Consider the following 57,671-nt stretch of genomic DNA (forward strand, 5'->3'; position numbering starts at 1 on the left):
TTAGAGTTTCACGAAGCGTATACTCCTGCTGAATTCGATATGGCGTGTACTCAGTATCCAGACCGTCCACTGTCTCTTTATATTCACATCCCATTTTGTCATAAGCTGTGTTACTTCTGTGGTTGTAATAAAGTCATCACTCGTCACCACCATAAAGCAGATATCTATTTAGATTCATTAGAGCTTGAGATCCGTCAGCGTGCAGCACTGTTTACTGAACGTAAAGTAACGCAATTGCATTTTGGTGGTGGTACGCCAACCTTCCTAACTAAAGTCCAATTCACTCGCTTAATGAATTTATTACGTGGTGAGTTTAACTTTGAAGAAGGCGCAGAGATCAGCATTGAAGTTGACCCGCGCGAAATTGAATTGGATATGCTTGATCACTTACGTGATGAAGGGTTCAACCGTTTAAGTATTGGTGTACAAGATTTCAATAAAGAAGTTCAGCTTTTGGTTAATCGTGATCAAGATGAAGATTTTATTATCTCTATGGTACAACGAGCAAAAGACTTAGGTTTCCGCTCAACCAACCTTGATTTGATTTACGGCTTACCAAAGCAATCAGCAAAATCTTTGGCATTAACGATCAAGCGTGTACTAGAAATGGAACCGGGTCGTTTATCTGTATTTAACTATGCACACATGCCAACGCTGTTTGCTGCACAACGTAAAATTAAAGATGCCGATTTACCAGCGCCCGCTGAAAAATTAATCATGCTGCAAGAAACCATCGAAAACCTAACAGGCGCAGGCTATCAATTCATTGGCATGGATCACTTTGCTCTACCTGATGATGAACTAGCGGTCGCACAGCGTGAAGGTATTCTTCACCGTAACTTCCAAGGTTACACCACTCAAGGTGAGTGTGACTTGTTAGGGATGGGCGTATCAGCTATCTCAATGATTGGCGACAGTTACGCACAGAACAAAAAAGACTTAAAAGAATATTACGCTCAGGTTGACGAGAAACGTCATGCTCTGTGGCGTGGTGTTGCGCTAGACCAAGATGATTTAATCCGTCGTGAAGTGATTAAACAACTGATCTGTAATTTCACGCTAGATACTAAAGCGATTGAAGCGGAGTTTAATTTAGACTTTGATACGTACTTTGCTGAAGACATTAAATTACTGCAAACATTTATTAACGATGAGTTAGTCACGATGCACGAAGGGCGTATTGACGTTGAATTGCGTGGTCGTTTATTGATCCGTAATATCTGTATGTGTTTTGATAAGTACTTGCGAAGCCGTGCGCGTCAACAGCAGTTTTCTAGAGTGATCTAGAGACGAGATGCGAGAACGGACTTCGTCCTTCGAGGGGCGAGTAAAAGCGTTGTAACTTGTTTGAAAATTTGAAACCGTAGGTGTTGATGCACCTGCGGTTTTTTTTGGAAACTAGAAACGATACGCTGCGCTAACTAGAGGCTATAAGAGCCAGTACGGTTAATGTGAAGCGTCTTTAATTACATCGTTAGTGCTTTTGATTCTATAGTTTCTAGAGCGAAGCGTTCTAGTTAGCGCAGCGTATAGTCTTTACGGCTTCACATTTCTATTAATCGGATTCTGTAACGAAATTAACGTTTCTGTCGATTGCACTTCCTCAATCGCTTGTAGTTTATCAATCAATACATGCTGTAGTTCTTGAATACTCTTACACATCAATTTGACGAAAATATTGTAAGCTCCAGTAGTGTAATAGGCTTCTACTACCTCTTCTAAAGCGTCTAGTTTAGCGAGTGCTGAATGATAGTCACGGGCTGCATATAAATTAATGCCAATAAAACAACACACATCATAGCCTAAGCTTTTTGGGTCAACGATAACCTCTGTGCCTTCAATGATTTTTGCCGCTTTCATTTTTTCAATACGAACATGGATAGTGGCAGGGCTAACATTAAAGCGTTTAGCTAATTCAGCGTAGGGCGTTCGAGCGTCATTCATCAATGCTTGTAAAATATCTCGGTCAAGATCATCGATTTTGCTGGTATTGTTCATGAAGTGTCTTATCCCTGTACCCAAAAGTGTTTCATGTGAAAAATATCAATTCTACTAATTATTTAATTAATGACATTGGTATAACGTATTTAAACTACCCTAAGATAAAGCGTTCAGCGAGCACTTTATCTAGTCGTTTTTATTAATATCTATTACCATAGGCGCTTGCTGTTCCTAATTGATTAAGCTTGTTGGAGTGCCCTGTGCAAATAGCGTTATTGTGTGAAGACCCAAATCGTCAACTTGAGTTAGAGGCTATTGCCACTCGCTGGGGGTTAGCCCATGACCAAGAAAATGTGTTTGCGTTGGTATTAACCACAGAACAGCTTGAACTGCGTAAACGAGATGAGCCTAAACTTGGTGCGATCTTCGTTGATTTAGTTTCAGGTGCCGTTGGGCACCGTCGTAAATTTGGTGGTGGCAAAGGCCAATCTATTGCTAAAGCGGTAGGGCTTAATAAAGGGGCGACACCTATTATCCTTGATGGAACTGCAGGGCTAGGTCGTGATGCGTTTGTACTGGCATCTTTAGGTTGTAAAGTTCAAATGGTAGAGCGTCACCCTGTTGTCGCCGCTTTACTTGATGATGGTTTAGCTCGAGCAAAGCAAGATGCCGATATTGGTGGTTGGGTATCGCAACGTATGTCTCTATTGCATGCGTCAAGTCACGATGCTTTAGAGCAATTAATGGCACAAGATGATTTTGTTCAGCCAGATGTTGTGTACCTTGACCCAATGTACCCACACCCTGAAAACAAAAAGAAAAGTGCATTAGTGAAAAAAGAGATGAGAGTCTTCCAATCATTGGTGGGTGCAGATAATGATGCCGATGCATTATTAGCACCGGCATTATTGATGGCCACTAAACGGGTTGTGGTTAAACGCCCGGATTATGCTGAGTGGTTAGATAATCAAAAACCGTCAATGGCGATCGAAACTAAAAAGAACCGCTTCGATGTTTATGTTAACGCCGGAATGAAGTCTTAGTCTTTAAATGGAACAACCAATACATCAATTGGGCAAGTATTGATAACTTGTCTGGTTGATGACAGTAACTTACTCCAGAAATCTTGGTGGTGACCACAAACGACAAGGTCAACATCGAGATTATCAATCGCCTCGCATAACTCATTACTTAAATCACCACTGCTGACCAATGTTTTGTGGATTGGATACTCAGCAAACTCAACTAAATGCTTCATCGCTTCTTTAGAAGCCTCCATCGCTTGATGTTGGGTTTCAGCGAGATTGATATCAATTAAGCCGGTATATAGTTCTGCATAGCTCACATCAATGTGAATAAAAGAAACTTTTGCCTCTAGCGCTTTAGCTAAACCCGCAGCTTTAGTAACCAATGATTTACTCTCTTCTGTTAAATCGACAGCGACAAGAATATGTTGGTAACTCATAATGTTTCTCCTATGAATTCAATATTGAATTTATTTATGACTATAGATTATCACCCGTTGTTTTCTTTTTTTGTCGCCTAGATCTCGTTCTGATTGATGATTATTGATTAATCAAGTCGTGGGTGAGTTATGTTATAGTTGTATAAAATTTGAATATAAATAGCTCATAAAGGAATCGATATATGCTAGCTAAAACGATGGTTGATCATTTAAATGCACAAATTAACCTAGAATTTTTCTCATCTAACCTATACTTACAAATGAGTGCTTGGTGTGAAGATAAAGGTTTTGATGGTGCTGCGTCATTTTTTAGAGCGCATGCAACTGAAGAAATGGAACACATGCAGCGTTTATTTACGTATGTAAGTGAGACCGGTTCAATGCCTATTTTAGGTGCGATTGAAGCACCAACATCAGAGTTTTCTGGGTTAGGTGATGTGTTTCGTGCCACATTTGAGCATGAGCAAATGATCACACAAGAGATCAATAAATTGGCTCACGTTGCGTTTACTTCGCAAGATTACTCAACGTTTAATTTTCTTCAGTGGTATGTGGCAGAGCAGCACGAAGAAGAGAAATTATTCAAAGGTATTTTAGATAAAATTGACTTGGTAGGTGAAGACGGTAAAGCGCTATTCTTTATCGATAAGGATTTAGCGGTATTAGCAAAATCTGGTTCAACATCTATTATGGATAGCACTGCTGGGTAAGTTTCATTCCCACATGTAGTAGCGTGTATATTTTGATTAATACATACACGTAGTAAGGGTCGTTACTTTCCTAAGCACAAAGACAAGTATGTCAGAGGTGATTATGATAAGTGGCGACCTTATATTATTAGCATTATTTGCCGTAACGGGTATCAACATCATTCGTTACTTAAGCACGCTAAAAACCCTCCTTTTTGTGATGAAAGAAGCGCACCCTTTGTTGTATCAACAAATTGATGGGCGTGGTTTCTTTACGACTCACGGCAATATTGGAAAGCAAACCAAACTTTTCCAATATTTATGGCAAGAAGAATATCTAGATCATTACGATACCCTTTTTGTATTTAAGTGTGAAAAAGCACGTTATCTTTTTATGTTATCTAGTGCTTTGCTGCTAGTCAGCGTTGCTGTTTTTTTCTTGGTAATTAGTTTGGGCATCTAGCGCTGATAATAGTACACTCCCTGCCAATTGAATTTGTGGTTGAGAGTGACATGAAAAAAGTAGACGTAGTGGTTATCGGTGCAGGTGCTGCAGGGTTAATGTGTGCAGCAGAAGCTGGTAAACGAGGCCGCAGTGTATTAGTGGTTGATCATGCAAAAAAACCAGGTCGAAAGATCCTGATCTCTGGTGGTGGCCGCTGTAACTTTACCAATTATGATGTTACTGCTCATAACTTCGTTTGTAAGAATTCACACTTTGTGAAATCAGCGTTATCTCAATATACTAATTGGGATTTCATTTCACTGATCTCTAAATACGGTATTGAGTTTGAAGAGCGCGACCACGGGCAATTATTCTGCGTAGATTCTGCGAAAGAAATAGTCGATATGTTGCTAAAAGAATGTGAATTAGCCGGGGTTAATTACCGCTACCGTTGTGATATATCAGACGTAACAAAACTCGATTCTGGTTTCTCCCTCAAATTAGATATGGATACTATCGAATGTGAATCCCTTGTTGTGGCAACAGGGGGCTTATCAATGCCTAAACTTGGGGCTACCCCATTTGGCTATCAGTTAGCTGAGCAGTTTGGCCTATCTATGATACCGACTACAGCAGGTCTGGTTCCATTCACTTTGCATAAAGAAGATAAAGAAGCCTTTTCTGAATTATCAGGAATAGCGATCCCTGTTGTCGTTGAATCAGAAAGCGGTGACAGTTTTAAAGAGAACCTATTGTTCACTCACCGCGGTTTATCTGGCCCATCTATCCTACAAATTTCTTCATATTGGAACGCAGGTCAAAAAGTAATGATAGATCTATTACCGAATGACGATTTGTCTGAAGAACTAGATAGAATGCGTAATGCACATCCAAATCAAAGTGTTAAAAATTCATTAGCGAAATTTTTACCAAAAAGGGTAGTTGAAACACTGTTAAATAATACGGTTTTTCAAGAGCGTTCTCTAAAACAAATTAACCATAAAGAACAGGAACAATTATGTTCTTTGATTCACCAATGGAAGGTATTACCAAACGGCACTGAAGGTTATCGTACCGCTGAAGTTACGCTGGGTGGGGTAGATACCGATGAATTGTCGTCAAAAACAATGGAATCTAAAAAAATCGCAGGTTTATATTTTGTTGGTGAAGTCATGGACGTTAGTGGTTGGCTTGGTGGATATAATTTCCAGTGGGCATGGTCAAGTGGTTACGTTGCTGGAATTAATGTGTAAGGCTGTTTAATAACTAAGCCATTATTGATTAATTAGAAAATAGAGGTGCAAATAAGCCTCTATTTTTTATGTAACGTATTAAAATATATTAAGAATAAGGGCTAGATTAACAATGCAAACTCTCTCGTTTAGTGTTCAAGGACTTACACAGCTTAAAGAGAAGTGTGATTCCTTGTCTATAGAGCTTGGAACTGCGTGTTTAATTCAACTGTTTTCTTCTCAACAACCAGATGTTGTTGATGACTATTATGCTTATTTACAGCATTTTTTGCCAAACTCAGAAGTGATTGGTCTTAGCGTTATTCATTCTAGTATTGATGCGTCAATTTTTACTGATTCAACCGTAATCAGTATTTCTATTCTCAATGTGACTCAACTAACTTCTGCTTCTGTATTCCATTCTCAAGATGAACATCGAGTTGGGCACCATCTATTAAAGCGCCTTTCTATTGGCTCTACAACAAAGGCTATTATTGCGTTTGGTTGCCATGGTTCAGCAAGTAATTATCGTCTTTTTGACGCTTTTTCTGAACATGAAAATCAAGTGCCTGTTTCTGGTGGTGTTGCTGCAGATACCGGAAAAGGGACATGGGTATTCTTAAATGGTCAGTTCTATAGTGATCAAATAGTTGCTGTTGCGATGCATGGTGAGCAATTACAAGCATGGTCTGAAGCATTTGTTGAGTGGAATCCTATTGGTAAGCGTTTTCGTATTACGTCATCAGAAGGTAATGTTGTAAAAACGATTGATAATATCCCCGCGTATGAATTTTATTGTAGATACCTTTCTGATACGAAAGCGATACCTCTAAGCCAGATCCAAGCTTTCCCCTTAATGTTAGAAGAAGATACGGTACGATACATCAATGCTGTTGAAGAGATAACAGTGGAGGGTTATCTTAAGTTCGCTTTAAGGATCCCAACAGGGCGTGAAGTGAGATTGTGTTATTACCACCCCTCGTTAACCCAGGAGCAAGTAAATCAAGGGGCGATGATGCTTGCAAAAAAACAGCCTGAGTCGATCTTTATTTATAATTGTGAATCAAGAATAGAAAGCAGTTCTGAATCTACTGAATTACAGACATTTTCAGACATTGGTTCTTGCCAAGGTATTTATGGGATGGGGGAATTCTTTCGGTCTCACAAACAAGTAATTCTACATCATAGTTTAACGTACTTAGCGTTAAGAGAATCCGTTCCTGAGACGGTGAACTCCCTTTATTCTCATTCACCGAGAGAACATAATTTAACCCCTTTATTTTCGTTAATTAAAAATTCGATTCAAGACGTTGATCAGATGACTCTTGCGATGGAAAAGAAGATTAGCGATCAATCTTTGCGTTTGATGCATACGTATCGCACAGACAGGCGCACGGGATTATTCAATCGAATCGTTTTAAAAGAGCGTCTTGAGAGCGTCACTCGAATGGAACATTTACTTTCTTTTAAGCTAACCAATTTAAGCCAAGTGAATGAGAAGTACGGTTATCAAGTCGGTGATAAATTACTGCAAGATGTGAGTCACTACTTAGGTACGTATTTGGCGGATGCAGTGCATACCCCAGTAGAGCTTTATAGTATTGGTATTGCTGAATGGGGTGTTGTTTTTGATAGTGACACCAATAGTGAAGTTCTTCGTAAATACATTACTGATTTTATAGAAAAAATCGAACACTTTAGTTTTGAGCCTTATGGACTAAGTGATGTCGACTATCTCAGCGTTTCTATTTCTGGAGGGCTAATTAGTCGTCGAGACTTCGTCAATATTGCGGTAGAAGAATTGATTTTGAAGGCGGTAGAAGCCCGTCGTATTGCGATGCGAAGAAATCGCCATTTATGTAATGCTCGTGATTTATTAAAAGAAGAACGATTACGTCAAAGCCAATTAGATTGGTTAACAAGTGTTAACCGAGCAATTACCCAAGAAGGCGTTTTGGTGTACGGACAGCCTATCTTGAAAGCCGGTACTCGTGAATTAGTATCAACCGAATGTTTAATGCGAATTTGTGATAATGGACAAGTCTTTGCACCAGGGCAGTTTTTACCCGCAGTAGAAGGTACTCATCTTTACACTCGTTTAAGCCGAGAGATGATTACAAGAACCTTTGATATTATGCAGTCTAATGATATGGATTTTTCAATTAACCTTTCGCCTCAAGATTTAATGAGTGACCGAACGTTAGATTTATTGGAGTCGTCGATTATGCGTTTAGATAATCCATTCCGAGTTGGTTTTGAAGTGTTAGAAACGGAACAAATTCAAGATTACGATCGCATGATTGAAGTGTGTAACCATTTTAAACGTTTAGGTGCTCGCATCATTATTGATGATTTTGGGTCTGGCTATTCAAATATTGATGAGATCATGAAATTGGAACCTCAAGTGATTAAACTTGATGGTTCGATTATTAAAAATGTACATCAAGATAAACGCCAACGGTTGATCTCTCAACAAATGGTACAACTTTGTCATGCACTCGAAGCCAAAGTTGTGGCTGAATTTGTGCACAACAAAGAGGTGTGTAGTATTGTTGAAGATATGGGCGTTGATTATCTTCAAGGTTATTATTTAGGGGAACCTAAAGCACTCGGTTGATATTCATGGCCGCTGCGTTCTGCTTGAAATACAGTTAGAAATTGCTCGTAATAATGAAAAAGAGCTTGAGCATTCTCAGGCTCTTTTACCATGTCCAAAACTTCAATTCCTGCTTCACAAGTACATAAATTTCCTTGGCTTTGATTGCGACGTAAATGGTAGCAAGAATCTCCCGTTGCCTGAATTTCAAGGCAAGGTAAGTCTTTAAGCCAAGAGCTTTTATTAACCATCTTCTTAGCCTCTTGCCATGTTGCATCTAACAGGATAAAGAGCTGCTTTTTGTTTGGGTTTTTATATTCGCAATATTTTGAACTAAGCGTTGGCGAATGACTTGGAAACAGTAACCATGTTTCGGTGTTTTCTTGATTGATTTTATCAATCAGTGCCTTTGGTGGCACTTTTCTTTGCCATAAATAGCTTTGGGCTTTAGGTAGGCTATTTAATATTAACCTACCCGTATTAGTCAGTTTGCTAAGTTCATTTTCATGATACAGAAGTGCAAATTCAACGTGTGACTGAAGATGTGGTTGATGTTCGCAAATGCAATTATGAATAAAACCACAGGTCGTACATGGAACGGTTGTTGCCATTATTTTACTTATCCAAACTTGTTGATGTTGAGTACAGCGTTAACCCTGATTGAATAGGGTATGTCACGCCATTTACGGTTTCATTATCCGCCGATATTGTCTGTTTATTTTTTGAAAATGTGCGTTCTGATATCATATATTGACGTTGATGACGGCTCATTAAAACATGAATTTTATCATCGTTAGTTTCTTGCCAAACACCGGTCTCAATCAATTGAGGCTCATCGGTATTGTAATCATAAGTGGTTATTGCTGAGTGATCAGGATTGAGTGTTAATCCAATCGTTAAACTTGAGTTACCAATAGTACTTGTTCCTTTGTAGCTGCCTGCTGAACCTAACGTCGTATCTTTAGCTGAAAGTGTTGCACAACCTTCATAGGCTTTACCGTCGATTTCTACGTTTGATTTCCAGCCATAAATAGACTCAATCATGCTGTCTTTACAGATCCCTTTTGTCATCGTTAGAGAGAAATCATCGCTTTGGTAATGGCGTTTCTTCACGGTGAATTTTTGGTCTGTGATTGTTTGTGCCTGTTTTGATTTGCCAATTTCAGAGACGACTAATGATCCGTTAATCACTTGAATATTCCAAAATGGTTCATTACCAAAGGCGTTTGTTGGTTGACGTGTTTTTTTACAAGAAACGCCTTCGCCGGCAACTAAGGTATTAATCTGAGATACAACAAATCGAGCCGGATAATCGTTAGCAAATCCGCCTTTTGGTGGCGCTTCGAAATGACCAATTAATTCCCCATACATAGGCTGATAAGGGGATGATTGAATGCTATTCCCCGCAGCCCATTGTTCAGGTGTTAAATTTATCCAATATTGTTGGTCACTATTACAAGGCTGAATACTTTGAGATTCATGTCCAATCACAACCGTCCCACGCAGCGTAAAGGTATGAGGCATTGTTGCTTCATGCACATCATTATTTTTGGATTTACTGTCAGAGGTATCTTCTGAAAATTGCTGACTACACCCAGATAGGAATAATAAAGTGCCCAAAGTAAGTAATGATTTTTTCATCCTATTTTCCTGCATGGTTAACGTAAAGGTTAGTATGCCATAGGACACTAAAAATAGATGGGAATTCACCTTTATCAGAGCTATTGATAGTAAATTAGCGTAAAATGCTCGCGTTATTTAAATAAGCAAAGAGAGCTAAGAGCAATATGAGTTGGAACCTTTCGCCTTCAGACGTATTTAGCGCATCACCAGTTGTTCCAGTTATGGTTATTGAACAACTAGAAGATGCCGTGCCAATGGCTCAAGCATTAGCCGCTGGTGGCATTAATGTATTTGAGATTACCCTACGAACAACCGTTGCTTTAGAAGCGATTACAGCCATTCGCAAAGCAATGCCAAAAGCTCTGGTTGGTGCAGGAACAGTGATCAGTACTCAGCAATATGATCAGGCGGTTGAAGCTGGCGCTCAATTTATTATTTCACCAGGATTTACTCCAAGCTTATTAGCGCATGCAAAAACGGCTGATATCCCATTGATCCCAGGTGTAGCAACGCCATCTGAGGTGATCCGTGCAATCGAACTTGGTTATGCACATTTAAAATTCTTCCCTGCAAGTGCATTTGGTGGACCATCGGTATTGAAAGCGATGGCAGCACCGTTACCACAAGTTCAGTTCTGTCCTACGGGCGGCATTAATCCACAGAATGTAAATGACTACACTGCATTGGATTGTGTGGCGACAGTGGGTGGTTCTTGGATGCTACCAAAAGAGGCAATTGCAGCAAAAGATTGGGCTAAAGTGACAAGACTTGCGAAAGAAGCGGTTGAGTTGATTAAGTAAGAATTGAGAGACTAGAAGTTATACGCTTCGCTAACTAAATACTATAAGAGCAAAAGAACATTGCTTTTGCTCTTATAGAAGCGGAGCGTTCTAGTTTCTAGTTTCTAGTTTCTAGTTTCTAGTTTCTAGTTTCTAGTTTCTAGTTTCTAGCGCTTAGCTGCCATATCACGCAATGCTTGTTTCTCTGCATCACTTAGGAAAGCTAAATCCAATCCATTAATTTGAATTTGACGAAGCTGCTCTTGAGTTAGGCCAACTTTTGGTGCCGCAACTTCATATTCATGAGGAAGCTCAATACCTTCAACCGCAGGATCATCCGTATTCAAACAAACCTTAACACCATGAGAAAGGAACGTTTTGATAGGGTGGGATTCAAATGAAGAAACAGTGCTTGTTTGAATGTTAGACGTTAAACATGATTCAATACCAATATTGTTCTTCGCTAAGAACTCCATCAATTTTAGGTCTTCAACTGCCTTAACACCGTGACCAATACGTACAGCACCAAGTTCATTAATTGCTTGCCACATACTTTCAGCACCGGCAGCTTCACCAGCGTGCACTGTCACTCGAAGGCCTGCATCACGAACTTGTTTAAAGTGACTAACAAAACGATCGCCTGGTTGACCCAGTTCATCACCAGCAAGATCGATAGCGACTAATTTATCTTTTTGAGTAAGAAGGCCATTAAGTTCTTGCTGACAAGCATCTTGACCAAAGGTACGACTCATAATACCGATTAGATTTGCTTTGATACCAAAATCACGGCAACCAGCTTCAACACCGTCAACGACAGCTTCGACAACACCTGCTATTGATAAATTGTGCTTCATTGCCATGTAATAAGGGGAAAAACGCAATTCAGCGTAATCAATCTGTGCATTCATCGCATCTTGCACATTTTCATAAGCAACACGACGACAAGCGTCTAGATCGCCCAATACCGCTACGCCCCAATCAAGCTTAGATAGAAAAGCAACTAAACTTGGTTCTGCTTCAACGATTTGAACGTGAGGACGTAATGCTTCTAAATCATAAGCAGGCAGCGCAAGACCAAATTTTTGGCCAAGATCTAAAATGGTTTCAATGCGGATGTTGCCATCAAGATGACGGTGAAGATCCGTAAGAGGGAGAGTTTTAGTTATCATTATTGAACTATTCCTACTAAAGAAGAAATGAATGCGTATAAATATTAATAATGAGTATAGAGAGTCATGATGATTATGTCAGTAGCCAAACGGATGAAAAGAGCGCAATTTTAACGATTGCGCTCTGATGTTAACTTATTCTGTTGGTCCTCTATCTAAAGGCAGTAGGGGACTTTAAATAAAGTATTGAGCGTGATTATTACTGATTTTCTTTCAAGCGAGTTATTCAATCTCTTTTAATTTTCTTGTTAATGTATTTCTTCCCCAGCCAAGTAATTTTGCGGCATCTTGTTTATGGCCATGAGTATGATGAAGGGCTTTTTCTAACAAGATACGTTCTACATTGGGAATTACTTTATTTAAAATATCAGTTTCCCCTAGAGATAATTGTTCCTCTACCCATTCGCTTAGTTGCTCTTGCCAATCGACTGAATGTTGTACTGATGTTGTGGTAGAGGTGAATAATTCTGGTGGTAAATCGGAAGAAAGAACCTCTTGGCTGCTTGCCATTACCGTAAGCCAACGACACGTGTTTTCTAATTGTCTAACGTTGCCTGGCCACGCACATTCCCCGAGCTTTTTACTTGCATCTTTGCTGAGGGTTTTGCATTCAATACCTAACTCTTTTGATGCTAAGTGTAAGAAGTGTTCCGTTAATTGGGTTATATCTTCACGACGTTCCCGTAAAGCAGGAATGTGTACGCGAATCACATTTAATCGATGATATAAATCTTCTCTAAAGCCACCATCTTTCACTAATTGTTCTAAGTTTTGGTGTGTTGCGGCAATAATCCGCACATCGACTTGGACAGGAGAGTGTCCGCCTACACGGTAAAATTGTCCGTCAGCCAAAACACGAAGTAATCGAGTTTGAATATCTAATGGCATATCGCCGATTTCATCTAGAAATAGAGTGCCCCCATTGGCCTGTTCAAATCGACCTTTACGAACCGAATTTGCGCCAGTAAATGCCCCTTTTTCATGACCAAAGAGTTCAGATTCAATCAAGTCTTTTGGGATAGCGGCCATATTAAGAGCGATAAATTCGTTATTTGAACGTGGGCTATGGCGGTGCAATGCGTGAGCCACTAATTCTTTACCCGTTCCGGATTCCCCATTAATAAGCACAGAGATCGACGAGCGAGATAAACGACCGATAGCACGAAATACTTCCTGCATTGCAGGAGCTTCACCGATGATCTCGGGAACATTGTGTTCTTTAATCGGTTTATTGCTGCTTTGTTTTTTCTGTTCTTGGCTGTGTGCTAATGCTCGTTCAACTAATGTGAGTGCTTCATCAATATCAAATGGTTTTGGTAGGTATTCGAACGCTCCCTTCTGGTAAGCACTTACCGCCGCATCAAGATCTGAGTGAGCTGTCATTATGATAACGGGTAGCTCAGGGTAGTTTTCTTGAACGTGGTTTAATAGAGATAAACCATCCATACCTGGCATTCTAATATCAGAAATGATCACATCAGGGACGTTACGCTCTAGCGCTTGAATCACACTTTCTGCGTCGCCAAAACTTTCACACATCATGTTTGTGCTTGTTAATGTTTTTTCTAATACCCAGCGAATAGAGCTGTCATCATCGACAACCCAAATAAATCCTTTGCTCATAATTATTTCTCCAACATCCACTTATAAATTTGTCTTTATTGTGGTGGTTATTTTTATTATTTAAGTGGAAGGTAAACCGTAAATACTGTTTTTCCTGGCCAACTAGAGACATCGATTTTTCCATTGTGTTGGTCAATTAGGTTTTGTGAAATAGAGAGCCCAAGACCTGTGCCACCTTCACGAGCGCTGACCATTGGGTAAAATAATGTGTCTTGGATATGACTTGGAATGCCAGGACCGTTATCTATGATCTCTATTTTTGCGGCAAGTCGATGACGCTGCCCATAGATGTTGGTTTGGTAATCGGTGCGAGTTCGTAAGGTTATGATGCCATCGGGTTGGTCTTTTAATACTTCAGCAGCATTACTGATAATATTTAAGAGAGCTTGTTCTATTTGTTCTGCATCCATATCTAAATCAGGCAGGCTAGGGTCATAATCTCTAATGATAGAAACTTGGTAACTTGAGTTTAACTCAATTAATTGACGTACTTTTTCGATAATTGCGTGTAGGTTTTCAGGCTTCTTTTGCCCTAATTTTTGCGGACCCAACAAGCGATCAACCAGATTACGTAATCGGTCGGCTTGCTCGATAATGATTTGAGTATATTCGTGTAATTCTGGGTTTGGCAACATTCTTTCTAATAGCTGCGCCGCGCCGCGTAAGCCGCCAAGAGGGTTCTTTATTTCATGCGCCAAGCTACGTACCAATACTTTGGCTGCTTGTTGCTGAGCATGCTGGTTAATTTCTTGAGATAAGCGACGTTGTTGTTCTATTTGGCGAATTTCAACTAACAGATACAGTGATTTTTTTATTTCGATAGGGCTTGATGTTACTTCAATATACAACGGCTGATTGTTCACTATCATGCATACATCGCTGTCTGTGACACTTTGGCCGGTATCAAGAGGCAGCATTAAAGTAGATAAATCGAATTTCGAGTGCTGAAAAAGGTTATCAAAAGTATGTGCTGCCATACGTTGGGCACTTTGTGAAAAAAGTTGTTCAGCTGCTGGGTTGGCGTAATGAATGTTACGTAGGTCATCAAGCAATAAAATAGCGGTTACTTGATGATCTAGCAATTGCGTTGAAAAATCCATAATCAGAACCACATCCTTGTCATCACATTTGAATGCACCATTCTAGTGCATCGTTGCCTTTGTTAAAAGACAGTGACTCTCCAAAGAACGTGAATTTATACGCTCTTACTCACTATATGTACTTATAGTTTGGATGGTCGATGCAAGTGCACAGTTAATATCTTAGTTGATGCAATTCTCTTGCCGTCTTTTTGGGCAACAACCGTAATGATGTGAGTGCCTCTCTCTATGTTGGTGAGTTTCCATTCTCTAGAGGTTTGAGGAAGACCATAAGGTGACCCATCAAGTATTAATTGAAGCTTTTCATCAATAGAAAGTTTACGAGTTAGCTCAGTAAGCACCATGATGTGCCCTCGAGAACTGCGCACTGTTTCTTCTTGGGATAGGTTAGTAATAGAAATTTTGAGTGGAGCTAACGCTTCTTTATCCGCTTTCTTTGTATTTTTAGATACGGATTTTTTTTGCTTTGCAGGTGCAGGGATATTTTCTACTTCATTTGGAGTTGAAGAGAATGACAGTTGTTTTGATTTGGTGTTGCTTGGTGGTGGAGTATCACTGAAATGCCTTACACCCTTATTATCTTCCCATGTGTAAACACTCTCGGCGGCGGTAGGAAGCGAAAAAAGGCTAATGAGTAAAATTACAATATATGTATGAGGCATAGTTCCACCATTGATGATGGTTATTATTTGATTTCAATAATTCGTTTAATGTATGAAATCTCGTTTGGGTTATGTGATTCAATACAATGAAGATGTTGGTTATTTATTGTATGAATAGAGTAAGTGTTGCGCGTAAAATAGGTTTTGCCAATATAAAAAAGGCCCGCTTGTGAAGCGAGCCTAAAAACATCAGATTGATTTCAATTTGTTACGTCAGAATTAAACTGAGTAATACATTTCAAATTCAAGAGGGTGAACCGCTGTGTTGATAGCTGCAACATCTTGAGCTTTAAGGCTGATGTAAGAATCAATGAAGTCATTAGAGAATACGCCACCCGCCGTTAAGAATTCACGATCTGAATCCAGAGCTTGCAGTGCGATATCTAGAGACTCGGCTACTTTAGGGATCTCAGCGGCTTCTTCCGCAGGAAGGTCATACAGATCTTTATCCATTGCTTCGCCTGGGTGGATCTTGTTCTTAATTCCGTCAAGACCAGCCATTAGCATTGCTGAGTAGCTTAAGTATGGGTTTGCCGCTGGGTCACCAAAACGAACTTCGATACGACGAGCTTTCGGGCTTGGTACTACTGGAATACGGATAGAAGCAGAACGGTTACGTGCAGAGTATGCAAGCATAACAGGTGCTTCAAAACCAGGGACAAGACGCTTGTATGAGTTAGTGGTTGGGTTAGCAAATGCGTTGATTGCACGAGCGTGTTTAATGATACCGCCAATGAAGAAGATAGCCATTTCTGATAGGCCGCCGTACTTATCGCCAGCAAATAAGTTTTGTCCATCTTTGTTCAATGACATATGAACGTGCATACCTGAACCGTTGTCACCAACAAGAGGTTTTGGCATGAAAGTCGCTGTTTTACCGTAAGCGTGAGCTACGTTATGAACAACATACTTATAGATTTGAGTTTCATCAGCTTTGTTTGTTAGCGTATTGAAGCGTGTTGCGATCTCATTTTGACCCGCCGTTGCTACTTCGTGGTGGTGAGCTTCAACAACAAGGCCCATTTCTTCCATGATTAAACACATAGCAGAACGAATATCTTGAGATGAATCAACAGGAGCTACAGGGAAGTAACCGCCTTTAACGCCAGGACGGTGGCCTTTGTTGCCGCCTTCGTATTCAGTACCTGAGTTCCACGCCGCTTCGATATCATCAATCTTAAAGAAAGAACCTGACATATCAGTATTAAAGCGAACGTCATCAAATAGGAAAAATTCTGGTTCTGGGCCAACTAAAACAGTGTCAGCAAGACCTGTTGAACGTAGATAGTCTTCAGAACGTTTTGCGATTGAGCGAGGGTCACGATCGTAACCTTGCATTGTTGTTGGTTCAAGAATGTCACAACGGATATTTAGTGTTGGATCTGCTGTGAACGGGTCAAGAACTGCACTTGCTGCATCTGGCATCATTACCATGTCAGATTCATTAATGCCTTTCCAGCCAGCTACTGAAGAACCGTCGAACATTTTGCCGTCTTCAAAGAAGTCGGCATCAACTTGATGAGAAGGAATTGAGATGTGTTGCTCTTTACCTTTTGTATCGGTAAAGCGTAAATCAATAAATTTCACTTCGTTTTCTTGAATTAGAGCGAATACGTTTTCTACTGACATGTAGGATAACCTCCAGTGTTATAATATAAATATTGGCCAGCTAAGCTGTTATTTACTATATAGCTAGAACTGTGCCAAAAGTAATAATCCTTTAATATTAATGACTTAGTTATATTTTATTTGAATAGCACTTGTTATTTGCACCATTTTGATCTCTCTTTGCACTGTTATGGTGCAAAAATGCATGAGTTAAATAAAAAATAATTAGTCACTAATTTACTTCTCCCTGCTATTCAGCAGTGAAATCGTATATTTGTCAATCTAATTCCCTTGCCGAATGCACAATAAAATCAACGTAATAAATTTAAATTATTGATATGTTTGAGTTTTTGTTTTTTGTTTAAAAAAATAAAGTGAAGGAAAAAATTGAATAAATAATGGCTCAATTGTTCTTTTTTTCGTCACTTTTGTGGGCTTGATTAAATAAATTGAAAAAAAATTGTGTCTTCAATCACATATTTCGTGGGTTTTGCTCTAAAATCTGTTAAATTATTGACCGTTTTTAAACCAAAGTAGCGCCAATGGTGGCTCTACATGTTCTGAGTGAATTTGAATCCATGTCTACTCCACAACTTGATAAACTAAGAAATATCGCAATTATTGCGCACGTCGACCACGGTAAAACAACGTTGGTTGATAAATTGCTCCAGCAATCAGGTACGCTTGAATCTCGTGGTGAAGCTGAAGAGCGCGTCATGGACTCGAACGATATCGAAAAAGAACGTGGTATCACGATCCTTGCTAAGAACACAGCGATTACTTGGAACGATTACAACATCAACATCGTAGATACTCCAGGACACGCCGATTTCGGTGGTGAAGTTGAGCGTATTATGTCTATGGTTGATTCAGTTCTACTTATCGTAGATGCTGTTGACGGTCCAATGCCTCAAACGCGTTTCGTAACGCAAAAAGCATTCGCACACGGTCTTAAGCCAATCGTTGTAATCAACAAGGTTGACCGTCCAGGCGCACGTCCTGAGTGGGTTATGGATCAAGTATTTGATTTATTCGATAACCTAGGCGCAACTGATGAACAACTAGACTTTAAAGTTGTTTACGCTTCTGCACTAAATGGTTGGGCTAACGCTGAATCAGAAGAAGAAACTGAAAACATGGAATCTTTATTCCAAGCGATCGTTGACGGTGTTGATGCACCTGTTGCTGACCGTGAAGGTGACTTCCAAATGCAAATTTCTCAACTTGATCACAACGCATACGTTGGTGTTATCGGTGTTGGTCGTATTACACGTGGTAGCGTTAAAGTTAACCAAGCGGTTACAGTTATCGGTGCTGACGGTAAAGAACGTAAAGGCAAAATTGGCCAAGTACTAGGTTACTTAGGTCTTGAGCGTCATGATGTTGAATTTGCTGAAGCAGGTAACATTGTTGCTATCAGTGGTTTAGGCGAGCTTAAAATTTCTGATACTGTTTGTGCGCAAAACAATGTTGAAGCATTGCCACCACTAACTGTTGATGAACCAACAGTGACAATGACTTTCCAAGTAAACAACTCACCATTCTGTGGTAAAGAAGGTAAATTCGTTACTTCACGTAACATCCTTGAGCGTTTACAAAAAGAACTAGTACACAACGTTGCACTTAAAGTTGAAGAAACTGGTGATCCGGATAAATTTAAAGTATCTGGTCGTGGTGAACTTCACCTAGGTATCTTAATCGAAAACATGCGTCGTGAAGGTTTCGAGCTAGCAGTATCTCGTCCTGAAGTTATCGAACGTATGGTAGATGGTCAACTAATGGAACCGTTTGAAACGGTAACAATCGATGTAGTTGAAGAGAACCAAGGCGCGGTAATGGAAAGTATCGGTACTCGTAAGGGTGAACTAACTGATATGGCTCCAGATGGTAAAGGCCGTGTACGTATGGACTTTATGATGCCTTCTCGTGGTCTTATCGGTTTCCAAACTGAATTCATGACAATGACTTCTGGTTCTGGTCTTATCTACCACGCATTTGATCACTACGGTCCTCACAAAGGCGGCACAATTGGTCAACGTAAAAATGGTGTACTAATTTGTAACCAAGCTGGTAAAGCGGTTACTTACTCACTATTCTTCCTACAAGATCGCGGTCGTTTATTCCTAGGTCACGCTACAGAAGTATACGAAGGTCAAATCATCGGTATTCATAACCGTGCAAACGACCTTACAGTTAACTGTATTCGTGGTAAGCAACTGACTAACGTACGTTCTTCTGGTACTGATGAAGCACAAACGCTTTCTCCTTTCATCGATTTGACTCTTGAGCAAGCTCTTGAATTCATCGACGTTGATGAGCTAGTAGAAGTAACACCAGTAAGCATTCGTATCCGTAAGAAACTACTTACAGAGAACGATCGTAAACGTGCTGGTCGTGCGCCTAAGTAATTATTAATTTTTGATTTAGCGTTATCGTTAAATTGTAAATTGAATAAATATCAAATCCCTTTGTAGGCAACTACGAAGGGATTTTTTTATCTGCTATGATAATACCAGCCCAAATAAGTAGGTGGCCATTTTTTATACGCAATTATCTGGACACAGACTTATTTGTATTGGTATATGTAAAAACTGATATTTTTTAAGAGTAAATCGATGGAAGAAAAAATTAAACATACGCTAAGGATTAGCTGGTCATACTTTGTATTTTTAAAGCAACGCATTATTCATGACCGATTGACGGTCAGTGCCGGTTATATGGCCTATATTACGTTGTTATCGCTAGTGCCTTTGGTTACCGTGTTGCTTTCTGTGCTTTCTCAGTTTCCTATTTTTTCAGGAGCAGGAGAGACTGTTCAAGCATTTGTGATTCAAAACTTTGTCCCTGCCGCCAGTGATGCAGTGGAAGGGAGCCTTAAAGAATTCATCTCCAATACTGGGAAGATGACAGCGGTCGGTTCTGGGTTCTTATTTGTGGCCTCTGTGATGCTGATATCAGCAATTGATCGTAGCCTGAACTACATTTGGCGAGTGAAGAAAAAACGTCGTCCAATGTATTCATTTTCATTGTATTGGATGATTTTAACCCTAGGTCCATTATTGGTTGGGGCAAGTATTGCTGCAACTTCGTATTTGACTTCATTAAAGATCATGGACGATGAAATCGTATCGAGTTTTTATCGGACTTTGCTAGGTTGGTTGCCTATCATATTGTCATTTTCTGCCTTTGTTGGTTTGTATTTATTAGTACCGAATAAAAAAATACGAATAAGGCACGCCCTTGTTGGTGCGATGTCAGCAGGGTGCTTGTTTGAAATCAGCAAGGTGGGTTTCGCACAATACATTACGCAATTTCCATCCTATGAAGTTATTTATGGCGCTTTAGCGGCGGTACCGATTCTATTTGTATGGGTTTATCTATGTTGGATTATCGTTTTAATTGGTGCTGAAATCACGGCAAGTTTGGGTGAATCAGATCAGTGGTTGATAGATAAAGTGAACACGCATATATTTGAAACAGAGAATACGGTATTAACAGAATCAAAAGGGTTGATAGAAAGTGATAGCACTGATCCAAAGAGTAAGTGAAGCCGCAGTAAAAGTTGATGGCGAAGTAACGGGTGAGATTAATCAAGGGTTATTGATCTTGCTCGGTGTCGAAAGAGAAGATGATGAAGCCAAAGCAAAACGGCTAATGGAACGCGTTCTGACTTATCGAATTTTTGAAGATGATGACGGTAAGATGAACTTAAATGTGCAACAAATTGGCGGTAGTGTATTAGTGGTTTCACAATTTACGTTGCCTGCAGACACTAAAAAAGGCACACGCCCAGGTTTTTCTAAAGGTGCGCATCCTGTTGATGCTGAGCGTTTGTATGATTACTTTTCAGACTTATGCGAAGAGAAGATAAATACGCAAAGAGGGCGATTTGCCGCGGATATGAAGGTGTCGCTAGTGAATGATGGGCCTGTGACGTTTTGGTTGCAGGTATAGAGTATAGAGCAGGGACGAGAGTCGAGGACGCTTCGCTCGAGGGGCGAGGAAAAGCAGAAGACTATACGCTTCGCTGACTAGAGACTATAAGAGCGAGTGTGTTGATGTGGTGAGTTTCTTAGGTTTCAGGAAAAGAACTAGAAACTATACGTTTTACTAACTAGACCGCTTCGCTTCTACAAGAGCAAAAACGAAAGAGTAGAACTTAGGTCGCTTTGACTTGCAGAGTTCCGCGGAGATTGCTTTTGCTCTTGCTCTTCCTGAAGCCTGAAATCTCGCTTTTTTCTCTTATAGTCTCTAGCTAGCGCAGCGTATAGTATCTAGTCTCACAACGATCACCCCCTGAACCCTCGTCCCTAATCATAATAAAAGGATTTATATGTTTCGATTGATCACCCCAACCACAGAGGCAGAACTGAAAGCCTACTACCATTTCCGCTGGCAAGTATTACGTGAGCCTTGGCGTCAGCCTGTGGGTTCTGAACGTGATGCTTATGATGATATGAGCCAGCATCGAATGATTTTGGATGGTAGAGGAAAGCCGGTTGCAATCGGACGTTTATATCTAACCCCCGATAATGATGGCCAAATTCGCTATATGGCGGTATCTCCGCACTTTCGAGGTAAAGGTATAGGTGCACTAATAATGGTAGCCCTAGAGTCTTACGCGCGCCAAGAAGGGGCTAAGCGATTAGTATGTAATGCCCGTGAAGAGGCAATTCCGTTTTATGTTCGAAATGGATTTGAAAGCCAAGGCGAGTTAACAGATGAGCGAGGGCCTATTCGTCATCAACAAATGCTCAAGCAACTCGATCCCCTTGCTGATGTATTACGTCGTCCAGATTGGTGTGCCGAACTACAAGACCGCTGGGAAAAAGAGATCCCAATCAGTGACAAAATGGGCATTAAAATAACCCAATATACGGGTTATCGATTTGAAGTCAGTGCGGTTTTAAATGCCAATCTTAATCCTCATAACACCATGTTTGCAGGCAGCATATTTACTTTGGGAACGTTAACTGCGTGGGGAATGGTGTGGTTATTACTCAAAGAGCGTGGTTTGGATTCAGCTAGCATTATGTTAGTTGATAGTCATATTCGTTATCGTCAGCCTATTACTGACAACCCGAAAGGCATTACGTCGTTGAATTGCTTACAAGGTGATTTCGACCGTTTGAAATCAGGTAAACGAGCGCGTGTAAAAGTAACGGTTGCTTTGTGTAATGGTGACACGCCTGCGGCTGAGTTTTCAGGAACGTTTATGCTGATGAGAAACTAGAAACGATACGCTGCGCTAACTAGACCGCTTCGCTTCTATAAGAGCAACAGCAAGAGCTAAAAAATCAGAGTTCAGAGGAACTTCTCTTGCTTTTATAGTTTCTAGTTAGCGCAGCGTATAGTATCTAGTCTCACAACAATCACCCCTGAACTCTGTAAGGGAGCTTGCGACCGATCTGAACCCTAAGTTTTTACTCTTATTTCGCCTGCATCGCTGCCCACCACGCTTCATCCGCAACAATCTGTCCCGTTCCATCTAATTGAGGGTAAGGCAGCTTCTTACGCTTTGCGACGCGAGCAAGTACAGGGTGACCACGTTCAAATAAGACATTATTAATATACTCTGCAGGCAACGCACTCTCTTCACGGTCATACATTCCCGCTAAATCACGCTGACGCTGTGCTTCGTATAAAATCAAGGCACTGGCTACTGATACATTTAAAGACTGCACCATGCCAACCATAGGAATGATGATGTCATGGTCAGCCATCGCTAATGCTTTTTTGCTGATGCCCGTTTTTTCACTACCAAGAATGATGGCCGTTGGTTTGGTGTAATCAATTTCACGAAAATCAACCGCAGTATCAGACAAGTTAGTCGCAAGGATCTGCATACCTTGGCCTTTTAAAACCGCAAAAGCATCATCAATGTTCTTATGTGTTTCAACGTCTACCCAATTACGAGCGCCAGCAGAAGTATGAGCTAATGTTTTCATTTGTTCTGTTGGCCAAACCGCGTGTACTTTATGAACCCCAGTGGCATCTGCTGTACGAATAATAGCGGAAACATTATTAGGTTTATGAACTTCTTCTAAACATAAAGTGAGATCAGTTTGGCGAGATTTTAATACAGAAGTAATACGTTGATAGCGTTCTAGGTTCATTATTTTAATTTCTTGAAATAGGTTAGGGGGACTAGGGACGAGTAAGGGCAGTAAAATTGGAACTAGAAACTATACGCGGTGCTAACTAGAGACTATAAGAGCATTATATTACTAGATTGGAAGACCATTCTTAAATCGGTCAATGCTTTTGATTTTATAGTTTCTAGAGCGAAGCGTTCTAGTTAGCGCAGCGTATAGCTCTTACTAAAAGGACGAAGTCCGTACTTGAACCTCGTCCCTTCATTTTCTGCTTCTAGTTCTTATGTCTACGAACTTTAAGTACGTGTGACATAACACGAATTCGACGCATTATTTCCGCTAAATGAGTACGATCTTTGGCTGTTAATTCAACCGTAACCGTATATAAACGACCGTCTTTTTCTTCGGTTGTTATACCACGAATATTGGAACCCGTACTGGCAATGACATTCGTTAAACTTGCCAATGCGCCTTGATGGTTTTGAATATCAATATCCAACGCGGTTGCGAATTCTTGGTCAAATTCATCAGCCCACTCAACGCCCATGTATTTATCAAGTTCTTTTTGATAACCACGGACATTTGCACACTCTTCCATGTGAACCACAAGGCCACGACCAGGACTTACATGAGCAATAATATGGTCTCCCGGAATAGGGCGACAACAGTTTGCAAACGTTAGTAAAATACCGTCAGCACCACGAATTGGTAATTTCTTACCTGTAGAGGTTTCGATATTTGAAGAGTCTTGCTCTGTCAGTTCATCGGCATCACCAAGAAGACGGCGAGCAACGACAATACTCATTAATTCACCCAAGCCAATAGCAGCAAGTAAATCGTCAAACTCAGCCAGTTTTAGACCAGAGAGAACATGAGTGATATTGTCTTTTGATACATCATCAATTGATACATTATGACCAAGCGCATGATTAAGTAAGCGACGACCTAAAATGATCGAATCTTCTTTACGCATCGTCTTCAGAACTTGACGAATTTTAGTGCGAGCTTTAGAGGTCACAACATAGTTTAACCAAGCGGCGTTTGGACGCGCGCCTGGAGCACTGATGATTTCAACCGTTTGACCGCTCTTAAGTGGTTTACTTAATGGGTAAGGTTGACGGTTAACACGTGAGCCAACACAGCTGTTACCAACATCAGAGTGAACGGCATAAGCGAAATCAACCGCAGTTGCTCCCACGGGCAATTCAAAAATACGACCTTTAGGGGTGAAAACGTAAATTTCGTTCGGGAATAAATCCGATTTTACATTTTCAATAAATTCAAATGAGTTACCTGCACTTTGTTGAAGCTCAAGTAAGCTTTGCATCCAACGCTGAGCGCGGATCTGTGCTGTCGTACTTGAGTTATCACCCTCTTTATACGACCAGTGTGCAGCCACACCTTTATTCGCCATTTGTTCCATGTCTTCAGTGCGGATCTGCACTTCAACGGGGACGCCGTGGGGGCCGACCATTGAGGTGTGAAGCGATTGGTAACCATTGGCTTTTGGTACAGCAATGTAATCTTTAATACGACCAGGACGAGGTTTATAAATACTATGAACCTGACCTAGTGCGCGATAACAGGTATCGACATTGTCAGTGATCACTCGGAACGCGTAGATATCCATAATAGTATGGAAGCGCTGCTCTTTATTTTTCATTTTATTGTAAATAGCGAACAGGTTTTTCTCTCGTCCAATCACACGACCCTTAATGCCGGCTTCAGCAATACGGCCTTCGATTTCAGAGTGGATTTTTTGAATCATCTCTTTACGGTTACCACGAGCCGACTTTACTACTTCTTTTAATACGCGGTAGCGATTTGGGTAAAGGGCTTCAAAACCTAACTCTTCAAGTTCAGTTTTAATATTGTGAATACCAAGGCGATGCGCCAAAGGAGAGAATATTTCTAAGGTTTCACGAGCAATACGACGGCGTTTATCTGGGCGTAGAGCACCCAGCGTACGCATATTGTGAGTACGGTCGGCAAGTTTGATCAAAATAACGCGGATGTCTTGCACCATCGCCATGACCATTTTTCGGAAGTTTTCGGCCTGTGCTTCTTTTTTATCGCGGAACTTAAGTTTGTCCAGCTTAGAAACGCCATCCACTAATTCAGCAACAGTCTCGCCAAATTGTTCTGCTAGCTCTTCCTTGCTAACTTCAGTGTCTTCAATAACATCGTGAAGCAGTGCAGCCATTAGCGTTTTATGGTCGAGTCGCATTTCTGCAAGGATACGAGCCACAGCTACTGGATGAATGATATAAGGTTCGCCACTTGAGCGAGTCTGCCCTTCATGGGCCTCTTTTGCTACCAGATAAGATCGACGAAGAGCCTCAATGTGAGGCTCTGGCAGGTAATCTTTGGCAACATCTTTCAGGCTATCGAATAAATCCAAATTTCGCCCCGTCAGGTTTGCTGTAATTTATAATCTATAAAAGATTATAGAGATTAACGATTGTGAGTGATTGAGCTTACTGCTGCTAGTTCAGCGGCATCTTGCTCTTGTTGCTCTTGACGTTCACGAGCATCAAGTAGATCTTTTGTGATCAGGCCTTCTTCGATTTCACGAAGAGCGATAACAGTTGTTTTATCGTTCTCTTCAGGCACTAGCGCATCTTTACCACCAGTTTGTAGCTGACGTGCGCGACGAGATGAAACTAAAACAAGGTCGAAACGGTTGCCGATTTTTTCAACTGCGTCTTGAACGGTTACACGTGCCATGAGGACTCCAATTTATTAACAAAAATAGTTATATGTTGAGAAAGTATACAAGTAACCTGTATAAGTTTCTAGCTAGGGTTACAAGATACTAATAGAAATACGAAGAAACTAGTCAGATAATAACGCGTCTAACATGCCTTTGTATTTCATGGTTTGTTTGTCTTGCTTTAAGCGCTCTGCACGAATAATGGCACGGAAGTCCATTTGTGCAGTATCAAAGTCATCATTAATAATCACATAATCATACTCATGATAGTGAGATATTTCAGACTTTGCTTCACTCATGCGCTTAGCAATAACAGCATCGCTGTCTTGACCACGTGCATTTAAGCGTCGTTCTAGTTCCCCATTTGATGGAGGAAGAATGAACACACTTTTTGCTAAAGGCATTTGTTTACGGATTTGACGAGCACCTTGCCAATCAATATCTAAAAACACATCAATGCCTTTATCAAGAGTTTCTTCGATCCATACGCGAGAAGTACCGTAGTAGTTTCCAAATACTTCTGCGTATTCTAAGAATTCATTTTTTTCGATCAACTCTTCAAAATGCTCTTTCTGAATAAAATGGTAATGAGTACCATCAGTTTCTCCTGGACGCATACCTCGAGTAGTATGAGACACAGAGACTTTCATAGCATAAGTTGGGTTGCTTTCTAACAGTGCCGAGATCAAACTCGACTTACCAGCACCACTTGGCGCTGACACAATATAAAGTGTACCTTTACTCATGATAGATTCTCTTGGGAGTTATGGCATTTCTCTGTAAATTACGCTTTAAACGTAGAATAAAGATGAATGCGAAGCATAGAAAATTGGGTGGCGAAGAATAGCACAATCTAGAATTAATTTGAATGAAATAAATACGCTAATTGAAATAATAATTTTGTGTTAACGTTGCTTCGCACTATCATTAGAGCTTAAACAATTAATATCCTTATTATAGTTATTACGGTGGACAATGCCTCATGCCTTCTCATTTACCTAAAGGGTTCAGTAAACCTTTCTTAAAAGTATTCCATATATTAGAAGCCATATTGCTGGTTGCGATTACGTTAGCGACCTTGTTTGCGATGGTAAATGAATTTGTACATGTTTTTGCAGAACAACAAATTCAACTTACAGACATATTATTAATGTTTATTTATCTTGAAGTGTTAGCCATGGTGCAGCAATTTGTGATGAACGGTAAGATCCCAGTACGTTACCCTATTTATATCGCAATGATGGCAATCGCTCGTTACATAACGTTGGGTATGAAAGAGTTGGATGCGGTATTAGTGGTATGGTTAGCGCTCGCCGCCTTTATTTTAGCTGCGGCAACGTTATTGATCCGAGCGGGGCATTATTATTGGCCGTACGAAGCGCATGAGAATAGTAAGAAATATGATGAGTAACCAGAGCTAACACTCTGGTATTTAATAGAAAGCCTCGTAGATTATCCACGAGGCTTTTTTAATGGTTCGCAATTAGAACTGATTATTCAATGTTCTGGATCTGCTCACGCATTTGTTCGATAAGTACTTTAAGCTCAACGCCAGACGCCGTTACATCTGTGCTGATAGATTTAGACGCTAGCGTGTTCGCTTCACGGTTAAATTCTTGCATCATGAAATCAAGTTTACGGCCACAAGCGCCGCCTTTCTTCATCACATTCGTTGTTTCTTTCACATGTGAATCTAAACGGTCAAGCTCTTCAGCTACGTCAGATTTTTGAGCAAGAAGGATAAGCTCTTGTTCAACACGAGAAGAATCTAATTCAATTTTCGCATCTTCAAATTTAGTCAAAAGACGGTTACGTTGCCATTCTAAAATCTCAGGCATACGTGCACGAACTTTCGCTGCTTCTTCAGTGATCGCATCTAAACGCTGAACGATCAGCGCTTTCATGTTTTCGCCTTCGTTTGCACGCGCTTCAACGAAATCATTTACAGTCAGTTCAAATTCCGCCAATAGTTCTTTATTGATTGAATCGAAATCTTGCTCTGGCGCTTCCATCACACCTTGCCATTGCAGAACTTGGAAAGGGTTAATACCGCCTTCGCCAGATTCAGTTTTTACCCACTGCGCCGCTTTAATTACTTGGCGAGCTAGGTCTTCATTGATTCTTAATTCGCTGCTTGCTTCGTTGTTTGATTCAAAACGTAGGTGGCATTCTACTTTACCGCGAGCAAGGCGCTTACGAAAACGCTCACGTAATACAGGCTCTAAACCACGAAATTGTTCTGGCATACGGAAGTAAGTTTCTAAGTAACGTTGGTTTACAGAGCGGATTTCCCACACTGCCGTACCCCAATCGCCTTTTACTTCGCGGCGTGCGTAAGCTGTCATACTGTAGATCATGTAAGCGTCCTCAAATCATCAATAGGAAGGATGATGCATAAAAATGTTGGCGCTACTATAGCAGATAAGCGCTTTAGGAAGTAATAGCAATCTGTGTAAGTAAATGAGAGAAGAAAACAGACGCTATGCTTTATTATGGGAGTTCGGTATAATCGCCGACAATTTGTCATAATCAAGGTATCTGCCATGCGTCCAAGCGGAAGAACAGCTCAGCAAGTCCGTCCAATTACGATTACTCGTCACTTTACTGCACACGCAGAAGGGTCTGTATTAGTTGAATTTGGTAATACAAAAGTAATTTGTACTGCAAGTGTTGAAGAAAATGTTCCTCGCTGGTTAAAAGGCAAAGGTAAAGGTTGGGTAACGGCTGAATACGGCATGCTACCTCGTGCAACACATACACGTAACCGTCGTGAAGCAGCAAGTGGTAAACAAGGCGGTCGTACGATGGAAATCCAACGTCTGATCGCTCGTAGCCTTCGTGCTGCTGTTGACCTAGAAGCGCTAGGTGAGCAAATGATCACGGTCGATTGTGATGTTATCCAAGCGGATGGTGGTACACGTACTGCGTCTATTACAGGCGCAAGTGTTGCATTAGCTGACGCTATCAACCACATGATCGCATCAGGCAAACTGAAAAAGAACCCAATGAAAGGGCACGTTGCTGCTGTTTCTGTTGGTATCTATAAAGGTGAAGCGATTTGTGACCTTGAGTATTTAGAAGATTCAGCCGCTGATACCGACATGAACGTCGTAATGATGGAAGACGGTAAGATGATTGAAGTGCAAGGCACGGCAGAAGAAGCGCCGTTCTCTCATCAGGAATTGTTAGATATGCTGGCTCTGGCGCAACAGGGCATCAATGATATCATTGAGCAGCAGAAAGCGGCGTTGGCCGAATAATTGATTTTTTAATGGCTCCTGATTCAGGGGCTATTTTTTTATGTATTTTAAGAGCAGAGTTCAGATCGCTTCGCTTGCAGAATTCAGAGGCGGGCGCTGTAATCACCACGTTCACCTCTGAACTCTGCAAGGGAGCTTGCGACCGATCTGAACTCTAATGCAGCTTTACCGATTTGAAAGTTATAAATTATTAACCAAAAAGAGAGAATGAAGATGAAAGCATACCAGCGTGAGTTTATTGAATTTGCCCTTGAGAAAGAAGTCCTAAAGTTTGGTGAGTTTACTTTAAAGTCTGGCCGTATAAGCCCATATTTTTTCAACGCTGGTCTATTTAATACCGGTCGTGATCTAGCACGTTTAGGTCGTTTCTATGCCGCGGCATTAGTTGAATCAGGTATTGATTATGATGTGTTATTTGGCCCTGCGTACAAAGGCATTCCAATTGCAACGACAACAGCGGTTGCATTGGCTGACCACCACGATACAGATAAGCCATATTGCTTTAACCGTAAAGAAGCAAAAAATCACGGTGAAGGTGGCAACTTAGTCGGTAGTGCACTTGAAGGTCGTATCATGTTGGTTGATGATGTGATCACAGCAGGTACTGCAATCCGTGAATCAATGGAAATTATCCAAGCGAATGGGGCTGATCTTGCGGGTGTTCTTGTGGCAATCGATCGCCAAGAAAAAGGCAAAGGCGAATTATCTGCGATTCAAGAAGTAGAGCGTGATTTTGGTTGTTCAATTATCTCAATTGTAAGCTTAACTGACCTTATCTCTTTCTTAGAAGAGAAAGGTGGCAATGTTGAGCAACTTGAATCTGTAAAGGCGTACCGTGCTGAGTTTGGTATTTAATACCAGTCGTATTGATCAATGATAATAGTAGTATAGCTGGCTGAATGTCGGCTATTTTTTTGCATAATGTATAAAGTTACACATAAAACGTAACAATTTTACTTCTCATTTTTATCGATTAAAGCGTACTTTTTGTAAAAGTAACGAGTAAACTGAAATAAGACATATATTGAGGTTAAGCCCATGCAAGAAAACCATAAGATTTTAGTTGTTGATGATGATGCTCGCCTTCGTTCTTTGTTAGAGCGTTATTTATCAGAGCAAGGCTTCCAAGTTCGTAGTGTTGCAAATAGTGAACAAATGGATCGTCTGCTAGCACGAGAAACGTTTCACTTAATGGTATTGGACTTAATGTTACCAGGCGAAGATGGACTATCTATTTGTCGTCGTTTACGTAGTAATAACAACATGCTGCCAATTTTAATGCTGACGGCAAAAGGCGATGAGATTGATCGTATTGTTGGTTTAGAAGTGGGTGCAGATGATTATCTACCGAAACCATTTAATCCGCGCGAGTTATTAGCTCGTATTCGAGCGGTATTACGTCGTCAAGTTATTGAAGCGCCAGGTGCGCCAAGTGCTGAAGATAAAGTGGTTGAGTTTGGCGATTTCCGTCTAAATTTAGGCACGCGTGAGATGTTCCGTAATGAAGAACCGATGCCATTAACATCGGGTGAATTCGCGGTACTTAAATCATTAGTAACGAATATGCGTGAACCTATGTCACGTGATAAGTTGATGAACATGGCTCGTGGCCGTGAATATTCAGCAATGGAACGTTCTATCGATGTTCAAATTTCTCGTCTTCGTCGTATGATTGAAGAAGATCCAAGTCGCCCTCGCTATATTCAAACGGTATGGGGATTGGGTTATGTGTTTGTACCGGATGGTGCAGAGGGATAGAGAAGGGACGAGAGTCGAGGATTCAGGTAAAGAACTAGAAACTATACGCTGCGCTAACTGGAACGCTTCGCTCCTATAAGGTCAAAAGCGGAAGATCTAGAATTTAGAGTGTTGTAATTGCAGCGTGTAAAATACAGTTCCTCCCCTTATATTAACTATGTCGATCTCATCGTTATAGCGATAAAGGGGGGATAATCCTTCTTTGTCGCTGTGATAACAACATCCACCTCTGAACCCTGCAAGCGAAGCGTCCTGAAACCTAAAGTCACACCAGCCATACTCGCTCTTATAGTTTCTAGCTAGCGCAGCGTATAGTCTCTAGCTCTCTTAAAATTCATCATTAAACAGAGAACTCCCATGAAAAGTACCTTCGCCAGAACACTATTACTTCTCGCCTCACTCCTTACAGCCAGTCAAATATTCTCTTATCTTGCGGTATTTAACTACGCGTTATTACCAAGTTTGCAGCAATTTAACCGTATTCTCGCTTATGAAGTGCGCTTAATGCTGGCTGAAGATGTCACGCTTAAAAATGGAAAAAATGTGCAGTTAGGACAACCATTGCGTCGTCAATTATTAGAGCAGCTTGGCGTCAGTCTTCATGATGAACATGATCCTGAAATGAAAGAGTATTACGAAGCCAGCCCGGTAGACTTTTTAAGTGAAGAGATGTCGCAAGAGCTTAACTCGCCAACAGAAGTACGCTTGATACTCGGCTCTGATAGCTATGTATTATGGATGAAGAGTGATGCGATGCCTCAGTTTTATATGCGGATCCCACTTTCAGAGCTGCAAGAAGAGGATTTTGCCCCGCTATTTAGAAACAGTCTGTTTATTGCTTTATTAGTTATTCTTGGTGGTTGGGCGTTTATACGGATTCAGAACCGGCCATTAATGGCGCTGCAAACAGCTGCTCGCAAGGTGGGTAAAGGAGAGATCCCAGAGCTATTACCTGAAAGAGGAGCCTCAGAAATTCAAGCGGTAACGCGTGCTTTTAATCAAATGTCGAAAGGAATTCAGCAATTAGAGCAAGACAGAGCGTTATTAATGGCAGGGGTGAGTCACGATATTCGAACCCCATTAACTCGTATTCGCTTAGCCACTGAGATGATGTCACCAGAAGATGATTATTTAGCTGAAAGCATGATTAAAGATACTGAAGAGTGTAATGAGATTATCGGTCAGTTTATGGATTATCTGAAGCCGGCAGCGACACAAGATTTTATTGATGTTGATTTGAATACCATCGTTAATGAGGTCATTTTAGCTGAAGGTGGTTATGAGCGCGAAATCAAAACCAACTTGGTGGATATACCTAAATCTATTCATGGTAATGGGGTAGCGATTAAGCGTGTTGTCACCAATTTAGTCGTAAACGCCATTCGTTATGGTGGTGATTGGATTTCAGTTTCTACGCGAGTATCAGCCGATCACAAAACCGCGTGGGTTATCATTGAAGATAACGGCCCAGGTATTGATGAAGCGCAATTAGAGTCCGTGTTTGAACCTTTTACCCGTGGTGATACGGCGCGAGGAAGTGAAGGCACCGGTTTAGGCTTGGCGATCGTAAAACGTATTGTTGGCCAGCATCAAGGTGACGTGAGTTTAGCGAATCGTCGTGAAGGTGGATTGAAGGTTCAAGTCATGTTTCCGCTTGGGAAATAAAAGGGGATAGCAGGGACTGGATTCGAGGACGCTTCGCTCGAGGGGCGAGGAAGAGCAAAAGCGAAGGTTTCAGGAAAATCAAAAGCGAGTACACCTGAAACCTAAGAGATACGTGCTCTTATAGTTTCTAGTTAGCGCAGCGTATAGCCTCTAGCTCTTTCCTCCCAAACATAAAAAAGACCGCAGACGATAATCATCTGCGGTCTTTTTTTACTCGTCCCTCGAGCGAAGCGTACTCGTATCTCGCCTCTGCTCTTAGATCTTCGCTTCTTCTTTCTCTTCTTCAAACACTTCACTGCTTGGAAGAATAATATTCAGAAGAATCGCCGTCACACCACCCGCCGTTACGCCGGATGAGAAAATGTTTTTAATCATCTCAGGCATGAACTGAAGGATTTCAGGTTTTTGTGCCAAACCAAGGCCCATAGAGAAAGACATTGCCATGATTAAGATGGCACGACGGTCTAGATCAACACGAGAGATAATACGCACACCCGCCGCCGCAATCGTACCGAACATCACAATCGTAGCGCCGCCAAGTACAGGCTCAGGAATCACTTGAACAAAGCTTGCAACACCAGGGAATAGACCAAGGATAACTAACATACCTGCAATGAAGTAACCCACATAACGACTAGCAACCCCTGTTAGCAAAATTACGCCGTTGTTTTGGCTGAAAGTAGAGTTAGGGAAACTGTTGAATGCGGCTGCAATAGCAGAGTTAAGGCCATCGGCTAATACACCGCCTTTAATACGCTTGATGTAAACAGGGCCTTTTACTGGTTGGCCTGATACTTCAGAGGTTGCGGTAATATCGCCAATCGCTTCTAGTGCGGTGATTAAGAAAATCAGAACCAGCGGAATAAACAAAGACCAATCAAAGCTTAAGCCATATTGCATTGGAATTGGCAGAGCAATTAGTTCAGCGTCATGAGTCATATTGGTATTGAGCATACCCATTGCCCATGCCGCTATTGTCCCTACCGCCATCGCAATCACGATAGAAGCCATACGCAGGTAAGGGTTAGTAGAGCGGTTAAGCACCACTATGATAAGTAATACCGTACCAGCCAACGCCAGTTTATCTAAGCTACCAAATGTGCCATCACCCATTGCAGAGTAACCACCACCCATTGACACAAGGCCAACTTGGATAAGCGTTAAACCAATTAATGTCACAACAATGCCAGACACTAATGGAGTAATGATTTTTTGAGCGTATTCAAGTACACGAGAAAGGAAGATTTCAGCAGTCGACGCCACTAAGATAGTACCGAAAATAGCAGCCATCATTGTTGGAACATCAGCGCCCCCCGCTTTAAGTGCTAGACCTGCACCAATGATTGGACCTAAGAAATTAAAGCTTGTGCCTTGAACAGAAAGAAGACCAGAACCAATAGGACCAAAGGTTTTGATTTGAATAAAAGAAGAAATACCAGAAGCGAATAGAGACATACTAATGATGGTATTAGTTTCTGCTGCTGGAACACCAAGCGTCTGACAAATGATCAGAGAGGGAGTAATAATCGCGACAAACATCGCCAATAAATGCTGAAGTGCAGCAAATAAAGTTTGCGGTAGCGGTGGACGCTCATCTAATTGATAAATCAGTTCAGATGGTTTTGTGGTGTTATTTTTAACGGTCATGGCCGATATTCCTAATTGTATAACGTTGTCTTCATGGTTCGCTGAATGGGAGCATGAAGTGAGAAGGCGTCAATCTGTGATTGCTGTTAATCAGAACCTGTCTCTGTTGGGGTTGATTGATTAAATGAGTGCTTAATCAATTGGGACGGTATTCTACGGATAAAAAAGCAAAAAGCAATCGTTTGCTTGTGGTTTTTTAAGAGCTGAGTTCAGAGGAGATCGTTGTGATTGCCGTGGGATGAGGAAACTAGAGGCTATACGCTGCGTTAACTAGACCGCTTCGCTTCTATAAGAGCAAAAGTGGAAGAGCTAGAATTTAGATCACTTTGCTTGCAGTGTGCGCAATACAGTTCCCTCCCCTTAATAAGGGGAGGGTTAGGGAGGGGTCATTGCGATGAAGCTGGAATTGAGTTCATAGCTAACTTAATTAATTCGCTGTTAGTTCTTGACCCCCTCCCAGCCTCCCCCTTAGTAAGGGGGAGGAGCTAAAAGCTAAAAGCGAGTACCTCTGAACTCTGCAAGCGAAGCGATCTGAATTCTAGTTCTTTAGCTCTTAGCTCTTAGCTCTTATAGAAGCGAAGCGTTTTAGTCTCTAGTTAGCGCAGCGTATAGTCCCTAGCCCTTAACTCCGTCCCGTCCGACAAACCGCATATACATCAATGCGCTCAACACCCGCTTTTCTTAACTCAATACACAACAAATTAATTGTCGCACCAGTTGTCACTACATCATCCACAATCGCCACATGCTTCTCATTAATCGGCTTCATCACCTTAAACGCACCAACAAGATTAGATTGACGGAAAGAACGAGATAAGCCTTGTTGAGGGCGAGTTTCTCTAATTCGTTTTAGGGTTTTAGTTTCGCAGCGGGTCATTTTATTTTTGCGATTGAATTCTCTTTCTAGCGTCCATCCTAAATGATCACTTTGATTATAAGATCGCCACCAAAAACGTTTCCAATGCAGAGGGACAGGAAGAATAAGTGGGGCAGGCTCTGGAATATAAGTACTTAGTAATATCCCCAAATCTTGAGCTAACCAAAATTGTTGAGCGTATTTAAGTTTGCCAACGTATTCTCTTAGTGGCTCAGAATAATCACTAATACAAAACAATCGATCCCATTGTGGTGGATGAATTAAGCAATCACCGCAAACGTCAGTGTCGTGTTTGGTTTGCAAGCCACATTTCAGGCAACGAGGTACGTTCGCAATTAAATCCAAGCAAGGCTGACACCAAATAGTATCGGATGGAGGCATCGCCAAACTGCAATAATCACAGTGGCTGACACTAAACTTTTGCATTGACCTTCGTAGTAACCTGATGAACACTTAGCTATCCATTTAAATTGAAACGAATAGGCAGTGTAGATGACAACTTCTCTTTATTGGCAAACGGAAGGCGAAGGTTCCGATCTGGTTCTCATTCATGGTTGGGGTATGAACGGTGCAGTGTGGATGCCGATTGTTGAGCAACTACGTTCTAAATATAAAGTACATACGGTTGATTTATCTGGCTATGGATACAGTGCAGATCTTGGCAGTGCTGATTTCGATAAGATGGTCGAGCAAGTCTTAGCTCAAGCTCCAGAGAAAGCTGCGTGGTTAGGCTGGTCTTTAGGTGGGTTAATTGCGACTCAAGCTGCGTTGGTTTCCCCTGAGCGAGTGAGTCAATTGATTACGGTTGCGAGTTCTCCGTGCTTTTCTGCTGAAAAAGGATGGCGAGGTATTAAACCTGCAGTATTGTCGTTATTTACAGAGCAATTGAAAGACGACTTCAAATTAACGGTTGAGCGATTTATGGCATTGCAGGCCATGGGTAGCCCAAATGCGAAACAAGACATTAAGCAAGTAAAGCAGGCTGTTTTTTCAAGACCCGCTCCAAATCAAGCCGCTTTAGCTACAGGTTTAACGATTTTGGCCGATATAGATTTACGGGAGCATCTATCTCAATTAACCATGCCAGTATGTCGAATGTATGGTCGTTTAGATGGATTAGTGCCGGTTAAAGTGGCTCATGATATGGATGAACTTATTCCTCATTCAGTTAAAGTCGTTTTTGATCAAGCATCTCATGCTCCATTTATTTCACATAGCGATGAATTTATTATGGAATTACATCGTTTTTTAGCTCGATAAGATTAACTGTTCATTTAATTCGCTTAGTTTTTCGATAAGGAAACGTTTTATGATCTTTTCACCTAACAGTATCAGTGTGCCGCTTATTGCACCTTCTGTTAATTTGCCAACAGAACAAGTAGCACGTGAAAATCGTGTTAAAAAACCTGTTGTGCCAACGACAAAGATGAGTGAAACCACATCTGAAAAAGCAATTAAAGGCGATGATAAACAGCACAAACGTGATTCGTGGGTACCCTCAGACCATCCCGGATATGACGTGGTGGAAGAGAAAGAAGACCCGAAGCCTCGTTTTGGAACCTTGTATGATATTGATGATGACTTGGCAAAATTGGCTAGATTGTTATCACTAGATACCTATGCGCAAGGTGAGGGCACGGGTTACACCATGCGTTTTAATTTACCTAAAGAGTTATTAGAAAAATTGGCAGAAATGGGAAGAATGGTTCGCCGCAGAAGTGTGATCAGTTTTCATTATGATAAAGCGGTAGTGCCGAATAATCCGTCGGATATATTGGCGGTGCTTTAAGAGCAGGGACGAGAGTCGAGGAAGAGCAAAAAGCGAGGTTTCAGATCTCAGGTTTCAGGAAGTTCAAAAGCGAGTACATCTGAAACCTGCAAGCGTAGCGCCCTGAAACCTAAGTTATCACCACGCTAGCTATACACGCTCTTATAGTTTCTAGTCAGCGAAGCGTATAGTTTCTAGCTTCGCTTTCCACATTTCTACTTCTTCGCTTTCGCAAACGCAGCAGCAAACGCACCACCCATCGCCGCATTACCAACATCATTATTCGAACGCTGTTGTCTTGCAGAAGAGGAAGGTCTTGGCGCTTGAGTACGCTCATTACGCTGCTGTGGCTTATTTGATTGACGCTGAGGACGGTTATCTTCCCCAGGAGTATCATTTAAACGCATAGACAGAGCGATACGCTTACGTTGAGCATCAACTTCCATGACTTTCACTTTCACGATATCGCCAGCTTTAACCACTTCTCGCGGGTCAGAAATAAACGTATCACTTAATGCTGAGATATGAACTAGCCCATCTTGGTGAACACCGATATCAACAAACGCACCAAAGTTAGCCACGTTAGATACCACACCTTCCAATATCATCCCTAATTCAAGATCTGATACCGTGTTTACGCCATCAGCAAAGGTTGCCGTTTTAAATTCAGGACGAGGATCTCGACCCGGCTTATCAAGCTCTGAAATAATGTCAGTGACGGTAGGTAGACCAAAATCAGCGCTGATGTAATCGTTCGCAGCAACAGAGCGTAAAAACTCGGTGTTACCAATAATCGCATCAATCGCTTTATTGTTTTTCTCTGCCATCGCTTTAACCACAGGATACGCTTCAGGGTGAACCGCTGAGGCATCCAGAGGGTTTTTACCATTCATGACACGTAAGAAGCCCGCACATTGTTCAAAGGCTTTTGGCCCTAAACGAGCGACTTTTTTCAATGTAATACGGTTTTCAAAGCGACCATTTTCATCACGGTAATCTACGATATTTTGTGCGATTGTCGTCGATAAACCGGCAACTCGTGTCAATAATGCGGAAGATGCCGTATTTACATCAACCCCAACGGCATTTACACAGTCTTCAATAACCGCATCTAGCTTTTTCGCTAATTGGCTTTGGCTAACATCGTGTTGATACTGACCAACACCAATCGCTTTCGGGTCAATTTTTACCAGTTCAGCCAGAGGATCTTGCAAACGACGAGCGATAGAAACCGCACCACGGATAGACACATCTAAATCTGGAAACTCTTTTGCTGCTAGCTCAGACGCCGAATACACCGATGCACCAGCTTCACTAACAATAATTTTGGTTGCCGATAAGCCTGATTTTTTCAGTAAATCACCCACAAACGCATCGGTTTCACGTGAGGCGGTACCATTACCAATCGCAATCAAATCGACATTGTGACGTTTGATTAAGGTTTCGATAATCTGTGCAGATTGCGCTGTTTTATTGTGAGGTTGGTTTTGATAAATCGTATCAGTAGCCAATACTTTACCTGTCGCATCAACCACAGCCACTTTAGTACCGGTACGTAAACCAGGATCTAAACCGAGAGTGGTTTTAAGACCAGCAGGCGCCGCCATTAGTAGGTCTTTAAGGTTGGTAGCAAATACATCAATGGCTTCGTTTTCAGAACGCTCTTTTAAGCCGCCCATTAATTCCGTTTCCATGTGCATTAGAATCTTAATGCGCCATGCCCAGCTAATCACTTGTTTACGCCATAAATCAGCAGGTTGAGAGCCTAAAGTAATACCGTAATGATTAGCGATGATGATTTCACAATACGAACCGCGAACGCCTTCTTCTTGAGATGGGTCAGCATTAATCGCTAATTGTAAGAAGCTTTCATTACGACCACGTAGCATTGCTAATGCTCGGTGAGACGGTATTTTAGTTAATGGTTCATGGTAGTCGAAATAGTCTTTAAACTTTTCGCCTGCCTGTTCTTGTCCATCAACCATTTTGGAAACAAGTTCAGCGTTGTGTGTTAGGTAGTTACGTACCTTTTCAAGCAGATTGGCATCTTCTGCCATACGTTCCATCAAGATTGCACGAGCACCGTCTAGGACCGCTTTGGTATCAGCAAACCCATTATCGGCATTAATATACGATTGAGCCGCATCTTCTGGGGTATTTTCAGGTTGCGTCCACAATAAATTTGCTAGTGGCTCAATGCCGGCTTCAATTGCAATTTGACCTTTAGTGCGACGCTTACGTTTGAAGGGTAAGTACAAATCTTCAAGACGAGTTTTGCTGTCTGCATCTAAAATCTCACGTTCTAGTTCAGGCGTCAGTTTTTCTTGTTCTTTGATTGATTTTAGAATTGATTTACGACGATCATCCAACTCTCGTAAGTAAGTTAAACGCGTGTCTAGCGTACGAAGTTGAGTATCATCCAAACCTTCTGTTACTTCTTTACGGTAACGCGCAATAAATGGAATGGTGCTGCCTTCGTCAATCAATTGAACAGCAGCGATAACTTGTTGAGGGCGAACGTTAAGTTCTTTAGCAATTATATTTATTATCATTTTGATTCTTTTTTAATTAATTAAAAGCGTGTGATGAGGCTGTTTGTTTTAACTAGAGACTATACGTTTCACTAACTAAAAACTATAAGAGCATGTATGTCTGATTTGGCTAATAATATTTTTCGCTTTTGCTTTTATAGGAGCGGAGCGATCTAGTCTCTAGTCAGCGAAGCGTATAGTTTTAATACCTAATCGAATTCACAAACCATTCTTTATCTCCCTCCGGCGTTCTCACAATAGCGTCTTCATCCACTTCTTTCTTGATGAGCGCTCGCGCCATAGGAGAATCAATCGAAATATAATCATGGCGACCAAAAATTTCATCTGGGCCAACAATGCGAAAAGAGAGGGTATCGCCTTGTTCATTTTCAATCTCAACGAACGCACCGAAAAAAACTTTACCATCTTGTTGAGGGGAGTAATCGACGACCTTGACTAAATCTAAACGTTTACGTAGATAGCGCACACGGCGGTCGATTTCACGAAGGCGTTTTTTGTTGTATTGGTAATCTGCGTTTTCACTGCGATCACCTAAGCTTGCCGCCCAAGTTACCTTTTTGGTAACTTCAGGGCGTTCTTCTTTCCATAGAAACGTGAGTTCATCTTGCAGCTTATTGAAGCCTTCACGTGTGATTAAATTGGTTTTCATTATTGCTGAATTAAACTCCGAATGACGATACGCTACTAATCATAGCGAATGCCTTTTTTAATGTTTGGATCTTCCATGGTTTTAAAACGTTTATGTAGCCACATCCATTGAGGAATACAGCGAAGAATAATACGTTCAACCGCTTGGTTCATGACAGTTGCAGAACCAACAGGGTCTTTCTGCGGGAATTGGTCACTAATATCATTATCAATATGTAGGTGATAATTGTTATAGGTTCTAAATCCAGACGCGGTAACAACCGCGCAATGACTTGCGCTGATTAAAATATCAGAACCGGTCGTAGTACAAGCGTCAGGAACCGCAAAGAAAGGCACAAAGACAGATTTGTTACGGTTATAGTCGTGATCCGGCATATACCAAAGGCGTCCGCCTTTACGTAATACTCGGAGCATGCCTTTAATGTCTTTACGATCAATCATTTGATTGCCGTTATTGGTACGGCCCCAATATTGGATAAAATCATAAGCAGGGTTGTTATGTGGTCGATAAACACCATAACCAGGAGAGAAAAAGGTAAATGCACGAGCTGTTAATTCAAGATTAAGAGCGTGTACACAAATAACAAGAACACCACGACCTTCTTTTTCAAGATCAAGCATGTGTTGTTTGTTTTCAAAACTAAAATGTTTTTCAACTCGCCAATTTGGCCATACCCATGCCATTGCAGTTTCAAAAATGGCTAAGCCTGAGTTTTTGAAATTTTCAACAATGATGGCTTCACGCTCAGAAGACGACATATCAGGAAAAGCCAATTCTAAATTACGACGAGCAATATGAGCGCGTGATTTTCCCACTTTTAAGCCGAGTAAACCAAGCGCTCTTCCTAATCTATAGGTTGCTTTATAAGGCAGTAACGTCACGATTGTAAACAAAAGACCAAAGCCCAACCACACCCCCCAATATTTAGGATGTAGAAGTGCGGTGGAGAATTGAGGAGCTTGGTATTTTGACATCGTAAACCTATTTAATTAAATGGATTTATTGGATCTGAGCACTAAGTAGCGCCCAATGTTCATTGAAATTTGCTGTTGGCTGATATTTAAAATCTGATCGAACAAAACGACAGAAACTGCCTTCTACTTGACTAATTAGCTGTGCAGATAAAATGGCTTCATCAACGGGAAAAGCTTTACCTTCACGAAGCATGCGTTCACGTAGAATTTGTTTAAACTGAAGTTCAATACGTTCAAATATCTGATTAACACGGTTACGTAAGCGTTCGTTTTCAAACATCAACGCATGGCCCGTCATAATGCGAGTTAGCCCTGGATTTCGTTCAGCAAAAGCCAGAAGCAGTTTTAATAATAGCTCAATGCGCTTTAAGGTATCTTTTTCTTCTTCGATAATTCGATTGATACGAGAGAATAGAGATTCTTCAATAAATTCGATTAAACCCTCAAACATTTTCGCTTTACTTGGGAAATGACGATATAGAGCAGCTTCTGATACACCGACTTGTTTTGCTAATTTGGCAGTGGTAATTCGAGAAGCACCTTCATTTGACTCTAGCATTTCAGCTAAAGCTTGTAATATTTCATCACGACGATTTGTTTTTTTTGTTGTCGTCATTGTTGTTCCTTTGTCTTTTTTATTTTAATGGTTCTGAAACTAGAAACTAGACCGCTTTGCTCCTATTAAAGAGCAAAGCAGGTTTCCGTTTTCAGGATTCAGGGGACTTGCTCTTGCTTCTATAGTTTCTAGTTAGCGCAGCGTATAGTCTCTAGTTCTTTTCCTGAAACCTAATAATTCACTATATCAGTCATTCACGCTCTTACTAGTCTCTCAACTATTTCTAACATAATTGCTTTGCCTAATTCTGATTTTGCCGTTAACGGTAATGCTTTATCTCCACTTTTCCAATATAGGTGAAGCGCATTATTGTCGCTATTAAAACCTTGTCCCTTAATTGAGACATCATTAGCACAGATCATATCTAGATTTTTTCGCTCTAATTTAGCGCGTGAATACTTTTCAACCTCTTGAGTTTCAGCAGCAAAACCGACAGTGAATGGACGATGCTCTGTCATTGAGGCAACAGAAGCGACAATATCTGGGTTCTTAACCATGTGAATCGTCATGCCGTCTTCATTCGACGTTTTCTTTAGTTTTTGTTCTGAAACTAAACTTGGTCTGAAATCAGCTACGGCCGCACACGCAATAAAAATAGAATGTGAAGCTGAATTATTCATCACTGCACTGTGCATTTGTTCAGCGCTTTCAATGTCAATTCGTTCGACATTGTCAGGAGTAATTAAATTCACCGGGCCACTAACTAGAGTGACCTTTGCGCCCAGTTTTGCAGCGGCGTCGGCAATCGCAAAGCCCATCTTTCCTGAACTATGATTTGAGATATAACGAACGGGATCAAGGGCTTCTCGGGTTGGTCCAGCAGTAATGAGTAAAGAATGACCTTGAAGTGGTTTCTCATCATTTGTTTGAAAAAAGTCTTCACACAAATGCACTAAGTCCATTGGTTCAAGCATTCTACCCATACCAACATCACCACATGCTTGTTGGCCAGCCGCGGGACCCCAAATATGCATACCGCGACGAGAAAGAGTCGCAATGTTCTCTTGCGTGGCGATGTTCGAATACATTTGTTGATTCATTGCAGGAGAAACCGCAATGGGAGAATCAGTTGCCAGCACTAATGTCGATAATAAATCGTTTCCCATTCCCGCAGCCATACGAGCAATTAAATCGGCAGTAGCAGGCGCTATTAGTACAATATCAGCCCATTTAGCTAATTCAATGTGACCCATTGAGGCTTCTGCTGCCGGATCTAATAGACTATAAGCAACAGGGTGACCAGAAACAGCTTGCATCGTTAACGGGGTAATAAACTCTTTTGCGGCAGTTGTCATTACAACTCGAACTTCCGCTCCGCGTTCAATAAGTCGACGAGTAAGCTCTGCGCATTTATATGCTGCAATGCCACCACTAATACCAAGAAGAATTCGTTTTCCTGAGAGAGATGCCATGACACTAATAACCTTATAAGTGATTCACCGTAATGCGCTAACCATATCATAAATCTTTTTTTTAGGGATGAACTTCAATCGGGAATTCGCATGACAAGGTAAGTAAATGACGGAAAACATAATTGCAATCAAGGTTTGAACTAAGCCGAAGAGAAATGAAAGAAGAGGGCGAGTATTTTTTATTGATCATAGTCTGTATAAATATTAATCACAATATGAGTCATTATGTCTTTAATGAATTTACCAGAAGAATCTCGCCCTAGAGAAAAATTACTCGCATTAGGACCAAAATCATTAACGGATGCAGAGTTGTTAGCTATCTTTCTTAGAACAGGCATTAAAGGAATGAATGCCATTGAACTCGCAGATAAACTGTTAAAAGAGTTTGGTTCTTTAAGAAAACTCTTGGGAGCGAATGAAAATGAATTTTGCAGCCATAAAGGATTAGGTACAGCGAAATTTGCACAGTTACAAGCGGTAGTCGAAATGACGGAACGCTATTTGTTTGAAAAAATTGAAAAAGAAGATGCATTAACGAGTCCAGAGCATACCAAGCGTTATTTAACACGAATATTAAGAGATCGGCACAGAGAAGCGTTTTATGTTCTTTTTCTTGATAATCAACATCGAGTGCTTAAAGGTGAGGTCTTATTTGAAGGGACAATCGACTCAGCAGCCGTTTATCCGCGAGAAGTTGTAAAAAGATCGATAGATTATAATGCAGCCGCCATCATTTTAGCGCATAATCACCCATCTGGTGTCGCAGAGCCAAGTCAAGCTGACAGAAGGATAACAAAACGTATCTCAGATGCAGTTGAATTGGTGGATATCCGAGTCCTCGATCATTTTGTGATTGGTGATGGAGAAATTGTCTCTTTTGCCGAAAGAGGATGGATTTGAGTGTTTTTTTAAGCGATTGAGTAAAAAAAACACAAAAAACAGTAAAAATGACCCCTTTGGGTCTTGAGCAATGCGCATTCAGTTAGTATAATGCGCGACCTTTGATAGCCTTGAATTATTAATTTCATTTGAAATTTTTAGTGGTTTTTTGCCACCAAGGTGATATCGAGCTGAAACGATTTGGAGAAGACAGCAATGTCCCGAGTATGCCAAGTAACTGGTAAGCGTCCTGCAGTTGGTAACAACCGCTCACACGCAAAAAATGCCACCAAGCGTCGTTTTCTGCCGAACCTACAAACTCATCGTTTCTGGGTAGAAAGCGAAAAACGCTTCGTTAAACTTCGTCTTACCGCTAAAGGTATGCGTATCATTGATAAGAAAGGCATCGATGTCGTTCTTTCTGAAATGCGTGCTCGTGGCGAGAACGTTTAAAAGGATCTAGAAAATGGCTAAAGGCGCACGTGAGAAAATCAAGTTAGTATCAACTGCTAACACTGGTCACTTCTACACAACTGATAAGAACAAACGTAACATGCCTGGCAAAATGGAGATCAAAAAATTTGATCCTGTTGTACGTCAGCACGTTCTTTACAAAGAAGCTAAAATCAAGTAATTCCATTACTGATTGCAACTTTGATATATTGAAAACCCAGCCTTGTTGCTGGGTTTTTTTTTGCGCGAAAGAACAGGATTCAGGACGCTGCGCTGACTAGACCGCTTCGCTCCTATAAGATCAAAAGCTAGAGCAAAAATTTAGATTTATTGCGCTTGATAATAGCGTATACAAAACAGTCCCCTCCCCTTAATAAGGGGAGGGCTAGGGAGGGGTTATTGTGATGAAGGTTGAATTGAGTATCTAGTTAGCTTGATTTACACGCTGTTCGTCTTTTACCCCCTCCCAGCCTCCCCCTTATTAAGGGGGAGGAGCAAAAAGCGCTTGTCCCTGCTCTTAAAAAGGATTTAAAATGAAAAAATCATCACGCCGCAAATACAACAACATACTGATCATCTTTGTATTACTCTTCATTGGCGTCCTACAAGCCCCACAGCTAATTAAAACCTACCTACTCGAACCAGAACGACAAATAGAAACAGTAACAGGCGTACAGCCGTTATTTGAAGGTATTAATACCATTCAGAAAATGCATTTTTCAGATTATGATCTTACTTCCGATACGTCAGAGTTAGATAGCCAATTGATTGAACGTTGGTTTACTCTCGAGGGCACAGTACTGAATGAAGAGTCAGTAAAAGTACTGAAAACCAAATTACCAGCCCCAAGCACGGTAGAGGTGTGGTTAGATAATCAAGAAGAGCCGCAGCGAGTGACGATTTACCAAGCTCCGAATTTCTGGATGATGCAGAATTGGCAAGGTGAATGGATAGCGGTGAGCGCGGAAGAAGGGTATCTGTTTAGAAACTAAAGACTATACGCTTCGCTAACTAGAAACGATAAGAGCAGGAGTGAGTGGCGTGGCAATGTTTTAGGTTTCAGTTGTGTTCACTTTTTTCTTTTATAGGAGCGAAGCGGTCTAGTTAGTGCAACGTATAGTTTCTAGAACTTATTTATCAAAGGATCAAAAATGCCAGAACTACCAGAAGTAGAAACCAGCCGCTTAGGGATAACACCACACCTTCAAGGGCAAACCATCAACGCGATTACTGTGAGAACAGATAAACTGCGTTGGCCAATACCTCAAGAATTGCAACGACTCGTAGGGCAACGAATTCAATCCATTCGCCGTCGTGCTAAGTACCTGCTTATTGATACACCAAATGGTACCGCGATCATACATCTTGGCATGTCGGGTAGCTTACGGATACTTGATGAAACGATCCCGCCAGTCAAACACGATCATGTCGACCTTGTTTTAGACAACGGAAAATTACTTCGCTATAACGATCCTCGTAAATTTGGTGCTTGGTTGTATTCGGAAGTTGGACTTCAACATGCAGTTTTAACTAAGCTTGGTCCCGAGCCACTTACTGATGTATTTAATGCTGAATATCTAGAAGAAAAAGCAAAAAACAAAAAAGTCGTTGTAAAACAATTTATTATGAATAACGCGATTGTTGTTGGGGTTGGGAATATTTACGCTAGTGAATCCTTATTTATGGCGTGTATAAACCCTAAAACACCTGTTGGTGCACTTGATTCATCACAAATAACTCGTTTAGTGATAGAAATTAAAACGGTTTTAGAAACCGCGATCAAAAAAGGTGGAACAACACTAAAAGATTTTAATCAAGTTGATGGGAAACCAGGATATTTTGCACAAGAATTGCATGTATACGGACGTGCTGGGAAAGAGTGCTTAATTTGTCAGTCACTCATTCAAGAAGAAAAAATAGGACAGAGAAATACATTTTGGTGTGAAAACTGCCAACCGTTTGACCTGTAAATTATTATCAAAATACAAAATACAAAATACATAGAGAGTTAAATGAATTTTCAAGAAAATTATAAGCAACTGAGTAGAGTTATTTGGTTATCTGTTTTTATCGCAGTTACTGTACTTTTTGTTGGGCGGTTGATCTTCTTATTTAATATTGCGGATAGTGTGCAACTTGCTCAACGAAGCACAGATCTTTGGCGTGCTTTGTTTATAGGCTTTCGTTTTGATTTGAAAGTCGTGGTTATCGGTTTTGCACCGTTATTACTTATTGGTTTAATTTTTGCCGCTTTTCCAAAATGCTATCGAGTATTGGAAAAATTTTTCCATTGGTATGCAGGGCTTATTTTCTTTTTAGTCACAGGTTTTTCAATTGGTAATTATTACTATTATCTTACTTATGGTAATCATATTGATGTCTTTATCTTTGGTTTAGCTGATGATGACACCAAAGCGGTATTAGCGAATGCATGGGCTGATTATCCTATTTTCTTGTCGTTTATTAGCAGTGTGATAGTCGCTTTATTCTTTGCCATTATTGTCCGTATTGCAGTAAATAAAATGCAGCAATGGGAATGGAAACCACAACACAAAGGGCTTACGACTTTATCTGTAATTGCGATGATTTTAACCGTATTCTTTTTTGCTAGAGGCACATTAGGCTCTCATCCATTAAAACGTTATCATGCTCAAGTATCTGATTATAATGTTCTAAATAGCATGACTCCTAATGGACTCGTTGCACTTGAATGGGCGAAAAGTGATTATAAAAAGCAAAATAAATTTCATTCGGTTAGTAAAGCCCAGCTTGAAGAGCAATTCAAGAAAGTTGTAGGCAATACTACAGGTCAATTTAGAACACCCTATAATGCCTATTTAACAGAGAATAAACCTCATGTAGTCATGGTTCTAATGGAAGGCATGGGAATGAATGTATTGGTTGAAGATAATTATCCAGAAAATGATCTTTTAGGTGCATTACGACCTGCTTTTGAATCTGATTTTGTGTTTACTCGATTTTTAGCAGAAACAACCGCAACCATTAACTCGTTAGTCAATATGCTAGGTCAAAGTAACGTCCCGACTATCAGTCACTCTTCTGCACAAAAAGTACAAGTTGCAGCAGCAGCAGCTCGACCTTATAAAGAGGCGGGTTATAAAACCATTTTTATTACGGCAACTAATGGAATGTGGCGGAATGTGGCGAATTATTTACCATCTCAAGGGTTTGATGAAATTCTTGATGAAAATGCGATATTAAAAGCATATCCAGAAGCAGAAGAGTTTCGTGGAGAGTGGGGATTATCTGATGAATATACGTTTAAGTTAGCTGAGAAAGTATTAAAAGAAGCAAAACAACCATTGATGATTTATATCCTCACAATTACGAATCATACCCCTTATCAAGTACCGGCTAATTATGATGTGAAGCCATTAAAAGTCAGCGGTCAGTTACTTAATCGAATGAAAAAGGGCGAGAAAGAGGCCACTAGAATGTATGAAACTTATCAATATGCAAATAATGCATTAGGTCAGTTTGTGGCAGATATAAAAGCATCTCCATTAAGCAACTCAACATTGATAGCAGCTACTGGGGATCATAAGTTGCGAGGATTTACGATGAAATATCCTGAGGACCTTGCTGTTACTAATTCAGTGCCGTTCTATCTTTATATACCTGAAAAAATTAAAGATAAAGTAGGGTACCAATACAATAAAGACCGTGTTGGCTCTCATAAAGATATTTTTCCTACGTTATATGCTTTTAGTTTATCTAATGCTAATTATTACAGTTTAGGCGGTGCTAATTTACTAGGTATGGATTCAACACCACGATTTGGTTATCACTCAGAAATGACATATACAGATAAAGGTGTTTATTTAAATGCATACCCTGAAAAATTATACTCTTGGGTATCTGACCTTGGAGTGGATAAGGCTTTTACATCGAATGAAAAAATACATATTGGACCTGAATACCATCAATTACAGACGTTGTATATTAATGGGCAGGTAAAAGGCACAAAGTAAAACAATAAAAATAAGACCACACTCTTTGATACAGTTAAAAAGAGGTGGTCTTAATATATTTAAATAGATTTTTGATAGAGTATATTATTTAAGGAGTATCTTACTCTGTAATGCATTATGGACAGTTTTTGGAACAAAACTTTCCACACTTCCTCCATGTAGAGCCACTTCTCTCACTATCGTCGATGATAAGAATGCATACTCTTCAGAAGGCGTTAAAAATACACTTTCTAATTCAGGCATGAGTTTTCGGTACATATTAGTTAAACCGAACTCATATTCAAAATCCATTGTTGTTCGTAATCCACGAACTAATAAATTAGCCTGTTTTGCTTTTGCGAAATCTACCATTAACCCAGAAAACCCTTCAACAGAAACGTTAGATAGAGATTGAATAGAATCGCGAACTAACTCCACTCGTTCTTCAAGAGTAAATAAGGTTTTTTTACTTGGGCTAGCCGCTACTGCAACTATTATTTCATCAAACATCATCGCTGAACGTTTAATGATGTCTAGGTGACCATTAGTTATGGGATCAAAAGTACCAGGATAGATTACTCGTGTTGTCATGAAGCTTTCCTTGCGTCAATAATCGTTTGATAAACATCACGATAAAGCGACGTTGTGTATTTGATATCAAATAACGCTAATTTCTCTTGGCCACCGTTAATCAATTTATTACGTAACGGTTTGTCAGTCGCGACTTCATAGATAGCGTTAGCAAGTGCTTGTGGATTTTTTGCTTCAACTAATAGGCCTGATTCTTGATCATCAATGATATCTGGAATCCCTCCAGCATTACTGCCTATTACAGGAAGTTTTGCCCCCATAGCCTCTAAAATAACAGAACCTAAGCCCTCGCTATAAGAAGGGTGGATTAATAGATCCGCAGCTGCAAACCAATCTCCCATACGATTTTGCTTACCTAAAAAGCTTACATTATGTAAATCGTATTCTTTTACTAAGCTTTCTAGTTTCTCACGTTCAGCACCATCACCAAGTAGAGCGATATGAATATTAGAATCCATTTCTTGGAGTAATTTAGCGGCTTCAACCGTCGTTTCATGCCCTTTATGATGCAGTAAATTAGCCGCTTGAATAACTAAAAATTGATTAGTAAAACGTCGCCAAATTGTATCTACATTATCTTGTTCAACAGAATAACTGACTGGAGAACTTGGGATTTTGTAAGTAACTTGATTGGGATGACGCTCTTTAATTTTATCAACGATTTCGTTACTTAAACCAATTAAAGCTGTTGCGTTTGAGTAAGCAAGGTTTGAAAGCCATTTATTTTTTAATGGGTTATCAATTCGGCGAGTCACAATGTAAGGCACACCAAAGCGCTTAGACTGAATGAGAGCCCAGTAAATCGCACGGCCTTCATGTACATGAATAACATCACAATCTGCAGTAACCGATTTCTTATGTTGTTTTGAAAAGTGGCTAGCAAGTATTAACTTACAGTTAAGCTTTTTGATTTCGTCAACAAAAGGACTTTTAGGATTAGCTACGACGGTTAGCTGATAACCTTCTTTTAATTGACGAGTGATTAATTGTAAGGTTTGGCGTTCACCGCCACTGAAACCAGAAGCTAAATTCACATGACAAATATGCATAGTATTTACCAAACCTTATTAAAGTCTTCGTTTTCAAGAACTTTAGGATCGCGTTGATATTCAAGTAATTTAGCATATTTTAAGTAGCTATTAATTGCAGAACTTAATGCTACCGTCATGCCATCAACACCACCTAAAAACCCCCGTTGAAAAACGTACTTACGAATAAATGCATTTAAGCCATGAGTGAAAGGAGAAAAGCTATTTGCGCGTTTACCTTTCTTATACATGATCTTAGCTGCTCTACCACTGAAGTTACGACCTGGTTTTGCAAATAGTTGACCTAAGTTCTCAAAAGAATAATGAATAATATCAGCATTTATACGGTCTGGATTTTTAGCTTGCACTGACGCGTGTTGTTTCACATCAGCAAAACGTGTTTTAGTTCGATCATAAAGGCGAATACAGAAATCAGGATACCAACCACATTGTTTAATCCATCGGCTACCAATGTAATTACGACGACGGAAAGCGAATGCATCATGAGGGGTAGACGTTAAATCTAACGCTTTAATTTCCTTCACCATTTCGTCGGTTAAGCGCTCATCAGCATCTAGGCTTAACACCCAGTTATTAGTGGCGTAATCGAGTCCGACATTTTTTTGAATACCATCACCAAGATAACTCTGAGTGACTACTTTCGCACCAAGTTGCTCTGCAAGTTGAACGGTATTATCCGTGCTGTTGGAATCCACAATAATCACTTCAGAACACACTTTCTGTAGCGATTTAATGCATTCAACAATATTTTTTGATTCGTTTAGAGTAATAACAATGCCGGTGATCATAAGTGCGCCTTGTTTATTTTAATGTGATGTAATTATGATAAGTTAAGTAAGGTTTTTAAGGGAGTTTTTACCATATCGAGATTAATATCTTGCATGATATGGTCGCCTTTAACGCGAGTACTCCATTTTAACTCATCAATCGATTTACTGTGTTGTGTCGTTACGTGTTGTTCATACACACTAACGACATAAGGTAAGCTGTTATAAGGACCTGTTCGTTTGGGATTGCTGTGCCCATACAGTCCAACAACAGGAGTGCCTTGTGTGGTAGCAATATGAGCGGGTCCTGAATCAGGAGCAATTACAACCTGTGCTTTATTTAATACCGCAGTTAATTTTTTTAACGAGGTTTTACCGATTAAATTAATAATAGGTAGCAGTGTTAAAGATTCAATATTTTTACCAAGTTGTTTTTCACGCTCACTTGGTGACCCACATAATACCACTTGGTAGCCATGTTCAGTTAACCAATCTGCCAGCTGAGCATAGCGCTCGGTTATCCAATTACGCTCATCTTTACTTGCGGCAGGAGAAATCACTACATACGGCTTTTCTGTAGGAATATTTGAGATCACAAACGAAAAATCATCATCCGATAAGGGAATGTTCCATATTGGTTTGCTTTTAGGTACACCCAGATACTCAACAAAAGAATAGAAACTATCTAACACATGTGCTGAAGCGGTATCTTCAATTTTTCGATTAGTGAAAAGCCATTGGCCTTCTTTAGCACGCTTACGATTAAATCCCACTTTGTATTTAGCTTTAATTCCAGCGGTTAATACGCTCGCTCGTAGCGCTAATTGCATATGGACTAAAGCATCAAAATGTTGATCCTTTAATTGAGTCCAAATCGCTTTCATTCCTTTAAATCCCAATTTTTTATCAAAAGGGATGACTGTAATATTGGGTAAATCATGGATTAACTGCGCTTCCACTTTTCCGACAATCCAAGTGATTTTGGTACTTGGCCACTCTTTTTGAATTGCCTGAACGGCGGCTATCGCATGGCAAACATCACCAATTGCAGATAAACGCAGAATACACAGAGAATTAGGGGCAGAAGTGAATAAAGGCATAGAGATGTTAACCCAAGAAGAATGAGTTAGAATTATGCTATTAACAGTCATAAATGTAAAATGACTGAGTGAGAAAGAGACTAGAAACTATACGCGGTACTAACTAGAGACTATAAGAGCAGGATTCAGATCGCTGCGCTTGCCGAGTTCAGAGGAGCTTGCTTTTAGCTCTTATAGTTTCTAGAAGCGAAGCGGTCTAGTTAGCGCAGCGTATAATCTCTAATTATTTGATATTGGAGTCTTTGTGTGAAAAAAATCCAAACAAAAAAACAAACCATTTGGTATGACGACTCAATCCTAAGCGACTCACCAGAACAATGTTGTGATCCTGAATATTGGCAACAACAAAATAAAATCATAGGTTCAGCACAAGGGCGAGGCACTACATGGTTTGTTGCTCTTGATAAAATAGAAGCGGCATTGCGTCATTATCGCCGTGGGGGTTTATTTGGGAAACTAGTAGAAGATCATTACATATTCACAGGCTGGGAAAAAACACGCAGTTATCAAGAGTTTCAATTATTGAATACATTAATTGAGGCTGGCGTTAATGTACCAAAGCCAATTGCAGCGAAAGCAGTAAAGCGAACGTTTTGCTATCAAGCTGATTTATTAAGCGAAAAAATACCTAATGCGCGTGATCTTGTTGCTATTTTGCAAGAAAGACCATTATCACAAGATATGTATCAAAAGATCGGTCGTGAGATTAGAAAAATGCATGCAGCTCAAGTAAATCATACCGATTTAAATATCCATAATATTTTGATTGATGATAAAGAGAATGTCTGGATTATTGATTTTGATAAATGTCATCAGCAAAAAGGCGATGATTGGAAGCAAGGCAACTGGGATAGATTGAAACGTTCATTTTTAAAAGAAGTGAATAAAAGAAATATTCATTGGAGCGGAGATGAATGGGACTATTTAAATTAAATAGGCCCATTATCGTATGGCTATCGTTTCAATTGAGCTAAAGCTAATGCGCTAACCTTATCGACAGTGATCGAATTAATACATTTATCTTCTTCATTTGGTGCAACAGCCCAAGAATTTTCATGTGAATAAAACCATTCACTCATTGTACTGTATGGTGATGCCTCTTTGTTTTTCCATCCCCATAATGTAATTAATGGAACGGTTAGCATCTGGAAAATATGGGTAGGACCACAATCATTCGCGATAGATAATTTTGAGGATAGAGCCAGTTCAATCAATTCTGATACCGTAGGGCAATGATGAATTTTTGTTGGAACATTCGCAATTTTACTTGGAATACTTTCTTCATAATGTTTCTCATCAGGCCCAAGAACCCAATTTATTACGGATAGTTTAGGGTAGTGTGTAGCAATTTGTTCAGCAGTAGCCAGATAATGAGTTAGATCCCATCGTTTATAGTCACCAGCCCCACCACCAGGAAGTAAGGTTAATCCCTCGCCTTCTTTTCGAGTGTTAGCATCAACTAAAGACTTAATAATGTTAGGTGCGTAATTCTGACCTCTAACGGTATTCAGTAAAGTTAGGTGGCTATTTGCTATATATTGAAAACCTTTGTTTATATGAAGATAGTGTAGGTAGCAGTACTTATGTAACTTGTTACTACTATGACCAAATGATTGCTTAATATTACTTAACTTTATAGCTGCATGTACTTTATCTGAGCCTGAATATAAATTATATACAGCATCATATTTATGGGCTTTAAGTTCATTAACTAAACGAAAAAAACTGAATTTTTTATAGTTTATAATTGAAGAAACAGCATCAACAGCATGTAACACTTTGCTTTGTTCGAACTTTGACCATATTTCAATGTTTGCTTCAGGGTATTCAGCTTTTAATGCGCAGAAAAAAGGTAATTGAGTTAGAATGTTACCAAAGTGTGGTCTACTTGGAACAAAGACCGCTATTTTCATTATGCTTTTCCTTTTATTTACACATATAAATCAACTCGATATTATATAACGTTTCCAATATTTACAGTACAGGCACTAGGGTTATACTGGTTAATTATGCTGAACACTTCTAATTTCAAACAAAAAATTCATAGCCATGGTTGGTTTATTTTAATTAATAGCCTTATTGCTATGGCTATTGCCACTCGTTATTTTGCTTTCTTGCCAGAAATCCCAACCGATATTTTAGGATTGAGTTTTCTTCTGTCTGGCACATTTAGTCAGATGGTTTTACTCGCTAGTATTATTGGTTTGGTAACATTACCAGCTATTTTTATTAAGAATGCAAAAGTACGTAATGGCACTCAAGCGTTTGTAGCGTCGTTAGGTATTGCAGTACTGTTTATTGATACATTAGTGTTTGCTCAATATCGATTCCACATTAATGCGGTTGTGCTTGAGTTAGTCCTATCTGGACAAGTCGTCAGTTTCCCATTAATCACTTGGATAACGGTTATTGGTGGTGTTATTGCATTGATTGTTGGTCAATACCTATTGATCTCATGGTTAGAAAAACCAGCAGCAGTAACACAACATAAATTGGGTCGTAAATTTGCCATCATTACCTTTTTTGCGTTATTAGCAACTCATGGTATTCATATTTGGGCAGCGGCGAATGCCTACCAACCTGTGACAACCGTAAAGCGCTACTTGCCGGTGTTTTACCCAGCAACATCAACAAGTATGATGAAGAAATACGGTTGGGTAGATGAAGAGGCGATTGCTCGTCAAGATGCGATGAAAATGAACCGTAAGAGTGATTTAAATTACCCACTAGCCCCATTACAAAAAGAAGTGGTTGAGAAGCCACTTAATATTATGATCTTGGCAATTGACTCATGGCGAGCAGATACCTTTAATGCTGAAAATACGCCAAATATGTGGGAATACGCACAAGATGGAATGGTTTTTAATAATCACATAGCCACGGGTAACGCGACACGGACAGGTATTTTTGGCTTGTTTTATGGCATTCCAGGTACGTATTGGCATGGATTTCTAGCGAATCAAAAATCACCAGTACTGATTGATCGTCTACAAGAACTTAATTATGAAATGGGGATATTTACTGCCGCTCAATTAGAAAAACCTGAATTTAATCAAACCGTATTTAAAAATATCCCAAATTTACGTATTAAATCTGAAGGTAATTCACCATCGGAATTAGATAAAGACTTAACTAAAGATTGGTTAGCGTGGTATAGCAAACGTGATACCTCAAAACCTGCGTTCTCATTCTTATTTTATGACGCACCACATGGTTATGATTTTCCGAAAGACTACCCACACCGTTATGAACCAATGCTAGATAATATTAACTATTTAGAATTGAACAATGATAGTGACCCAACGTTATTCTTTAATCGCTATAAAACCAGTGTTCATTTTGTTGATAGCGTAGCAAAACAAGTTCTTGATAAATTAAAAGAAACGGGTGATTTAGATAATACAGTTGTTATTATTACAGGGGATCACGGACAAGAAATGAATGATAATCGCATGAACTTTTGGGGGCATAATAGTAACTTTACCGACGCTCAAGTGAATGTGCCTTTCATTATTATTGCTCCTAAAGTAAACAATAAAACAATAGATTGGAAATCTGATGAGCTAACCAGCCATCAAGATGTCGTTCCAACCTTGATGAAAAACTACTTAGGCGTAACCAATGATATTAAAGATTATTCTGTTGGTGAGGATCTACTAGGTAAGCATGTAGACCGAAATTGGATCATGTCGTCTAACTACAGTGGCTATGCAATTATAGAAAAAGAGTCCATTTTAGAAGTGGGGTCAACGGGACAATACCAATTATTAAATAAGATGAATCGACCAATTAAAGATGCTGAATTGAATTATCTGCATCTTCAAGAAGCGTTAGATCAGATTAGCCGTTTTAGTAAATGAATTATATTTCAGTATTGAAGAGTATAATATAGTAGTCTTACTATAAGAATCGAAATATGTAGACTGAAAGGTTTACTAGACAAGGACGTTGTATGTTCGGAATAGAATGGAAAGTCTCTGAATTTAAAGTTATTATTAATCGTATTCTAATGGAAGTGTAGATTTAAGATGGTAATGAAGAGAACAGCAGTTTTTGCTTGTGACAATAATTATGCAGGATATCTTGCAACAACGATAGCATCATTAGTTGATAATTTTCGGCCATCACTTCAACTTGAAGTTATCGTTTTTGATGCAGGCATAAGCGATGACTCTAAAGATAGTTTATTAAAATTATCTACGGATAATATCAGTATTCGTTTCTTTCCAATTGAAGAAAAAATATTTTCAGACTTCCCTTTAACTATTAGTCATATTTCTTTAGCTACTTATTTTCGATTAAAACTGCCTTCATTGTTAAATAAACACGATAAAGTTGTTTATTTAGATGTGGACGTATTAATCAATAAAGATATTTCTGATATGTGGAATATTGATTTACAAGGGCATAGTTTAGGGGCAGTTATTGAGCCAAGAATGTCTTTTACTCAATATGATTACCTAGAAAAAATAGGATTGACAGAAAAAAAACATCTTTATTTTAATGCTGGTGTTTTAATTATGGATCTTAATTGCTTAAGGGATATTAATTTCGAAGAAAAAGTGGCCAATTACTTATTCCAATATAAAGATGTAATTGAGTATCAAGACCAAGATATTTTAAATGGAGTTCTTCAAGGGAACGTTCATTATATCTCACCAAAATATAATTTCATGCCTGAATATCGTACCATATTGAAGCCTAACCGTATCTGGATGTTAGATAAATTACCTTATACTAAGAGTGAAATCGAAAGCTTAAGAAGTAATGCAAATATTTACCATTATTGTGGTAAGCGTAAAGCTTGGATGTATAGTTGTACACATGATGGGGCCGATTTGTATATTAAATATCAAAATAGTACGGATTGGGCTGGTGATGGTTATTCAGATATTCGTGAATTATCTATATTAAAAAAACTTTCTTTGTGGGCAAAGAAACGGTTTAATTAATTATGGGGCTCTTTCAGTCGAGCCCTGTATTTATTTAAATTGTGCTTTCCATTCTCTAATGTTATCAGTCGCTATCTTAATATCAGTAGAGAAGTTGCTGTTAATTTTGTCAGCCAATTGTTCTTTTAATTTATCGCGAGAGATAACTGTTAAATTAAAGTCTTTCTGCTTTTCTATCGCGCGGTTATCTACCCCAATAATTATAGAACGTTTCTTGTTTTGTAATGCCTTAATACCAGCATGTAAGCGAGTCCCAACAAAATCCATATCGTCAGACATTAATAGTTTTTCATAAGCACTTAGACGCGCAGGTAGAGTAGTTAAGTTTGGTAGTTTTAGCTGTAAAGACGTTATATATTTCGCATCGCCATCACCTTGTAACCATAAATAGACATTGTCATAGTTTTCAGAAAGGGTGTTAAGTAAGAACGTATCTGAATCAATATCTTTACGGTAATCAGTTAATGTTACAGCTACATTTTTTGCTTTACTGGTTGGAATTTGATTGCAATGTTCTTCTGTCAATTCCCACATAGTCGGGCAACCAGTATTAATAACATTATTAATACCAATATCATTCAACTTTTGTTTGGTAAAGTTATCTCGAACAGAGTGGAGTGTGTTTGAGTCTAATAAATGGCGATAGAACCACTTAGTCATTGGGGATATATCTTTTTTCTCGTAGCGTCCCCAACCAACCCCTAAAGAAATAATTTCTTTCATACGTAATGTGTCGATTAAATTGATATTCCATTGATTTGAATGCAACATATTACGACTAAAAATATTTGATCCGCACACAAATCGATGTAAACATCGATTAAAATTGTAAATTCCAAATGACGATGTACCGTCATGTGTAGAAGCCGTCAGGTGTTGATGTTTGTCAAACAATTCAGTAATTACTTTCCGGGTAGCTTGGTTGATGATCTCATCCCCCACATTTAAGCTACCATAACTAGTATCATATATTCCTATTAAATTTGGGTCC

At 40.0% G+C, this 57,671-nt stretch carries 54 protein-coding genes (2 of these 54 cut by a window edge); 27 read left to right on the forward strand and 27 right to left on the reverse strand.

The features are described from left to right. Window positions 1–1,287, forward strand: the 3' portion of a protein-coding gene (gene hemN, locus A6E03_RS01115) for an oxygen-independent coproporphyrinogen III oxidase (RefSeq protein WP_065594481.1). The gene continues 87 nt to the left of window position 1, outside the view; 1,287 of the gene's 1,374 nt are visible here — the last part of the coding sequence; its start codon lies beyond the left edge, outside the window; the stop codon is at window positions 1,285–1,287. Window positions 1,288–1,536: 249 nt separating this feature from the next. On the opposite strand, the gene asnC is transcribed toward hemN, so the two are convergent. Continuing rightward, entirely contained in the window at window positions 1,537–1,998 is a 462-nt protein-coding gene (gene asnC, locus A6E03_RS01120; protein WP_065594480.1) for a transcriptional regulator AsnC, read from the reverse strand. A 203-nt stretch (window positions 1,999–2,201) separates the two neighbouring features. On the opposite strand from asnC, the gene A6E03_RS01125 reads away from it, so the two are divergent. Beyond that, window positions 2,202–2,984: a class I SAM-dependent methyltransferase gene (locus tag A6E03_RS01125; RefSeq protein ID WP_065600001.1), complete on the forward strand. Its 783-nt coding sequence runs from the start codon at window positions 2,202–2,204 to the stop codon at window positions 2,982–2,984. Here A6E03_RS01125 and A6E03_RS01130 read toward each other — a convergent pair. Then, window positions 2,981–3,406: a universal stress protein gene (locus tag A6E03_RS01130; RefSeq protein ID WP_065594478.1), complete on the reverse strand. Its 426-nt coding sequence runs from the start codon at window positions 3,404–3,406 to the stop codon at window positions 2,981–2,983. The two genes, A6E03_RS01125 and A6E03_RS01130, sit on opposite strands and share 4 nt — an antisense overlap. A gap of 182 nt (window positions 3,407–3,588) precedes the next feature. On the opposite strand from A6E03_RS01130, the gene ftnA reads away from it, so the two are divergent. From ftnA to A6E03_RS01150, 4 genes are all read left to right on the forward strand, one after another. Beyond that, window positions 3,589–4,116: a non-heme ferritin gene (ftnA, locus tag A6E03_RS01135; RefSeq protein ID WP_065594477.1), complete on the forward strand. Its 528-nt coding sequence runs from the start codon at window positions 3,589–3,591 to the stop codon at window positions 4,114–4,116. A 103-nt stretch (window positions 4,117–4,219) separates the two neighbouring features. Further along, window positions 4,220–4,558 (forward strand): universal stress protein UspB, encoded by a 339-nt coding sequence (uspB, locus tag A6E03_RS01140; protein ID WP_065594596.1) that lies wholly within the window; start codon window positions 4,220–4,222, stop codon window positions 4,556–4,558. 50 nt (window positions 4,559–4,608) lie between these two features. Continuing rightward, window positions 4,609–5,793 (forward strand): NAD(P)/FAD-dependent oxidoreductase, encoded by a 1,185-nt coding sequence (locus A6E03_RS01145; protein WP_065594476.1) that lies wholly within the window; start codon window positions 4,609–4,611, stop codon window positions 5,791–5,793. 112 nt (window positions 5,794–5,905) lie between these two features. Continuing rightward, window positions 5,906–8,389: an EAL domain-containing protein gene (locus A6E03_RS01150; protein ID WP_065600002.1), complete on the forward strand. Its 2,484-nt coding sequence runs from the start codon at window positions 5,906–5,908 to the stop codon at window positions 8,387–8,389. Here A6E03_RS01150 and A6E03_RS01155 read toward each other — a convergent pair. Then, window positions 8,359–8,979, reverse strand: coding sequence for a tRNA-uridine aminocarboxypropyltransferase (locus A6E03_RS01155; RefSeq protein ID WP_065594474.1), 621 nt, complete (start codon window positions 8,977–8,979; stop codon window positions 8,359–8,361). The two genes, A6E03_RS01150 and A6E03_RS01155, sit on opposite strands and share 31 nt — an antisense overlap. Window positions 8,980–8,983: 4 nt before the next feature. Next, the gene (locus A6E03_RS01160; RefSeq protein ID WP_065600003.1) at window positions 8,984–10,009 is read right to left on the reverse strand and encodes a COG3650 family protein; all 1,026 of its coding nucleotides are present in this window, start codon (window positions 10,007–10,009) and stop codon (window positions 8,984–8,986) included. A 146-nt stretch (window positions 10,010–10,155) separates the two neighbouring features. Here A6E03_RS01160 and A6E03_RS01165 point away from each other — a divergent pair, with 146 nt between their 5' ends. Further along, on the forward strand, window positions 10,156–10,791 hold the full coding sequence (locus tag A6E03_RS01165) for a bifunctional 4-hydroxy-2-oxoglutarate aldolase/2-dehydro-3-deoxy-phosphogluconate aldolase (RefSeq protein WP_065600004.1): 636 nt from the start codon (window positions 10,156–10,158) through the stop codon (window positions 10,789–10,791). Between the two features lie 146 nt (window positions 10,792–10,937). Here A6E03_RS01165 and add read toward each other — a convergent pair whose 3' ends face one another. The 5 genes from add to glnA all read right to left on the reverse strand — a co-directional run bounded on the left by add (window position 10,938) and on the right by glnA (window position 16,953). Beyond that, entirely contained in the window at window positions 10,938–11,939 is a 1,002-nt protein-coding gene (gene add / locus A6E03_RS01170) for an adenosine deaminase (RefSeq protein ID WP_065600005.1), read from the reverse strand. 222 nt (window positions 11,940–12,161) lie between these two features. Further along, window positions 12,162–13,562, reverse strand: coding sequence for a nitrogen regulation protein NR(I) (glnG, locus tag A6E03_RS01175; protein ID WP_065594470.1), 1,401 nt, complete (start codon window positions 13,560–13,562; stop codon window positions 12,162–12,164). A gap of 56 nt (window positions 13,563–13,618) precedes the next feature. Then, window positions 13,619–14,662 (reverse strand): nitrogen regulation protein NR(II), encoded by a 1,044-nt coding sequence (glnL, locus tag A6E03_RS01180; protein WP_065594469.1) that lies wholly within the window; start codon window positions 14,660–14,662, stop codon window positions 13,619–13,621. A gap of 122 nt (window positions 14,663–14,784) precedes the next feature. Continuing rightward, window positions 14,785–15,324 (reverse strand): DUF4124 domain-containing protein, encoded by a 540-nt coding sequence (locus A6E03_RS01185; protein ID WP_065594468.1) that lies wholly within the window; start codon window positions 15,322–15,324, stop codon window positions 14,785–14,787. A gap of 219 nt (window positions 15,325–15,543) precedes the next feature. Then, window positions 15,544–16,953: a glutamate--ammonia ligase gene (gene glnA / locus A6E03_RS01190; RefSeq protein WP_065594467.1), complete on the reverse strand. Its 1,410-nt coding sequence runs from the start codon at window positions 16,951–16,953 to the stop codon at window positions 15,544–15,546. Window positions 16,954–17,510: 557 nt separating this feature from the next. Here glnA and typA point away from each other — a divergent pair. The 4 genes from typA to A6E03_RS01210 all read left to right on the forward strand — a co-directional run bounded on the left by typA (window position 17,511) and on the right by A6E03_RS01210 (window position 22,165). Beyond that, window positions 17,511–19,340: a translational GTPase TypA gene (gene typA, locus A6E03_RS01195; protein WP_218059910.1), complete on the forward strand. Its 1,830-nt coding sequence runs from the start codon at window positions 17,511–17,513 to the stop codon at window positions 19,338–19,340. 207 nt (window positions 19,341–19,547) lie between these two features. Then, window positions 19,548–20,480, forward strand: coding sequence for a virulence factor BrkB family protein (locus A6E03_RS01200; protein ID WP_065594465.1), 933 nt, complete (start codon window positions 19,548–19,550; stop codon window positions 20,478–20,480). After that, a complete protein-coding gene (gene dtd, locus A6E03_RS01205) occupies window positions 20,452–20,886 on the forward strand; it encodes a D-aminoacyl-tRNA deacylase (protein ID WP_065594464.1) in 435 nt (144 codons plus the stop codon). The genes A6E03_RS01200 and dtd overlap by 29 nt, the downstream gene beginning before the upstream one ends. Window positions 20,887–21,265: 379 nt before the next feature. After that, window positions 21,266–22,165 (forward strand): bifunctional GNAT family N-acetyltransferase/hotdog fold thioesterase, encoded by a 900-nt coding sequence (locus tag A6E03_RS01210; RefSeq protein ID WP_065594463.1) that lies wholly within the window; start codon window positions 21,266–21,268, stop codon window positions 22,163–22,165. 196 nt (window positions 22,166–22,361) lie between these two features. Here A6E03_RS01210 and trmH read toward each other — a convergent pair whose 3' ends face one another. From trmH to gmk, 4 genes are all read right to left on the reverse strand, one after another. Continuing rightward, window positions 22,362–23,048 carry a tRNA (guanosine(18)-2'-O)-methyltransferase TrmH gene (trmH, locus tag A6E03_RS01215; RefSeq protein WP_065594462.1) on the reverse strand — a complete coding sequence of 229 codons (687 nt, stop codon included), beginning with the start codon at window positions 23,046–23,048 and terminating at the stop codon, window positions 22,362–22,364. A gap of 253 nt (window positions 23,049–23,301) precedes the next feature. Further along, window positions 23,302–25,428, reverse strand: coding sequence for a bifunctional GTP diphosphokinase/guanosine-3',5'-bis pyrophosphate 3'-pyrophosphohydrolase (gene spoT, locus A6E03_RS01220; RefSeq protein WP_065594461.1), 2,127 nt, complete (start codon window positions 25,426–25,428; stop codon window positions 23,302–23,304). A gap of 53 nt (window positions 25,429–25,481) precedes the next feature. Then, window positions 25,482–25,754 carry a DNA-directed RNA polymerase subunit omega gene (rpoZ, locus tag A6E03_RS01225; protein WP_065594460.1) on the reverse strand — a complete coding sequence of 91 codons (273 nt, stop codon included), beginning with the start codon at window positions 25,752–25,754 and terminating at the stop codon, window positions 25,482–25,484. 108 nt (window positions 25,755–25,862) lie between these two features. After that, window positions 25,863–26,486 (reverse strand): guanylate kinase, encoded by a 624-nt coding sequence (gene gmk / locus A6E03_RS01230; RefSeq protein WP_065594459.1) that lies wholly within the window; start codon window positions 26,484–26,486, stop codon window positions 25,863–25,865. 236 nt (window positions 26,487–26,722) lie between these two features. Between gmk and A6E03_RS01235 the strand changes: the two genes are divergently transcribed. Then, window positions 26,723–27,151 carry a phosphate-starvation-inducible protein PsiE gene (locus A6E03_RS01235; RefSeq protein ID WP_065594458.1) on the forward strand — a complete coding sequence of 143 codons (429 nt, stop codon included), beginning with the start codon at window positions 26,723–26,725 and terminating at the stop codon, window positions 27,149–27,151. Between the two features lie 82 nt (window positions 27,152–27,233). Here A6E03_RS01235 and A6E03_RS01240 read toward each other — a convergent pair whose 3' ends face one another. Then, a complete protein-coding gene (locus tag A6E03_RS01240; RefSeq protein WP_065600006.1) occupies window positions 27,234–28,097 on the reverse strand; it encodes a YicC/YloC family endoribonuclease in 864 nt (287 codons plus the stop codon). A gap of 186 nt (window positions 28,098–28,283) precedes the next feature. Here A6E03_RS01240 and rph point away from each other — a divergent pair, with 186 nt between their 5' ends. The 4 genes from rph to envZ all read left to right on the forward strand — a co-directional run bounded on the left by rph (window position 28,284) and on the right by envZ (window position 32,423). Beyond that, window positions 28,284–29,000 (forward strand): ribonuclease PH, encoded by a 717-nt coding sequence (gene rph / locus A6E03_RS01245; protein ID WP_017022159.1) that lies wholly within the window; start codon window positions 28,284–28,286, stop codon window positions 28,998–29,000. A 213-nt stretch (window positions 29,001–29,213) separates the two neighbouring features. Next, entirely contained in the window at window positions 29,214–29,855 is a 642-nt protein-coding gene (pyrE, locus tag A6E03_RS01250) for an orotate phosphoribosyltransferase (protein WP_065594456.1), read from the forward strand. 183 nt (window positions 29,856–30,038) lie between these two features. Next, window positions 30,039–30,758 (forward strand): two-component system response regulator OmpR, encoded by a 720-nt coding sequence (gene ompR / locus A6E03_RS01255; protein WP_065594455.1) that lies wholly within the window; start codon window positions 30,039–30,041, stop codon window positions 30,756–30,758. Window positions 30,759–31,097: 339 nt separating this feature from the next. After that, complete coding sequence (envZ, locus tag A6E03_RS01260; protein WP_255310564.1) at window positions 31,098–32,423, forward strand: two-component system sensor histidine kinase EnvZ; 1,326 nt, start codon at window positions 31,098–31,100, stop codon at window positions 32,421–32,423. Between the two features lie 255 nt (window positions 32,424–32,678). Here the strand turns inward: envZ and A6E03_RS01265 are convergent, their stop codons facing one another. Beyond that, window positions 32,679–34,070, reverse strand: coding sequence for a uracil-xanthine permease family protein (locus tag A6E03_RS01265; RefSeq protein ID WP_065594452.1), 1,392 nt, complete (start codon window positions 34,068–34,070; stop codon window positions 32,679–32,681). 622 nt (window positions 34,071–34,692) lie between these two features. After that, window positions 34,693–35,373 (reverse strand): ComF family protein, encoded by a 681-nt coding sequence (locus A6E03_RS01270; RefSeq protein ID WP_065594451.1) that lies wholly within the window; start codon window positions 35,371–35,373, stop codon window positions 34,693–34,695. Between the two features lie 66 nt (window positions 35,374–35,439). On the opposite strand from A6E03_RS01270, the gene bioH reads away from it, so the two are divergent. Further along, entirely contained in the window at window positions 35,440–36,207 is a 768-nt protein-coding gene (gene bioH, locus A6E03_RS01275) for a pimeloyl-ACP methyl ester esterase BioH (RefSeq protein ID WP_065600008.1), read from the forward strand. A gap of 49 nt (window positions 36,208–36,256) precedes the next feature. Then, on the forward strand, window positions 36,257–36,736 hold the full coding sequence (locus A6E03_RS01280; RefSeq protein WP_065594449.1) for an ATP-dependent Lon protease: 480 nt from the start codon (window positions 36,257–36,259) through the stop codon (window positions 36,734–36,736). Window positions 36,737–36,930: 194 nt separating this feature from the next. On the opposite strand, the gene A6E03_RS01285 is transcribed toward A6E03_RS01280, so the two are convergent. From A6E03_RS01285 to coaBC, 5 genes are all read right to left on the reverse strand, one after another. After that, window positions 36,931–39,267, reverse strand: coding sequence for a Tex family protein (locus A6E03_RS01285; protein ID WP_065600009.1), 2,337 nt, complete (start codon window positions 39,265–39,267; stop codon window positions 36,931–36,933). A gap of 181 nt (window positions 39,268–39,448) precedes the next feature. Next, window positions 39,449–39,916, reverse strand: a complete 468-nt coding sequence (greB, locus tag A6E03_RS01290) for a transcription elongation factor GreB (protein ID WP_065600010.1) — start codon at window positions 39,914–39,916, stop codon at window positions 39,449–39,451. Between the two features lie 35 nt (window positions 39,917–39,951). Next, window positions 39,952–40,890 carry a Kdo(2)-lipid IV(A) acyltransferase gene (locus tag A6E03_RS01295; RefSeq protein WP_065594446.1) on the reverse strand — a complete coding sequence of 313 codons (939 nt, stop codon included), beginning with the start codon at window positions 40,888–40,890 and terminating at the stop codon, window positions 39,952–39,954. Window positions 40,891–40,915: 25 nt separating this feature from the next. Then, on the reverse strand, window positions 40,916–41,506 hold the full coding sequence (slmA, locus tag A6E03_RS01300; protein WP_065594445.1) for a nucleoid occlusion factor SlmA: 591 nt from the start codon (window positions 41,504–41,506) through the stop codon (window positions 40,916–40,918). Between the two features lie 194 nt (window positions 41,507–41,700). Continuing rightward, complete coding sequence (coaBC, locus tag A6E03_RS01305) at window positions 41,701–42,918, reverse strand: bifunctional phosphopantothenoylcysteine decarboxylase/phosphopantothenate--cysteine ligase CoaBC (RefSeq protein WP_065594444.1); 1,218 nt, start codon at window positions 42,916–42,918, stop codon at window positions 41,701–41,703. Window positions 42,919–43,143: 225 nt separating this feature from the next. Here coaBC and radC point away from each other — a divergent pair, with 225 nt between their 5' ends. The 6 genes from radC (at window position 43,144) to A6E03_RS01335 (ending at window position 48,242) form a co-directional block, all read left to right on the forward strand. Next, entirely contained in the window at window positions 43,144–43,818 is a 675-nt protein-coding gene (radC, locus tag A6E03_RS01310) for a DNA repair protein RadC (protein ID WP_065594443.1), read from the forward strand. A 195-nt stretch (window positions 43,819–44,013) separates the two neighbouring features. Beyond that, window positions 44,014–44,250: a 50S ribosomal protein L28 gene (gene rpmB, locus A6E03_RS01315; RefSeq protein WP_012549069.1), complete on the forward strand. Its 237-nt coding sequence runs from the start codon at window positions 44,014–44,016 to the stop codon at window positions 44,248–44,250. A gap of 13 nt (window positions 44,251–44,263) precedes the next feature. Then, on the forward strand, window positions 44,264–44,431 hold the full coding sequence (rpmG, locus tag A6E03_RS01320; protein WP_012549068.1) for a 50S ribosomal protein L33: 168 nt from the start codon (window positions 44,264–44,266) through the stop codon (window positions 44,429–44,431). A 352-nt stretch (window positions 44,432–44,783) separates the two neighbouring features. Next, the gene (locus tag A6E03_RS01325; RefSeq protein WP_065600011.1) at window positions 44,784–45,242 is read left to right on the forward strand and encodes a hypothetical protein; all 459 of its coding nucleotides are present in this window, start codon (window positions 44,784–44,786) and stop codon (window positions 45,240–45,242) included. Between the two features lie 159 nt (window positions 45,243–45,401). Continuing rightward, window positions 45,402–46,220 carry a bifunctional DNA-formamidopyrimidine glycosylase/DNA-(apurinic or apyrimidinic site) lyase gene (gene mutM, locus A6E03_RS01330; RefSeq protein WP_065594441.1) on the forward strand — a complete coding sequence of 273 codons (819 nt, stop codon included), beginning with the start codon at window positions 45,402–45,404 and terminating at the stop codon, window positions 46,218–46,220. Between the two features lie 42 nt (window positions 46,221–46,262). Then, window positions 46,263–48,242: an LTA synthase family protein gene (locus A6E03_RS01335; RefSeq protein WP_065594440.1), complete on the forward strand. Its 1,980-nt coding sequence runs from the start codon at window positions 46,263–46,265 to the stop codon at window positions 48,240–48,242. Window positions 48,243–48,326: 84 nt separating this feature from the next. Here A6E03_RS01335 and coaD read toward each other — a convergent pair whose 3' ends face one another. Genes coaD through A6E03_RS01355 form a run of 4 tightly spaced genes read right to left on the reverse strand, consistent with a single transcriptional unit; the run spans window position 48,327 to window position 51,728 of the window. Further along, on the reverse strand, window positions 48,327–48,812 hold the full coding sequence (gene coaD, locus A6E03_RS01340) for a pantetheine-phosphate adenylyltransferase (protein WP_065594439.1): 486 nt from the start codon (window positions 48,810–48,812) through the stop codon (window positions 48,327–48,329). Continuing rightward, window positions 48,809–49,861: a glycosyltransferase family 4 protein gene (locus A6E03_RS01345; protein ID WP_065594438.1), complete on the reverse strand. Its 1,053-nt coding sequence runs from the start codon at window positions 49,859–49,861 to the stop codon at window positions 48,809–48,811. The genes coaD and A6E03_RS01345 overlap by 4 nt, the downstream gene beginning before the upstream one ends. Window positions 49,862–49,866: 5 nt before the next feature. After that, entirely contained in the window at window positions 49,867–50,649 is a 783-nt protein-coding gene (locus A6E03_RS01350; protein ID WP_065600012.1) for a glycosyltransferase family 2 protein, read from the reverse strand. Window positions 50,650–50,681: 32 nt separating this feature from the next. Next, a complete protein-coding gene (locus tag A6E03_RS01355; protein ID WP_065594436.1) occupies window positions 50,682–51,728 on the reverse strand; it encodes a glycosyltransferase family 9 protein in 1,047 nt (348 codons plus the stop codon). A gap of 246 nt (window positions 51,729–51,974) precedes the next feature. Between A6E03_RS01355 and A6E03_RS01360 the strand changes: the two genes are divergently transcribed. Then, window positions 51,975–52,661, forward strand: a complete 687-nt coding sequence (locus A6E03_RS01360) for a 3-deoxy-D-manno-octulosonic acid kinase (protein ID WP_065594435.1) — start codon at window positions 51,975–51,977, stop codon at window positions 52,659–52,661. A gap of 20 nt (window positions 52,662–52,681) precedes the next feature. Here A6E03_RS01360 and A6E03_RS01365 read toward each other — a convergent pair whose 3' ends face one another. Next, window positions 52,682–53,641, reverse strand: coding sequence for a glycosyltransferase family 9 protein (locus A6E03_RS01365; protein ID WP_065600013.1), 960 nt, complete (start codon window positions 53,639–53,641; stop codon window positions 52,682–52,684). A gap of 96 nt (window positions 53,642–53,737) precedes the next feature. On the opposite strand from A6E03_RS01365, the gene A6E03_RS01370 reads away from it, so the two are divergent. Both A6E03_RS01370 and A6E03_RS01375 read left to right on the forward strand, forming a co-directional pair. Continuing rightward, entirely contained in the window at window positions 53,738–55,588 is a 1,851-nt protein-coding gene (locus A6E03_RS01370; RefSeq protein ID WP_065600014.1) for a DUF3413 domain-containing protein, read from the forward strand. A gap of 174 nt (window positions 55,589–55,762) precedes the next feature. Continuing rightward, window positions 55,763–56,680, forward strand: coding sequence for a glycosyltransferase family 8 protein (locus A6E03_RS01375; RefSeq protein WP_176703436.1), 918 nt, complete (start codon window positions 55,763–55,765; stop codon window positions 56,678–56,680). 30 nt (window positions 56,681–56,710) lie between these two features. Here A6E03_RS01375 and A6E03_RS01380 read toward each other — a convergent pair whose 3' ends face one another. Then, window positions 56,711–57,671: the 3' portion of a polysaccharide pyruvyl transferase family protein gene (locus A6E03_RS01380; RefSeq protein ID WP_065600016.1), read on the reverse strand. 65 nt of this gene lie beyond the right edge of the window; the window shows 961 of its 1,026 coding nt (coding positions 66–1,026); its start codon lies beyond the right edge, outside the window — the gene reads right to left on this strand; it ends in the stop codon at window positions 56,711–56,713.

The sequence above is a fragment of the Aliivibrio sp. 1S128 genome, assembly GCF_001691065.1.
Lineage (GTDB): Bacteria > Pseudomonadota > Gammaproteobacteria > Enterobacterales > Vibrionaceae > Aliivibrio.

What these genes read in the sequence shown, in the direction of transcription:
- A6E03_RS01165 (WP_065600004.1), top strand. Translation starts at nt 10,156, where the DNA reads ATGAGTTGGAACCTTTCGCCTTCAGACGTATTTAGCGCATCACCAGTT.
- ftnA (WP_065594477.1), top strand. Translation starts at nt 3,589, where the DNA reads ATGCTAGCTAAAACGATGGTTGATCATTTAAATGCACAAATTAACCTA.
- glnG (WP_065594470.1), bottom strand. Translation starts at nt 13,562, where the DNA reads ATGAGCAAAGGATTTATTTGGGTTGTCGATGATGACAGCTCTATTCGC.
- radC (WP_065594443.1), top strand. Translation starts at nt 43,144, where the DNA reads ATGTCTTTAATGAATTTACCAGAAGAATCTCGCCCTAGAGAAAAATTA.
- rpmG (WP_012549068.1), top strand. Translation starts at nt 44,264, where the DNA reads ATGGCTAAAGGCGCACGTGAGAAAATCAAGTTAGTATCAACTGCTAAC.
- glnL (WP_065594469.1), bottom strand. Translation starts at nt 14,662, where the DNA reads ATGGATTTTTCAACGCAATTGCTAGATCATCAAGTAACCGCTATTTTA.
- A6E03_RS01375 (WP_176703436.1), top strand. Translation starts at nt 55,763, where the DNA reads ATGAAGAGAACAGCAGTTTTTGCTTGTGACAATAATTATGCAGGATAT.
- A6E03_RS01160 (WP_065600003.1), bottom strand. Translation starts at nt 10,009, where the DNA reads ATGAAAAAATCATTACTTACTTTGGGCACTTTATTATTCCTATCTGGG.
- add (WP_065600005.1), bottom strand. Translation starts at nt 11,939, where the DNA reads ATGATAACTAAAACTCTCCCTCTTACGGATCTTCACCGTCATCTTGAT.
- A6E03_RS01235 (WP_065594458.1), top strand. Translation starts at nt 26,723, where the DNA reads ATGCCTTCTCATTTACCTAAAGGGTTCAGTAAACCTTTCTTAAAAGTA.
- trmH (WP_065594462.1), bottom strand. Translation starts at nt 23,048, where the DNA reads ATGAACCTAGAACGCTATCAACGTATTACTTCTGTATTAAAATCTCGC.
- slmA (WP_065594445.1), bottom strand. Translation starts at nt 41,506, where the DNA reads ATGACGACAACAAAAAAAACAAATCGTCGTGATGAAATATTACAAGCT.
- coaD (WP_065594439.1), bottom strand. Translation starts at nt 48,812, where the DNA reads ATGACAACACGAGTAATCTATCCTGGTACTTTTGATCCCATAACTAAT.
- pyrE (WP_065594456.1), top strand. Translation starts at nt 29,214, where the DNA reads ATGAAAGCATACCAGCGTGAGTTTATTGAATTTGCCCTTGAGAAAGAA.
- A6E03_RS01270 (WP_065594451.1), bottom strand. Translation starts at nt 35,373, where the DNA reads ATGCAAAAGTTTAGTGTCAGCCACTGTGATTATTGCAGTTTGGCGATG.
- A6E03_RS01265 (WP_065594452.1), bottom strand. Translation starts at nt 34,070, where the DNA reads ATGACCGTTAAAAATAACACCACAAAACCATCTGAACTGATTTATCAA.
- ompR (WP_065594455.1), top strand. Translation starts at nt 30,039, where the DNA reads ATGCAAGAAAACCATAAGATTTTAGTTGTTGATGATGATGCTCGCCTT.
- gmk (WP_065594459.1), bottom strand. Translation starts at nt 26,486, where the DNA reads ATGAGTAAAGGTACACTTTATATTGTGTCAGCGCCAAGTGGTGCTGGT.
- A6E03_RS01210 (WP_065594463.1), top strand. Translation starts at nt 21,266, where the DNA reads ATGTTTCGATTGATCACCCCAACCACAGAGGCAGAACTGAAAGCCTAC.
- rpmB (WP_012549069.1), top strand. Translation starts at nt 44,014, where the DNA reads ATGTCCCGAGTATGCCAAGTAACTGGTAAGCGTCCTGCAGTTGGTAAC.
- rpoZ (WP_065594460.1), bottom strand. Translation starts at nt 25,754, where the DNA reads ATGGCACGTGTAACCGTTCAAGACGCAGTTGAAAAAATCGGCAACCGT.
- typA (WP_218059910.1), top strand. Translation starts at nt 17,511, where the DNA reads ATGTCTACTCCACAACTTGATAAACTAAGAAATATCGCAATTATTGCG.
- A6E03_RS01325 (WP_065600011.1), top strand. Translation starts at nt 44,784, where the DNA reads ATGAAAAAATCATCACGCCGCAAATACAACAACATACTGATCATCTTT.
- asnC (WP_065594480.1), bottom strand. Translation starts at nt 1,998, where the DNA reads ATGAACAATACCAGCAAAATCGATGATCTTGACCGAGATATTTTACAA.
- A6E03_RS01280 (WP_065594449.1), top strand. Translation starts at nt 36,257, where the DNA reads ATGATCTTTTCACCTAACAGTATCAGTGTGCCGCTTATTGCACCTTCT.
- A6E03_RS01335 (WP_065594440.1), top strand. Translation starts at nt 46,263, where the DNA reads ATGAATTTTCAAGAAAATTATAAGCAACTGAGTAGAGTTATTTGGTTA.
- coaBC (WP_065594444.1), bottom strand. Translation starts at nt 42,918, where the DNA reads ATGGCATCTCTCTCAGGAAAACGAATTCTTCTTGGTATTAGTGGTGGC.
- A6E03_RS01350 (WP_065600012.1), bottom strand. Translation starts at nt 50,649, where the DNA reads ATGATCACCGGCATTGTTATTACTCTAAACGAATCAAAAAATATTGTT.
- A6E03_RS01285 (WP_065600009.1), bottom strand. Translation starts at nt 39,267, where the DNA reads ATGATAATAAATATAATTGCTAAAGAACTTAACGTTCGCCCTCAACAA.
- A6E03_RS01130 (WP_065594478.1), bottom strand. Translation starts at nt 3,406, where the DNA reads ATGAGTTACCAACATATTCTTGTCGCTGTCGATTTAACAGAAGAGAGT.
- A6E03_RS01200 (WP_065594465.1), top strand. Translation starts at nt 19,548, where the DNA reads ATGGAAGAAAAAATTAAACATACGCTAAGGATTAGCTGGTCATACTTT.
- A6E03_RS01145 (WP_065594476.1), top strand. Translation starts at nt 4,609, where the DNA reads ATGAAAAAAGTAGACGTAGTGGTTATCGGTGCAGGTGCTGCAGGGTTA.
- A6E03_RS01345 (WP_065594438.1), bottom strand. Translation starts at nt 49,861, where the DNA reads ATGCATATTTGTCATGTGAATTTAGCTTCTGGTTTCAGTGGCGGTGAA.
- greB (WP_065600010.1), bottom strand. Translation starts at nt 39,916, where the DNA reads ATGAAAACCAATTTAATCACACGTGAAGGCTTCAATAAGCTGCAAGAT.
- bioH (WP_065600008.1), top strand. Translation starts at nt 35,440, where the DNA reads ATGACAACTTCTCTTTATTGGCAAACGGAAGGCGAAGGTTCCGATCTG.
- uspB (WP_065594596.1), top strand. Translation starts at nt 4,220, where the DNA reads ATGATAAGTGGCGACCTTATATTATTAGCATTATTTGCCGTAACGGGT.
- rph (WP_017022159.1), top strand. Translation starts at nt 28,284, where the DNA reads ATGCGTCCAAGCGGAAGAACAGCTCAGCAAGTCCGTCCAATTACGATT.
- A6E03_RS01295 (WP_065594446.1), bottom strand. Translation starts at nt 40,890, where the DNA reads ATGTCAAAATACCAAGCTCCTCAATTCTCCACCGCACTTCTACATCCT.
- A6E03_RS01365 (WP_065600013.1), bottom strand. Translation starts at nt 53,641, where the DNA reads ATGAAAATAGCGGTCTTTGTTCCAAGTAGACCACACTTTGGTAACATT.
- A6E03_RS01185 (WP_065594468.1), bottom strand. Translation starts at nt 15,324, where the DNA reads ATGCCTCATACATATATTGTAATTTTACTCATTAGCCTTTTTTCGCTT.
- A6E03_RS01155 (WP_065594474.1), bottom strand. Translation starts at nt 8,979, where the DNA reads ATGGCAACAACCGTTCCATGTACGACCTGTGGTTTTATTCATAATTGC.
- glnA (WP_065594467.1), bottom strand. Translation starts at nt 16,953, where the DNA reads ATGTCAGTAGAAAACGTATTCGCTCTAATTCAAGAAAACGAAGTGAAA.
- A6E03_RS01355 (WP_065594436.1), bottom strand. Translation starts at nt 51,728, where the DNA reads ATGCCTTTATTCACTTCTGCCCCTAATTCTCTGTGTATTCTGCGTTTA.
- A6E03_RS01370 (WP_065600014.1), top strand. Translation starts at nt 53,738, where the DNA reads ATGCTGAACACTTCTAATTTCAAACAAAAAATTCATAGCCATGGTTGG.
- A6E03_RS01150 (WP_065600002.1), top strand. Translation starts at nt 5,906, where the DNA reads ATGCAAACTCTCTCGTTTAGTGTTCAAGGACTTACACAGCTTAAAGAG.
- mutM (WP_065594441.1), top strand. Translation starts at nt 45,402, where the DNA reads ATGCCAGAACTACCAGAAGTAGAAACCAGCCGCTTAGGGATAACACCA.
- A6E03_RS01240 (WP_065600006.1), bottom strand. Translation starts at nt 28,097, where the DNA reads ATGATCTACAGTATGACAGCTTACGCACGCCGCGAAGTAAAAGGCGAT.